The 57671-nt window shown below is 64.2% G+C and carries 52 protein-coding genes and 1 rRNA gene (1 of these 53 running past the window's edge); 10 read left to right on the top strand and 43 right to left on the bottom strand.

Annotated features, from left to right (window positions below; translation table 11 throughout):
* The 4 genes from BN3789_RS05105 to BN3789_RS05090 all read right to left on the bottom strand — a co-directional run.
* Positions 1-777, bottom strand: a 16S ribosomal RNA gene (locus BN3789_RS05105) (it extends 731 nt beyond the left edge of the window).
* Between the two features lie 367 nt (positions 778-1144).
* Positions 1145-2533: a phosphohexomutase domain-containing protein gene (locus tag BN3789_RS05100; protein WP_229254207.1), complete on the bottom strand. Its 1389-nt coding sequence runs from the start codon at positions 2531-2533 to the stop codon at positions 1145-1147.
* A gap of 132 nt (positions 2534-2665) precedes the next feature.
* Entirely contained in the window at positions 2666-3610 is a 945-nt protein-coding gene (locus BN3789_RS05095) for a homocysteine S-methyltransferase family protein (protein ID WP_229254206.1), read from the bottom strand.
* A gap of 2 nt (positions 3611-3612) precedes the next feature.
* Positions 3613-4038 carry a metal-dependent transcriptional regulator gene (locus BN3789_RS05090; protein ID WP_066831252.1) on the bottom strand — a complete coding sequence of 142 codons (426 nt, stop codon included), beginning with the start codon at positions 4036-4038 and terminating at the stop codon, positions 3613-3615.
* Between the two features lie 334 nt (positions 4039-4372).
* Between BN3789_RS05090 and pepT the strand changes: the two genes are divergently transcribed.
* Together pepT and BN3789_RS05080 are read left to right on the top strand one after the other, a co-directional pair.
* Positions 4373-5617, top strand: coding sequence for a peptidase T (gene pepT / locus BN3789_RS05085; protein WP_066831249.1), 1245 nt, complete (start codon positions 4373-4375; stop codon positions 5615-5617).
* A 68-nt stretch (positions 5618-5685) separates the two neighbouring features.
* The gene (locus BN3789_RS05080) at positions 5686-6870 is read left to right on the top strand and encodes an acyltransferase family protein (RefSeq protein ID WP_079989103.1); all 1185 of its coding nucleotides are present in this window, start codon (positions 5686-5688) and stop codon (positions 6868-6870) included.
* A gap of 74 nt (positions 6871-6944) precedes the next feature.
* Here the strand turns inward: BN3789_RS05080 and BN3789_RS05075 are convergent, their stop codons facing one another.
* From BN3789_RS05075 to purF, 19 genes are all read right to left on the bottom strand, one after another.
* On the bottom strand, positions 6945-8135 hold the full coding sequence (locus BN3789_RS05075; protein WP_066831242.1) for an LCP family protein: 1191 nt from the start codon (positions 8133-8135) through the stop codon (positions 6945-6947).
* A 13-nt stretch (positions 8136-8148) separates the two neighbouring features.
* Positions 8149-9432: a UDP-N-acetylglucosamine 1-carboxyvinyltransferase gene (gene murA / locus BN3789_RS05070; RefSeq protein ID WP_066831239.1), complete on the bottom strand. Its 1284-nt coding sequence runs from the start codon at positions 9430-9432 to the stop codon at positions 8149-8151.
* A gap of 99 nt (positions 9433-9531) precedes the next feature.
* Positions 9532-9930, bottom strand: a complete 399-nt coding sequence (gene atpC / locus BN3789_RS05065) for an ATP synthase F1 subunit epsilon (protein WP_324608426.1) — start codon at positions 9928-9930, stop codon at positions 9532-9534.
* Between the two features lie 3 nt (positions 9931-9933).
* On the bottom strand, positions 9934-11367 hold the full coding sequence (gene atpD, locus BN3789_RS05060) for a F0F1 ATP synthase subunit beta (RefSeq protein ID WP_066831222.1): 1434 nt from the start codon (positions 11365-11367) through the stop codon (positions 9934-9936).
* The gene (gene atpG / locus BN3789_RS05055) at positions 11367-12278 is read right to left on the bottom strand and encodes an ATP synthase F1 subunit gamma (protein WP_066831220.1); all 912 of its coding nucleotides are present in this window, start codon (positions 12276-12278) and stop codon (positions 11367-11369) included. The genes atpD and atpG overlap by 1 nt, the downstream gene beginning before the upstream one ends.
* Before the next feature lie 15 nt (positions 12279-12293).
* Entirely contained in the window at positions 12294-13898 is a 1605-nt protein-coding gene (gene atpA / locus BN3789_RS05050; RefSeq protein ID WP_066831212.1) for a F0F1 ATP synthase subunit alpha, read from the bottom strand.
* Positions 13899-13903: 5 nt separating this feature from the next.
* The gene (locus BN3789_RS05045) at positions 13904-14377 is read right to left on the bottom strand and encodes a F0F1 ATP synthase subunit delta (RefSeq protein ID WP_066831206.1); all 474 of its coding nucleotides are present in this window, start codon (positions 14375-14377) and stop codon (positions 13904-13906) included.
* Positions 14370-14903, bottom strand: a complete 534-nt coding sequence (gene atpF / locus BN3789_RS05040) for a F0F1 ATP synthase subunit B (RefSeq protein ID WP_324608425.1) — start codon at positions 14901-14903, stop codon at positions 14370-14372. The genes BN3789_RS05045 and atpF overlap by 8 nt, the downstream gene beginning before the upstream one ends.
* 109 nt (positions 14904-15012) lie before the next feature.
* Positions 15013-15207 (bottom strand): ATP synthase subunit c family protein, encoded by a 195-nt coding sequence (locus BN3789_RS05035; protein ID WP_066831200.1) that lies wholly within the window; start codon positions 15205-15207, stop codon positions 15013-15015.
* Between the two features lie 116 nt (positions 15208-15323).
* A complete protein-coding gene (gene atpB, locus BN3789_RS05030) occupies positions 15324-16118 on the bottom strand; it encodes a F0F1 ATP synthase subunit A (protein WP_066831197.1) in 795 nt (264 codons plus the stop codon).
* A gap of 36 nt (positions 16119-16154) precedes the next feature.
* On the bottom strand, positions 16155-16457 hold the full coding sequence (locus BN3789_RS05025; protein ID WP_147569566.1) for a hypothetical protein: 303 nt from the start codon (positions 16455-16457) through the stop codon (positions 16155-16157).
* A gap of 219 nt (positions 16458-16676) precedes the next feature.
* Positions 16677-17321 carry a uracil phosphoribosyltransferase gene (upp, locus tag BN3789_RS05020; protein ID WP_066831191.1) on the bottom strand — a complete coding sequence of 215 codons (645 nt, stop codon included), beginning with the start codon at positions 17319-17321 and terminating at the stop codon, positions 16677-16679.
* A 454-nt stretch (positions 17322-17775) separates the two neighbouring features.
* Positions 17776-18228: a ribose 5-phosphate isomerase B gene (gene rpiB, locus BN3789_RS05015; RefSeq protein ID WP_066831188.1), complete on the bottom strand. Its 453-nt coding sequence runs from the start codon at positions 18226-18228 to the stop codon at positions 17776-17778.
* A 60-nt stretch (positions 18229-18288) separates the two neighbouring features.
* Positions 18289-19833 (bottom strand): glycerol kinase GlpK, encoded by a 1545-nt coding sequence (glpK, locus tag BN3789_RS05010; RefSeq protein ID WP_079989102.1) that lies wholly within the window; start codon positions 19831-19833, stop codon positions 18289-18291.
* A 2-nt stretch (positions 19834-19835) separates the two neighbouring features.
* Positions 19836-20534 (bottom strand): L-threonylcarbamoyladenylate synthase, encoded by a 699-nt coding sequence (locus BN3789_RS05005; protein WP_066831185.1) that lies wholly within the window; start codon positions 20532-20534, stop codon positions 19836-19838.
* A gap of 208 nt (positions 20535-20742) precedes the next feature.
* Positions 20743-21900, bottom strand: coding sequence for a N5-glutamine methyltransferase family protein (locus tag BN3789_RS05000; protein ID WP_066831182.1), 1158 nt, complete (start codon positions 21898-21900; stop codon positions 20743-20745).
* 347 nt (positions 21901-22247) lie between these two features.
* Positions 22248-22904 carry a phosphoribosylglycinamide formyltransferase gene (purN, locus tag BN3789_RS04995; RefSeq protein ID WP_066831346.1) on the bottom strand — a complete coding sequence of 219 codons (657 nt, stop codon included), beginning with the start codon at positions 22902-22904 and terminating at the stop codon, positions 22248-22250.
* Positions 22905-23073: 169 nt separating this feature from the next.
* Positions 23074-24177, bottom strand: coding sequence for a phosphoribosylformylglycinamidine cyclo-ligase (purM, locus tag BN3789_RS04990; protein ID WP_066831179.1), 1104 nt, complete (start codon positions 24175-24177; stop codon positions 23074-23076).
* A 385-nt stretch (positions 24178-24562) separates the two neighbouring features.
* Entirely contained in the window at positions 24563-26233 is a 1671-nt protein-coding gene (gene purF / locus BN3789_RS04985; protein WP_066831176.1) for an amidophosphoribosyltransferase, read from the bottom strand.
* Positions 26234-26661: 428 nt separating this feature from the next.
* On the opposite strand from purF, the gene BN3789_RS04980 reads away from it, so the two are divergent.
* A complete protein-coding gene (locus BN3789_RS04980) occupies positions 26662-27978 on the top strand; it encodes a putative ABC transporter permease (protein WP_066831173.1) in 1317 nt (438 codons plus the stop codon).
* 65 nt (positions 27979-28043) lie between these two features.
* Here the strand turns inward: BN3789_RS04980 and BN3789_RS04975 are convergent, their stop codons facing one another.
* The gene (locus tag BN3789_RS04975; RefSeq protein WP_066831170.1) at positions 28044-28451 is read right to left on the bottom strand and encodes a molybdenum cofactor biosynthesis protein MoaE; all 408 of its coding nucleotides are present in this window, start codon (positions 28449-28451) and stop codon (positions 28044-28046) included.
* A 277-nt stretch (positions 28452-28728) separates the two neighbouring features.
* Here BN3789_RS04975 and BN3789_RS04970 point away from each other — a divergent pair, with 277 nt between their 5' ends.
* From BN3789_RS04970 to BN3789_RS04950, 5 genes are all read left to right on the top strand, one after another.
* Positions 28729-29571 carry a DUF8171 family membrane protein gene (locus BN3789_RS04970; protein ID WP_066831167.1) on the top strand — a complete coding sequence of 281 codons (843 nt, stop codon included), beginning with the start codon at positions 28729-28731 and terminating at the stop codon, positions 29569-29571.
* Positions 29572-29583: 12 nt separating this feature from the next.
* Positions 29584-31380 carry an ABC transporter ATP-binding protein gene (locus BN3789_RS04965; RefSeq protein ID WP_079989101.1) on the top strand — a complete coding sequence of 599 codons (1797 nt, stop codon included), beginning with the start codon at positions 29584-29586 and terminating at the stop codon, positions 31378-31380.
* Positions 31377-32213, top strand: coding sequence for an energy-coupling factor transporter transmembrane component T family protein (locus BN3789_RS04960; protein WP_066831164.1), 837 nt, complete (start codon positions 31377-31379; stop codon positions 32211-32213). The genes BN3789_RS04965 and BN3789_RS04960 overlap by 4 nt, the downstream gene beginning before the upstream one ends.
* Positions 32214-33011: a PHP domain-containing protein gene (locus BN3789_RS04955; RefSeq protein ID WP_066831160.1), complete on the top strand. Its 798-nt coding sequence runs from the start codon at positions 32214-32216 to the stop codon at positions 33009-33011.
* Between the two features lie 78 nt (positions 33012-33089).
* The gene (locus BN3789_RS04950) at positions 33090-33920 is read left to right on the top strand and encodes a MurR/RpiR family transcriptional regulator (RefSeq protein WP_066831157.1); all 831 of its coding nucleotides are present in this window, start codon (positions 33090-33092) and stop codon (positions 33918-33920) included.
* Positions 33921-33941: 21 nt separating this feature from the next.
* Here BN3789_RS04950 and BN3789_RS04945 read toward each other — a convergent pair whose 3' ends face one another.
* The 5 genes from BN3789_RS04945 to carA form a co-directional block, all read right to left on the bottom strand.
* Complete coding sequence (locus BN3789_RS04945) at positions 33942-34715, bottom strand: class B sortase (protein ID WP_229254205.1); 774 nt, start codon at positions 34713-34715, stop codon at positions 33942-33944.
* A gap of 473 nt (positions 34716-35188) precedes the next feature.
* On the bottom strand, positions 35189-35263 hold the full coding sequence (locus BN3789_RS13465) for a glutamine amidotransferase-related protein (protein ID WP_411431521.1): 75 nt from the start codon (positions 35261-35263) through the stop codon (positions 35189-35191).
* Positions 35264-35612: 349 nt separating this feature from the next.
* On the bottom strand, positions 35613-36086 hold the full coding sequence (gene purE, locus BN3789_RS04935; protein ID WP_066831151.1) for a 5-(carboxyamino)imidazole ribonucleotide mutase: 474 nt from the start codon (positions 36084-36086) through the stop codon (positions 35613-35615).
* Between the two features lie 206 nt (positions 36087-36292).
* Positions 36293-39583: a carbamoyl-phosphate synthase large subunit gene (gene carB / locus BN3789_RS04930; protein ID WP_066831148.1), complete on the bottom strand. Its 3291-nt coding sequence runs from the start codon at positions 39581-39583 to the stop codon at positions 36293-36295.
* Between the two features lie 78 nt (positions 39584-39661).
* Complete coding sequence (gene carA / locus BN3789_RS04925; protein WP_066831145.1) at positions 39662-41080, bottom strand: glutamine-hydrolyzing carbamoyl-phosphate synthase small subunit; 1419 nt, start codon at positions 41078-41080, stop codon at positions 39662-39664.
* A gap of 410 nt (positions 41081-41490) precedes the next feature.
* On the opposite strand from carA, the gene BN3789_RS04920 reads away from it, so the two are divergent.
* Positions 41491-42384: a bifunctional hydroxymethylpyrimidine kinase/phosphomethylpyrimidine kinase gene (locus tag BN3789_RS04920; RefSeq protein ID WP_066831142.1), complete on the top strand. Its 894-nt coding sequence runs from the start codon at positions 41491-41493 to the stop codon at positions 42382-42384.
* Positions 42385-42661: 277 nt separating this feature from the next.
* Here the strand turns inward: BN3789_RS04920 and BN3789_RS04915 are convergent, their stop codons facing one another.
* The 14 genes from BN3789_RS04915 to rpsF form a co-directional block, all read right to left on the bottom strand.
* Complete coding sequence (locus BN3789_RS04915) at positions 42662-43003, bottom strand: Hpt domain-containing protein (protein WP_066831139.1); 342 nt, start codon at positions 43001-43003, stop codon at positions 42662-42664.
* A 20-nt stretch (positions 43004-43023) separates the two neighbouring features.
* Positions 43024-44109 (bottom strand): HD-GYP domain-containing protein, encoded by a 1086-nt coding sequence (locus BN3789_RS04910; RefSeq protein WP_066831137.1) that lies wholly within the window; start codon positions 44107-44109, stop codon positions 43024-43026.
* A 105-nt stretch (positions 44110-44214) separates the two neighbouring features.
* On the bottom strand, positions 44215-45231 hold the full coding sequence (locus BN3789_RS04905; protein ID WP_066831135.1) for a hypothetical protein: 1017 nt from the start codon (positions 45229-45231) through the stop codon (positions 44215-44217).
* An 84-nt stretch (positions 45232-45315) separates the two neighbouring features.
* Positions 45316-47103: an ABC transporter ATP-binding protein gene (locus BN3789_RS04900; RefSeq protein WP_079989100.1), complete on the bottom strand. Its 1788-nt coding sequence runs from the start codon at positions 47101-47103 to the stop codon at positions 45316-45318.
* A 222-nt stretch (positions 47104-47325) separates the two neighbouring features.
* Positions 47326-47964: an NUDIX domain-containing protein gene (locus BN3789_RS04895; protein WP_066831129.1), complete on the bottom strand. Its 639-nt coding sequence runs from the start codon at positions 47962-47964 to the stop codon at positions 47326-47328.
* Positions 47965-48249: 285 nt separating this feature from the next.
* On the bottom strand, positions 48250-49548 hold the full coding sequence (purD, locus tag BN3789_RS04890; protein WP_066831127.1) for a phosphoribosylamine--glycine ligase: 1299 nt from the start codon (positions 49546-49548) through the stop codon (positions 48250-48252).
* Between the two features lie 204 nt (positions 49549-49752).
* On the bottom strand, positions 49753-50667 hold the full coding sequence (locus tag BN3789_RS04885) for a DegV family protein (RefSeq protein ID WP_066831125.1): 915 nt from the start codon (positions 50665-50667) through the stop codon (positions 49753-49755).
* 9 nt (positions 50668-50676) lie between these two features.
* Positions 50677-51963 (bottom strand): adenylosuccinate synthase, encoded by a 1287-nt coding sequence (locus BN3789_RS04880; RefSeq protein WP_066831122.1) that lies wholly within the window; start codon positions 51961-51963, stop codon positions 50677-50679.
* Positions 51964-52225: 262 nt separating this feature from the next.
* Positions 52226-53623, bottom strand: coding sequence for a replicative DNA helicase (gene dnaB / locus BN3789_RS04875; protein ID WP_066831119.1), 1398 nt, complete (start codon positions 53621-53623; stop codon positions 52226-52228).
* Between the two features lie 654 nt (positions 53624-54277).
* Complete coding sequence (gene rplI / locus BN3789_RS04870; protein WP_066831117.1) at positions 54278-54793, bottom strand: 50S ribosomal protein L9; 516 nt, start codon at positions 54791-54793, stop codon at positions 54278-54280.
* Positions 54794-54834: 41 nt separating this feature from the next.
* Positions 54835-55818: a DUF2232 domain-containing protein gene (locus tag BN3789_RS04865; protein WP_066831114.1), complete on the bottom strand. Its 984-nt coding sequence runs from the start codon at positions 55816-55818 to the stop codon at positions 54835-54837.
* 22 nt (positions 55819-55840) lie between these two features.
* Positions 55841-56107, bottom strand: a complete 267-nt coding sequence (gene rpsR / locus BN3789_RS04860) for a 30S ribosomal protein S18 (protein ID WP_066831111.1) — start codon at positions 56105-56107, stop codon at positions 55841-55843.
* Between the two features lie 71 nt (positions 56108-56178).
* Positions 56179-56661: a single-stranded DNA-binding protein gene (locus BN3789_RS04855; RefSeq protein WP_066831109.1), complete on the bottom strand. Its 483-nt coding sequence runs from the start codon at positions 56659-56661 to the stop codon at positions 56179-56181.
* A 59-nt stretch (positions 56662-56720) separates the two neighbouring features.
* Complete coding sequence (rpsF, locus tag BN3789_RS04850; protein ID WP_066831107.1) at positions 56721-57014, bottom strand: 30S ribosomal protein S6; 294 nt, start codon at positions 57012-57014, stop codon at positions 56721-56723.
* Positions 57015-57296: 282 nt separating this feature from the next.
* On the opposite strand from rpsF, the gene BN3789_RS13175 reads away from it, so the two are divergent.
* A partial coding sequence (locus tag BN3789_RS13175) for a hypothetical protein (RefSeq protein ID WP_222704300.1) occupies positions 57297-57671 on the top strand: 375 nt, incomplete at its 3' end.

Genomic DNA, 57671 nt, shown 5'->3' with positions numbered 1-57671 from the left:
TGGGACTACCAGGGTATCTAATCCTGTTCCCTCCCCCAGCTTTCGCGCCTCAGCGTCCGTCTCGCCCCAGAGGGCCGCCTTCGCCACCGGTGTTCCACCCGATATCTGCGCATTCCACCGCTACACCGGGTGTTCCGCCCTCCCCTACCGGACCCAAGCCGCGCGGTTCGGGGGGCGGCCCGGGGTTGAGCCCCGGGATTTGACCCCCCGCCTGCGCGGCCGCCTACGCGCGCTTTACGCCCAATGAATCCGGATAACGCTCGCCCCCTACGTATTACCGCGGCTGCTGGCACGTAGTTAGCCGGGGCTTCTTCTGCAGGTACAGTCTCGTCTCGTCCCTGCTGAAAGCGGTTTACGACCCGAAGGCCTCCGTCCCGCACGCGGCGTCGCTGCGTCAGGGTTGCCCCCATTGCGCAAGATTCCCCACTGCTGCCTCCCGTAGGAGTCTGGGCCGTGTCTCAGTCCCAATCTGGCCGGTCGGTCTCTCAACCCGGCTACCCGTTGTCGGCACGGTGGGCCGTCACCCCGCCGTCTACCTGATGGGCCGCGGAGCCATCCCCCTCCACCGGAGTTTTGCCCGCGCCGGGATGCCCTGGCGCGGGGTCATCGGGTGTTACCCGCCGTTTCCGGCGGCTATCCCCGGGAGGGGGGCGGGTTCTCCACGTGTTACTCAGCCGTTCGCCACTCGCTTCCTTCCGGAGAAGGGTGCCGTTCGACTTGCATGTGTTAGGCGCGCCGCCAGCGTTCATCCTGAGCCAGGATCGAACTCTCCGTCCAATTCAAAGGCCCGCTCGGAGCGGGCCGTGAGGCCGGGGTGCCCGTCCGGCCGGCATGACGCCGATCGGATCCATCTCGTATGCGTTCGCATCTTCTGGAGTTAAAAGGAACTTCGCGGGGCCTGGCGTCAAGCCAGACCTCACTCGTCACTTGGTTCTTCTGGTACACGATCGCACCGGGATCGGTGCTCGTCTTCCCTAAAGTTCCTCGCAGTATCCGGTTCTCAAGGTGCCCGCCTGCGCGGCCCCGCCGCGCGGCAAGGAGTTATATTGCCAGAACCGGGCGGCCCCGGGGGCGGGAATCCGGCGCTCCACAGGGTCTACACATTCTGAAGTTTTCGCCTTCGGGCTGATCGCCCCTATGCCTCCTAATCGAACTTCAAGTGCGCCATATCCGTTCCCGCATCAAGGAGCTCGTCTCTCATCTCCACCGTCTGCGCCTCCGCATACACGCGCACAAGCGTCTCGGTTCCGCTTGGGCGCAGCAGCAGCCATGATTCATCCTCGAATTCAAGGCGAAGGCCGTCCATATGGCTTACGCGCACCGGCTCCCTTCCAGCCACGCTTCGAGGGTTGATTCCCGGCAGCATGGTCCTCAGTGCCTCGATGTCTTCGTACTGGAGACGCAAGTCCCTCCTCGCATAGCTCGTCGAACCCAGCGCATCCTCAAGCTCTTCGACGAGCTCGGCAAGGGTCTTTCCCGACTTCGCCATGAGCTCGCACAGAAGCAAAGCCATGAGCAGGCCGTCGCGCTCGGGGAAGTGGCTCGGTATTCCGAAGCCGCCGGTCTCCTCGCCTCCGATAAGCACGCCGCCCTTGAGCATCTCCATATATATGTATTTGAAACCTACGGGCTTCACCACATAACGGCAACCGAGCGCGCGGGCAACCCGCCTCGTCAGAAGCGAGGACGCAAGCCCGAGAACCACGCGCCCCGACATGCCGCGGTTCCGCACGAGATGACCGAGTATCAAAGAGAACAGCTTGTGCGCGTTAACGAAGCGACCCTTTTCGTCGACCGCTCCCACGCGATCGGCATCGCCGTCGTTGATGAGGCCGCAGCAAGCGCCCGCTTCCACCACCGCCTGCTCGCAATCATCGACCCACGGCTCGATCGGTTCGGGACGCATGTCCTCCATATCCTCATCGGATACACCATGGATCTCGTCAACTTCAACCCCCAGTGCACCGAGCACGGCGGGCAGATAGCCGCGCGCCGCACCGTACATCGGGTCATACACAATACGAAGATGGGCGTTCGCGATCGCGTCGCCGTCAACGAGCGACACCAGGGCATCAAGGTACGGCGTAGTGAAGTCTACGATGTCGATAGGGCCGCGCAGGTCGGTCGGCTCGGGACCCACCGCCCGCTCGACCTCCGAGACGAATTCCGTTGAGCCGGCGCCCCCGTCGGCGACACGAAACTTGACGCCCAGATAGTCCGCAGGATGATGGGAGCCCGTTATCATGAGGCCTCCGCACGAACGGGCGTCATGGGATATCGTCCACGATAGGGCCGGGGTGGGCGTGTAGCGATCGGATAGCTTTACCACGAGACCGTGGCCGGCGATCACGCGAGCCGCGAGACGGGCGAACTCATCGGCGCCGGGGCGCGTATCGTATCCAACGTATACGATGGCGCCTGGGTGGGACTGCGCCCACAGAGAAGCCGCCGCATCCGCGACGCGAACCACGTTTTCCTCGGTGAACTCGCCGTCGCGGCGAGCCCTCCAACCGTCTGTTCCAAATCGAATCATGGCGCCCATGGTCTCATTGCCCCCGTATGGCGTGCATACTACTCAGCATCTTGACTATACCCAGCCCGAACCGATGCAGACAGCGTTCAAAAGGTCAACAAGTCGGATGCGCGCATCCCGCGCGTCGCGCCGCTATATATCCAGCACGCCGGCAAGCGTGCAGGTCGTCAGCACGCCGGCACCGCAGCACGACCCGACGATGCGGGCCCCATCGGCGCGCCACTGCTCGCAGGCGCGGGCAAATGCCTGGGGATCTTCGTGCCACGTCAGCGACCCGTCTTCTCCGCGATGGGGGTGCCCCGCGTTCGGCCGCACAGAAACGGGCAGGTCCGTCGCGCGCGTCATGCGCGGAACCGCCTGGGTCGCGGCCTCGATCGAGCAGCAGTTGATTCCAACCGAATAGGCGCCGAGCTCCTGGGCCCTCATACAGGCCGCTTCGACATTCAGGCCATCACCCAGCAGGTTCCCCTCGTCGCCGATGGCGAAACTCACCAGCACGGGCATGCCGTCGGCCACATCGGATGTGCCCGCAATCGCAGTCTCCAGATCCCGCAGGGCGGTAAACGTTTCGAGCATGATGCCGTGCGCCCCCGATGCGAGCAGGGCATATGCCTGCCTTCGGTAGGCAGCGCGTGCGCGGCGATGCTCCTCGGAATCCTCTTTGAGCCAAAATATACCGTTCGACCCCATCGAGCCCAAGACGCACGGGGCGCCGGCCCGCTTTGCGCAGTTCACGGCGGCGCTGTTCACGCGCTCGACGGTGTCGGCGATCTCATCGCGCGCCAAAGCCGATTCGTTCGCCTGAAAGGTGTTGGTGAGCATAAGGTCGGCGCCCGCGGCGCGATAGAGCCAGTGCAGGCGGGACACTTCTTGGGGATCGCCAAGATTCCAATAGGCGGCCGGCACATCCTGACCGCCCGGCTGGCTCATCAGCGCCGAGCCCATCGGGCCCTGTATCAACAGCGCGCGCTCGGCAAGCGTCTCGTCGAGCCAGTCTGCGCCCGTGCGATCATACGAGCTCGTATCGAATGGCATCTGCCCGTCCTGGGGCATGTCCGCCTGCCCGTGCCCCGACACGGCTACTCCTCACCAACCGAGATGCCCTGGTTCTCAAGATAATTCAGCCAGCGACGCATCGTGTCCTCAGATAGGGCGTGCTCCATCATGCATGCCTCGGCATCTGCGCGCTCGAACTCGACGCCCAGCTCCTGAACCAAAAACGTACGCAGCAGTCGGTGGCGATACCATACCGCCTGGCCCAGTTCGCGACCGGGTTCGGTCAAGACGACCTTGCCGTAATGCGACTGTTCGACCAGCCCCTGCTCTTTGAGCACGGTCACCGCCTTGTTGACCGAAGCTTTTGAGACGTTGAGCTGCTGGGCGATATCGACCGAACGAATCCCCTCGCCCTGCACACCCTCCTGCTCCAGGCGGACCATGCACTCGAGGTAGTCTTCGTTAGCGACGGTGAGATGCAGCTTGCGCGAAACATCGGTGGTATCCATGGGGCCATCCTCTCGTTGTACATTCAAGTTAGTTTAGCGCATTCGATCGGGAAGCACCGATGAATTGCCTGCGCACTGAGCCGCCCCTCAGCGGAAAGAACGCCGGTGAAGACGGTAGCGGCACGGATGCCCGCCGCATGACCGGCGGGCACTGGATGAATTATCGGTGTTTCCCCAGAGTCGCTGGCGCCGTCGCATCGCGCTAGGGAGACACTGATTACTTGCTTTCGCGGCGAACGCGCTCGCACCAGGCGCCTGCCGCGGGGCGCATGAACAGCGGCTTTTTGGAACAGCCCTGACCGTATGGCCCGTCATGAGAAAAGGGGGATCTTACATGGATCAACCGAACCAGTCCGACGTTCTCGAACGCTTCTTGCGATATGTCCGAGTCACGACGCAATCAAGCGAAGAGCACTGTGATGTCGTGCCGTCCACGGCATGCCAGTTTGACCTGGCAAACCTTCTCGCCGACGAGCTGCGCGGACTCGGAGCCCTCGATGTGGAGGTCAGCGAGCACGCCTATGTCACCGCTCATATCCCGGCGAGCCCGGGGGCCGAAAACGCTCCGCGCCTCGGACTGATCGCGCATCTCGACACCACCGAGGCTGCCCCGGGCGACGGCGTGAACCCCCATGTCGTCCATTACGAGGACGGCGATCTCGTATGCGGCGTCGTCGATGGCAAAGAGGTCTCCATCAACCCCTCCAAGATCCCCGCGCTCGACGAGGTCGCGGGCGAAAACCTCGTGTGCTCCGACGGCACCACGCTTCTGGGCGCGGATGACAAGGCGGGCGTCGCGGAGATCATGGCGCTCGTCGCCCGCATCTCTCAAGACCCCCTGCTCCCCCACCCGCCGCTCGGCATCTGCTTTTGCCCCGACGAGGAGATCGGCCATGGCGCGGAGCTGCTCGATATCCCCGCTTTCGGTTGCGCGTTCGCCTATACCGTCGACGGGGGCCCCATCGGCGAGCTCGAGTACGAATGCTTCAACGCAGCCGATGTCACGGTGAGCTTCGAGGGCTTCTCCATCCACCCGGGGGACGCCAAGAACCGCATGGTCAACGCTTCCAACCTGTTCGTCGAATTCCACACCATGCTCCCCGCAGTCGAACGCCCCGAGCACACCGAGGGGTATGAGGGCTTCATCCATCTTTGCGGCATCAGCGGCACGGTCACGCACGCCACCGCACGCTATATCGTCCGCGATCACGATGCCGAGCGTTTCCAGCAGAAGCTCGACATGATGGAACGCGCCGCGGGCTTCGTCAACGACCGCCTGGGAGAAGAACGCGTCTCCGTCGAGATCAAGCCCCAGTACCGCAACATGGCAGAGGTTGTCGCGGGCTACCCGGAGCTGATCGACCGCGCGCGCAACGCGTTCGAGACGACCGGCGTCCCCTGCCGCATCATTCCCATCCGCGGCGGTACGGACGGCGCCCAGCTCTCGTTCAGGGGGCTTCCCTGCCCGAACCTCGCCACCGGCGCTTACTGCTGTCACGGGGTCAACGAGTTCATCCCCGTCTCCTCGTTGGAGAAGATGGTCGACGTCCTGCAGGCCCTCGTCGCCCAGTTCATCTAGATACGGTCGCGCCCGCGACCGAGCCGGCGGATGCGCGCTCGGCCGCGGGCCATGCCCGAGATAGGAGCATGATGGCACACAAGGCCCCGCGCAACGTGCGCATCGAGTCCCTGCGGCTGTTCGCCATCGTCGCCATCGCGGCGTTTCACACCTTTCAGCCGCTCTTTTCGCAAGCCACCGCCTGGGCGCTTGCGGGAGACGAAGGCGCTCGGAGCGCCGCCGCGGCAGCAGGCGACATCGCCGCCATCGTCGCCGCATCTCCCGTCACCGTGGGGGCACTCGGATTCATCAACCTGTTCGGGGCCTTTGGAAACTGCGTCTTCTTTATGATCTCGGGATACTTCCTGATCCCCCGCTGCGCACAGGCGTCACGAGATGAGGGGTACTGGCGCATCCAGGGCGTGAGTACGCTCAGGAGGGCGGGCGTCATTCTCATCTCGGTCGCCCTCTATGCGCTGCTCGCGCTCGCCATCGGACGGTTCATAACCCCCTTGCCCGGCATATCGCTCCACGAGACAGGATGGCTTTTGGGAGGCCTCGAGTTCATCTGGGTGTACCTCGCCGTCATGGTCGTCTCGCCGCTCGTCGGCTGGGCCTGGGAGCGCTGCCGTGCGCGAACTCCGGCGGCGCTCACCCTTGTGGTTCTCATTTACCTGGTCAACGCCTATATCGCCTTCATCTCTCCGGGAGACGCGGAGCGCGGTCTGCTCGAATGGCGCAAGCTCATGAGCGCGGTCACTTATTTCGCCGCGTTCCTGATCGGAGGGCTGATCGCCCGGCGCGCACTGCACCCGGCAACGAGACGACGCGTCCGCGTTGCGGCCCTCGTCGCCTTCGCAGGCGCGCTGTGCGTCGAGACCGCCCTTTCGGTTGCGGGGCATGTCGACATCCTCGTGGCGACCTCGTTCAAATCGACATCGGCGATATCGTGCGCGCTTGCGGCGATCTCATTAGTCGCCTGCGCCCAGCCAGCCCGCAGCGCCGCATCTCGGCGCGACGCCCTCATCCGTTCGGCGGCCTCATCGATTCTTGGATTCTATATCCTGCAATCCATGCTGTATTCGCTCTGGCGAGGCGGCATGGATCTCCTTCTTGCCGACGCGGCGCGATCGATCGGAGCGCAAGACACCGTTCTGTGTATATGCGCCGTCCTCGGAGCGGGACTCATCGGCAGCCTGCTCGTCGTAGCCGGCTTTCTTGCGATCGACCATGTTGTCCGCAAGCCGTTGCTGCGCGCCCTTCGCCTTGAATAGCCAAGCCGGTCGCGCCATCGATCGGAAATGGGGGCGGCGACCTCGTCGGTCGCCGCCCCCATGCTCTGTCAAGGCTATTCAGCCGTCTCGTCAGAGGATGTAGATGAGCCGTCGTCGGATTCGCTGCTACTGGAAGACGAGCTCGTCTCGGCCGTGCCGTACGCCCAGTCGTCGGAGGAGTTGTTCGCCAGATCGCCGATCGTGGCAGACTCACCGCCCGAACCCATGCTCTGGGGGCCCTGCGGGTCTTTGCCCGCATCGACGCGCGCCATCATCTTTTCCAGCTTGTCCTCGTGCACGAACACGTAGCTCTGGCCGTCGATATACGTATCTTCGCCCGCCCACGAGGGAAGGTTCGCCGACCAGATCTCATCGGTGTTCATGCCGCGCATCGCGTTGACCAGCGACAGGATGTCCTGCGGGGAAAGGTCGGTCACGACCATGGAGGACAGCGATTCGATGATTCCGCCGATGTTGGCGATGTTCAGCTCGTTCAGGATCTTGTTCGCGAGCGCCGCGAGCACCTGGCGCTGATGGCGCATGCGCGTGTAGTCGCCGTCGATGTACTGATAGCGAGCGCGCGCGTAGGTGAGCGCCTTGGCGCCGTCCATATGCTGCCATCCGGGCTCAATGGTGATATCGAGATGCTCGGGGTCGTCAACGCCGTCGGTCGCGTTGATATCGATGCCGCCGACCGCATCGATCAGCTGCTGCATGCCCTCGAAATTGATTTCCGCATAATGGGAGATCTCGACGCCGCACAGCTCGTTGACGGCGCGCACCATGCCCTCGGCGCCGTCGTAGGTATGCGCCGCGTTTATCTTCATGGTCTCGCCGTTGTACTCGATCTTGGTGTCACGGGGGATGGAGATGAGGGTCACCTGCTTATCCGGAGCGTCGATACGCGCCAGGATGATCGAGTCGGCTCGATACGATTCCTCACCAGGTCGGCCGTCCGTTCCCAGCAGCAGCATGTAGAACGGCTCCTGGGAGATATTCGTATCGAACAGCAGGTCCGTGAGGCCGGACGTGATGATGCTGCTGTTGTTCAGCCTGCCGGTAATCGTGGAGAACCACATGCCCGCGGCCGTGCCCACGAACGCGAGCAGGGCGACCAGCGTCACCACGACCGCCCGCCGAATCCGCTTGCCCCGACGGCGCTGGCGTGCGCGCTCGGAGTAGCGCCCCACGTTGTCGCGGCTGTAGATTCGGCTCGCCGCCCCCGTGCTGGGGCGCCTCGTTTCCTGTACCGGCTTTTTCTTCATACGGCTACCTGCTTTAGTCGTCGAGAGGATCGGGGACGTTTACGCGCTCCACATGCGCTCCGAAATGCACCAGTTTTTCCACGAAGTGCTCGTAGCCGCGGTCTATGTGGTGGATAGCCGACACCTCGGTTCGGCCGTCGGCGACAAGGCCCGCCACCACCAATGCGGCGCCTCCGCGCAGATCGGGCGAAACCACCTGGGCGCCCGAAAAGCCCGGAACTCCGTGAATCATGGCATGGTGGCTCTCGATGCGGATATCGGCGCCCATGCGGACAAGCTCGGAGGCGAACATGAAGCGGTTCTCGAAGATGTTCTCGGTAATCACCGAGGTCCCCTCGGCAAGGGCGGACAGGACCATGGCCTGCGCCTGCATATCGGTCGGGAATCCCGGGAACGGCAGCGTCTGAATGTCCACGGGCTTGATGCGCTCGGCGCGATGCACGCGCACGCCGCCGCCGAGGCGGTCGATCTGGATGCCCATGAGCTCGAACTTCTTGATGACCATACCGAGATGGTTGGCGTTGAATCCGTTCACCTCGATGCCGTCGTCATCCGCCTGGAGCGCGCCGGCCACGATGAACGTTCCCGCCTCGATTCGGTCGCCGATCACGCGATGGGTGACGGGGTGGAGCTCGTCGACGCCCTCGATCTGGACGACCGGCGAACCGGCTCCCACGATCTTGGCCCCCATCTCGTTCAGCATGTTCGCGAGGTCGACGATCTCGGGCTCGCGGGCGGCGTTGTCGATGACCGTGGTGCCCTTGGCGCGCACCGACGCCATGATGAGGTTCTCGGTCGCGCCGACGCTCGCGAACTCGAGCGTGACCGTCGTGCCGCGCATGCCGCCCGTCGCGTCGGCGTAGATATAGCCGTGATCGGTGTCGAACGTGACGCCGAGCGCCTCCAGGCCCAAGATATGCATGTCGATCTTGCGCGCGCCGAGGTTGCAGCCGCCAGGCATGGCGATCTTGGCACGTCCGCAACGGCCGAGCAGCGGGCCCATGACCGCCGTGGACGCGCGCATCTTGGCCACGAGCTCATAGGGGGCTTCCCATGAGTGAACGTTGGTCGTATCGATAGCCAGGCTGTGCTCGTCGACGACATCGATGGTCGCGCCGAGGCGCTTGAGCACTTTGCCCATCACGTGAACGTCGGAGATGTTCGGCACATTCTCCAAGATGGTCTTACCGGGGGCAAGCAGCGTTGCGGCCATGAGCTTGAGCGCCGAGTTCTTGGCACCCGAGACATGGACGCTCCCGTGGAGCCTATGTCCGCCCTCAACGCGAATGATGTCCAAGCGCGTTCCCTTCAATAGGTATACAAAACATGCCCGGAGGCCAGGCCCCCGGGCATGATGCTTTCCTGACGTATGCTGCAGTATTCCGGCGCGTGAACGCTACGAATCGAGAAGCAGCTTACACCATGCTATTTCATTATAGAGGTAGGCGCGGTGTGCATCGTTCTCCGACAAAACGCTCAACTGGTCTTCAAAACCTTTAATCTTGGCTTGAACCTCATCCGCGTCGACGAGGGCCAGATCTTGAGCGCGATCGGCAAGCACGATGATGACGTCGCCGGCAATCTGAACGTACCCGCCGCTCACGGCGAACGTGCGGTCGACCTGCCCCATCTTCTCGTTGCACACGCGCACGTACCCAGGACCGATGGTGCTGATCTCGCTCGCGTGCAACGGCGCGACGCCCGTCTCGCCATCGGTGGTCGGAAGCGTCACGAACGCCGCCTCCCCATCGTAGGGACATGAATCCGGACACACGATGCGCAGCTCCATAGGCATGGCTTACGCCTCCATCTTCGCGGCGCGCTCGCGCACGTCATCGATGGTGGACGCGTAGCGGAAGGCCTGCTCGGGCAGATCGTCGCACTCGCCGTCGACGATAGCGGCGAACGAGCGGACCGTATCGCCCACGCGCACGTAGACGCCCGGGTTGCCCGTGAACTTCTCCGCCACATGGAAGGACTGGGAGAGGAACTGCTGGATCTTGCGGGCACGGCTGACCGTGAGCTTCTGCTCGTCGGAAAGCTCGTCCATGCCGAGGATCGCGATGATGTCCTGAAGGTCGGAGTACTCCTGCAGGATCTCCTGAACCTTGACGGCAACACGGTAGTGCTCCTCGCCCACAACCGCAGGATCGAGCGCGTCCGACGTGCTCGCCAGCGGGTCGATAGCCGGAAACAGGCCCAAGCTCGAGATGCTACGCGACAGAACGGTCGTGGCGTCGAGGTGCGTGAAGGTGGTCGCCGGCGCGGGGTCGGTCAGGTCGTCTGCGGGGACGTAGACCGCCTGGACGGAGGTGATGGAGCCCGTCTTGGTGGAGGTGATGCGCTCCTGCAGGTCGCCCATCTCGGTGGCGAGTGTCGGCTGGTAGCCCACCGCCGACGGCATGCGGCCGAGCAGGGCCGAGACCTCAGAACCCGCCTGGGAGAAGCGGAAGATGTTGTCGATGAACAGCAGCACGTCCTGGCCGCGATCGCGGAAGTACTCGGCCTCCGTGAGGCCCGCCAGGCCGATGCGCAGACGCGCTCCGGGCGGCTCGTTCATCTGACCGTAGACCAGGCAGGTCTTGTCGATGACGCCCGACTCGTTCATCTCGAGGTACAGGTCGGTGCCCTCGCGGGTGCGCTCACCCACGCCCGTGAAGACGGACGTACCGCCATGCTCCTGGGCCAGATTGTTGATGAGCTCCTGGATGAGCACCGTCTTGCCGACGCCGGCGCCGCCGAACAGGCCGGTCTTGCCGCCGCGGATGTAGGGCTCCAAAAGGTCGACCGCCTTGATGCCGGTCTCGAAGATCTCGGTCTTGGTCGTCAGCTCATCGAAGCTCGGCGCGGGATGGTGGATGGGATAGTAATCCTCCACCTCCGGCATGGGCTTGCCGTCCACGGGCTCACCCATGACGTTCCAGATGCGCCCGAGCGTCTGGTTGCCGACGGGCATCTTCATGGGGGCGCCGGTGTCGACGGCCTCGATGCCGCGCTGCAGGCCGTCCGTGGAGGACATGGCCACGCAGCGGACGACGCCGCCGGGAAGCTGGCTTTCCACCTCGAGGATGGTTTTGATGCGACCGACGGGCGTCTCGGCGTCGACGACCAGGGCGTTGTAGATGCCCGGGACGCCCTGCTTGAACTTGACGTCCACGACCGGGCCGATGATGCGGACGATGCGTCCGACGCCGGCGGTCGTCTCGGTCGGGGCAACGATGGTATCTGCCATTAATATTCCTCCAATGCAGCGGCGCCACCGACGATCTCGTTGATCTCGGTCGTGATGGACGCCTGGCGCACGCGATTGTAGGTGCGCGTGAGCTCGGCGATGATGGCGCTCGCGTTCTCAGTCGCGGAGTGCATGGCCTTGCGGCGCGCACCCTGCTCGGCCGCGGCGGAATCGATCAGCGCCTGGTGGACAACGGTCAGCACGTAGCTCGGTATGAGCCGGGAAAGCACATGGCTAGCACTCGGCGCGTACTCAAACGGCGACGTCAGGCGCTGAGGAGCCTGCGCCTCGTTTGCGCGCGGGCCGCGAGCGGTGTGCAGGACCTCGCTGTCGAGCGGCAGGATGCGCTCTTGGCGAAGAACCTGGTCCACGCGGTTGCGCGCGTGGTAGTAGATGATGTCCACGCGGCCGAACTTGCCGCTCGCAAAGCCGTCGCACACGTAGCTCGCGATTACGCGAGCGCGCTCGAGGGTCGGGTCGTCCGACTCGCCCTCCACCGCCATGACGACATCGTCGTGGTGGCGGAAGTACTCGCATGCCTTGCGCCCGCACGTGATGAGCTCGATGCGCTTGGCGCCGTGGCGGCGGAAGTGGTCCAGGCGCTTTTCGGCCGCGCGCTCGACGGCGACGTTGAAGCCGCCGGCAAGGCCGCGGTCGGAGTTGATGACGATCAGCAAGGCGCAGTCGTAGGTCTTCGGGTTCACCAGCAGAGGCGAGCTCGGGCCGGCGGCGGTGTCGCCGGCCACGGTGAGCATCACGTCGGTGATGGCGGCGCGATAGGCCTCCGACTGCTTCTCGCGATTGAGGGCGCGTCCGATCTTAGCCGTCGAGACCATCTCCATGGTGCGCGTGATCTGCTCGGTGGTGGACACCGAGTTGATGCGCTTCTTTATTTCGCGGAGGTTGGCCATGGGGCTTGAGTCTCCTTACGCATTCCCGTCGCCTGCGCCGGCGCCGTTTTGGGCGCGCGCGGCGATGAACTGGTTCTTGTAATCGGCGATAGCCTGCTCCAGCTTGCCTGCGACCTCGTCAGAGAGCTTGGCGTCGCCGATCTGCGACAGCAGGCCGGAATAGGCGCCGTTCAGATACTTGATGAGCCCGTCGCGGAACGGAAGCACCTCGGTGATGTCCAGGTCGTCCAGGAAGCCCTTGTTGCCGGCGAACAGCGCGCTCACCTGATCGGCCACGGCCATGGGGCGGAAGCGAGGCTGCTTGAGCAGCTCCGTCATGCGCGCGCCGTGCGTGAGCTGATGCTGCGTCGCGGCATCGAGGTCGCTGCCGAACTGGGTGAAGCCCTGAAGCTCCTGGTAGCCGGCCAGATCGAGGCGCAGATTGCCCGCAACCTGCTTCATGGCCTTGGTCTGGGCGTCGCCGCCCACGCGCGACACCGAGATGCCGACGTCGACCGCGGGGCGCTGTCCCTGGAAGAACAGGTCGCTTTGCAGGTAGATCTGGCCGTCGGTGATGGAGATCACGTTGGTGGGGATGTAGGCCGACACGTCGCCGTCCTGCGTCTCGATGAGCGGAAGGGCCGTGAGCGAGCCGCCGCCGTTTTCGTCGGACAGCTTGCAGGCGCGCTCCAGCAGACGGGAGTGCAGGTAGAAGATGTCGCCGGGGTAAGCCTCGCGTCCCGGCGGACGACGAAGCGTCAGAGACATCTGACGGTAGGCGACGGCCTGCTTGGACAGGTCGTCATAGACCACCAGCACGTGGCCGCCCGGATTGGATGCGCTCGCGGGCTCGCCGTTCTCCCCGTTGTACATGAAGAACTCGCCGATGGCGGCACCCGCCATCGGGGCGATGTACTGCATGGGCGCCGAATCGGCGGCGGTTGCCGACACGATGATGGTGTAGTCGAGCGCGCCGTGGTTGGCGAGCGTCTCGCGGATGGTCGCAACCGTGGACGCCTTCTGGCCGATTGCGACGTAGATGCAGACCATGCCCTTGCCGCGCTGGTTGATGATGGCGTCGATGGCGATGGCGGTCTTGCCCGTCTTGCGGTCGCCGATGATCAGCTCGCGCTGACCGCGGCCGACCGGAACCATGGCGTCGATGGCGAGCAGTCCGGTCTGGACGGGCTCGCACACGGGCTTGCGCGCGATGACGCCGGGGGCCTTGAACTCGATGGGACGGCGATGCGTCGCGTTGATGGGGCCGCGGCCGTCGATTGGCTGGCCGAGCGGGTTCACCACGCGGCCGAGCATGCCGCGGCCGACCGGGATGTCCATGACGCGGCCGGTGGTACGGCAGGCGTCGCCCTCCTTGATGAGCTCGACATCGCCGAACAGGACGGCGCCGACCTCGTCGCGGTCGAGGTTCTGGGCCAGGCCGTAGACGGTCTTGCCCGTCGCGCTGCTCGTGAACTCGAGCAGCTCGCCCGCCATGGCGCGCTGAAGACCGGCGACATGCGCGATGCCGTCGCCGACCTCGGCGACCGTGGACACTTCCTGCGTGTCGACAGTGGCGTTGAGATCAAGGAGGCGCTGTTCCAGGACGCGCTCGATGTTCTGGGCGTTAATTGCCTCGGACATGTACGCTAAACCTCCCTCATGTTCGAATTCTGCGTCATGATCTTCCGCGCATTCTCAAGCTGCGTGCGCACAGAGGCGTCGCGGCGCTGGCCGCGCGCGGACAGGATGATGCCGCCGATGATGGTGGGGTCCACATGCTCGATGAGGAACACGCGGGACTCCAGGTCGGATTCGCACTTCTGCGTGATGAGATCACGGAGCTCGTCGTCGAGCGGGATGGCCGTCGTGACGTGAACGCCCACGACATCCTGCTCTTCGTTGACCATCGAGCGGTACAGGTCGAGAACCTCGGGCAGGCGGTCGAGATCGCCTTGCTCCGACATCTTGGCGAGCACCGCCAACACCTCGGGCGAGGCCTCCGACTGCGCGATAAGCGGCGCCAGGTTCTCGTAGACGTGATCTTCTGCCTTGGAGGCCTCCAGCAGCGTGCGCGCATAGGTCTCGAGCCGACGGCTCTCGATGCGGTCGCTACTAGGCATGGAGGCTACCCACTTCCGCTAGGTACTTCTTGATGAGCTCGCGCTGCTTCTCGGGGTCGTCGGCGAGCGCGTCGCCCACGATCTTGCCCGCGACGGCGACGGACACCTTGGCGATGGAGTCCGTGGCGCCCGCGTAGGCGCGCTTCAGCTCGTCGTCAGCACGGTCGTGCGCCTTGGTGATGATGTCCTCGGCCTCGGTATGGGCCTCGGCGACGATGCGGGCGCGCTCCTTCTCGGCGTCACCGCGGGCGGCGAGCACGATATCGGAAGCCTGGCGACGCGCGTCGGCGATGACCTCGTCGGCCTGCTTGCGGACCTCGACGGCATGGGCGCGAGCCTGGTTGGCCTCGTCCATGCTGTCCTCGATGGTCTTCTCGCGCTGCTCGAACATGGCCATAACGCTCGGCCAGGCGAACTTGCACAGAAGCAGCAGGATGATCAGGAAGATCACGAGTGCCGGCACGAACTCCGCAGCCTTGGGGATCAAGATCTCCGCGCCGTTGGACGTCTCCTCGGCGAATGCCATAGAAGGCGCCATGCATGCCGCTGCAGCAAGAATCGCAGACACACGGATGCGATCGAGTTTCATGGCTTCTACTCCCTTAACGACTGGTTGCATTCCCCGACGGGGCGGCTTACTGAACAACCAGCGCAACGACGAAGCCGATGAGCGCCAGCGCCTCAGCGAAGGCGGCGCCCATGATGAAGACGGTGAACGCGCGACCCTGGATCTCGGGCTGACGCGCCATTGCGTTCGCGCAGCCATATGCCGCAAGGCCGATTGCGAGGCCAGCGCCGATAACACCGAGGCCGTAACCGATAACTCCCACAATTCCTCCTTTAGTTGCATGCACTCTTCCGTGCATTCAGGAACTACCTGCTTATATCAAGCGCTTGCGCGCTCGGTACCGAACCTATGGGCCCGACGGGCCCGAAAGACGAAGCGCTACTCCGTCTCCTCCGCCTCCTGGATGTAGACGGCGGTCAGAATGGTGAAGACGTACGCCTGGACAAAGGCGACGAAGATCTCGATGGCGTAGATCACCAGCAAGATGAAGGCGAACAGCACGCCCGGAAGCGCCGCGAGCACGTTGGACGCGGTGACCTCCTGGAGCAGCGGCTGGGCGAACAGCGTGACCATGAGCGCGAAGGAGCCCATGACGATGTGGCCGGCGAACATGTTGCAGAACAGACGGATGGCCAGCGTGATGGGGCGCAGGATGGTCGAGATGACCTCGATGAGCCACACGAGCACGTTGAGCGGGAACATGACGCCCTCGGGAGCCAAGCTCTTGAGGTAGCCGATGGGCCCGTGCGTGCGCACGCCGCAGGCGACGAAGTAGATGAAGACCACCACGGCGAGCGCCGCGGTCGTGGAGATCGTGCCGCTGCCCGGCTTCATGCCCGGGATGACGCCCACGACGTTGTTCGCAAGGATGAAGAAGAACAGCGTGGCCAGAAACGGGAAATGCTTCTTCCAGTTCTTGCCGATGATCTGCTGGCACACGTCGTCTTTGACAAACGAGATGCCCCACTCCATGAGGTTCATGAACACGCCGTGCGGAACGAGCGTGAGCTTCTTCACGAACACGAACATGAGAACAAGCAGCAAAACGGCGGAAACGCACAGCCAAAACGTGTACTGCGTCATGCCCATCATGAGGTCGCCCACGACGGGAATGGAATGGAACTCAGAGACGAGATGGTTGATCTCGCCAGGCAGCTGAGCAAACGCGTCCAAAACTAAACCCTCCTTGAGTACCGCTGCAGCGCGGTCTTATGACCGTCTGAGCGCAAGCGCGCACAACAGCGCAAGCATAGCAAAGTATCCTACTACCATCCCGACCGTAAAGGTCAAGAAACATTTCGGAATCACCATCCATGCAATCCCGCCCGCGACCATGAGGAACCCGAACGAGATGACGATGGACGCCATTCCGCGGCCGATACCGGCGCGCTTCGTTCCATGAAGCACGGGCATGACCGCGCAGAACATGGGCACGACGCCGATAGCGCCCACAAAAGCTCCACCGAAGCCGAATGCGATGTCGCAGCCTGCTGCGAGCGGCATGGCAGCCACGTCCCTTCCGTCTATGATACTGTGCGACAGCATAGCCGACCTACGATGCCGATGACGCAGGGGGCTCAACCAATGGATGGAGCCCGCTTGTCGACGAGCGGCCTTGTTGCATGCGAATCGGGAAGGCCGCACCCTCGCACTTGCCGTCACCGCGCCTATCCATGGCGTCAGGCACGACGGCCCGATGCAAGGGCCGCGTGGCCGGCACCTCCCCTACGGCTACAGGGTCCCGAAGATGCGGTCTCCCGCATCGCCCAGGCCGGGCACGATGTACGCGGCCTCGTTCAGGCCCTCATCGATCGAGCAGGTGTACACCCGCACCTCGTCATCCGCTTCGAGCACGCGCGCCAGCCCCTCGGGCGCCGCGACGATGCACAGGAAGCGGATATCGGTTGCGCCGTGTGCGCGCAGGTACTGCAGCGCGGCCTCGGCAGAACCGCCCGTCGCGAGCATGGGGTCCACGACCAGGCAGGTGCGCTCGGCGGTATCTCGGGGAAGCTTGGCATAGTACTCATGGGGCTCATGCGTCACCTCGTCGCGGTACATCCCCAGATGCCCCACGCGCGCCGCCGGCACCAGATCGAGCACCCCGTCAACCATGCCGAGCCCGGCGCGCAGGATCGGCACGACGGCGAGCTTTCGACCGGCGATGCGCTTCGCGGTCGTCGCGCTAATCGGCGTCTCGATCTCAACATCCTCGAGCGGCAGATCGCGCGTCGCCTCGTAGCACTCAAAATGCGCAAGCTCGCGAACGAGATCCCTGAATTGCTTGGTCCCCGTCCGCTTGTCGCGCAGGATTCCAAGCTTGTGCTGTACCAGCGGGTGGTCGACCACCGCGACACGAGACCGATCAAACTCCACCATCAAACAACCCTCCAGCCGCATTCCGACTCTTTCGTATAGATATATATGTAGGTGCAGGCGATCCGCCGACAAGCGCGCCCCCATGGGACGACGCCCGGTTTGCAAAAAGAGCGCCCCTTGACAGGGCGCTCGGTCGGCGGGGAAACTGGCACCATATGCCCTATACCCGATCTGCCGACGCATAGCCACCGCACCGAAGACGAGAGGGCGCGGCCGGCCCGCATCTCCCCCGCCGTCATGCGCAGGCGCCCGCAACAGGGTGCGCGCCGCGGGGCCGACCGCCGCGGAATGAATTGGTCAGTGTTTCCCAGGGAAACACCGATTGATTGCTTTCGCGGCGGGCGTCTCCGTGGCGAGGCGGATGCAGGCGAAGGCGAGGAAGGCGCAGTGGGGCTGCGCCGACGCAGCCTGAGCCCGCAGGCGCCCGGCACGGGGGCGCCAGGCGCGGAATGAATTAATCGGTGTTTCCCTGATCCAGATCCATGACCTTCGCCACGCGCTGCGCGTGCCGCCCGCCCTCAAAATCAGTGGAGAGGAACACGCGGAGGATCTCCTTGTTGACCTCAGGGTCGGTAAAGCGTCCGGACAGGCAGATGACGTTGCCGTCGTTGTGACGACGGAACAGATCGGCGAAATCGGACGTGACGATCGAGGCGGCGCGGATGCCGGCCACCTTGTCGGCGGCAAGCGCCATGCCGATACCGGTTCCGCACACGAGCACGCCGCGGTCGGCATCGCCGGAGGCCACCGCATGCGCCACCTTCTCCGCATAATCGGGGTAGTCGACCCGGTCGTCTGTGGCGGGGCCCAGGTCCTGGACATCGACGTCGAGCTCTTGGGCCAAAAAGTCGGCGAGCATCTGCTTTTGCTCGAATCCGGCATGGTCGGAAGCGATGGCAACGCGCATGGCTTGTTCCTTTCCAGTCGTCAGGCCTCCTGATATATCAGCATGCGATGGAGGCCGGTATCACTGTATCACGGTTCGCGATCTCGCCACGGCATCGTGCCAGCCCGAAAGGCAATGTGCGATCTCTTCGTCGCTGCCCTGCGGCTCGAAGCGGCGCCCGAGCGCATGGTCGGCGACCAGCTCCTCGCGGTCCTCCCAGTATCCGACAGCCAGACCGGCGAGATACGCCGCCCCGAGCGCCGTCGTCTCCACCGCCTCCGTCTGCACGACCGGAATACCCAGAAGGTCCGCCTGGAACTGCATGATGAACTCGTTGCGCGACGCCGCCCCGTCGACCGAAAGCTCGGAAAGCTTCATGTCCGCGTCGGCCTGCATGGCGCGCAAGACGTCATAGCTCTGGTACGCCATGGACTCGCATGCGGCGCGCACGAGCGTGGAGCGATCGGATGCCGCCGTCAGGCCCGTAATCAGACCGCGCGCCATGGGATCCCACCAAGGGGCGCCCAGGCCGCTGAACGCCGGAACAAGGTAGCAGCCGTCGTTGCTCGACACCGACCGCGCGATATCGGCCGTCTCGCGTGCGCTGGAGATGATCCCGAGCTTGTCGCGAAGCCACTGGATGATGGATCCGGCATGGAAGATCGAGCCCTCGAGCGCGTAGGAGACCGTCCCGCCCTCTGCGATGCCGATGGTCGAGATGAGACCGTTGCTCGAATGCACGACCTCGTTCCCGGTGTTCATGAGCATGAAGCAGCCGGTGCCGTACGTGTTCTTGGTGTCGCCGCGATCGAAGCAGCAATGGCCGAAGAAGGACGCCTGCTGGTCCCCGGCAACGCCGGCGATGGGAGGCATGTGCGTCATGACCTCGCTCGACACATGGCCGAAATCACCCGAGCTCCACCGGACCTCGGGCAGCATCGAGCGCGGCACGCCCATGATCTTCAGCAGCTCGTCGTCCCACTCAAGCGTATGGATGTTGTAGAGCATCGTGCGGCTCGCGTTGGTCATGTCCGTGGCATAGACCAAGCCGTTCGTCAGGTTGTAGATGAGCCAGGTGTCGATCGTACCGAACATGAGCTCGCCGGCCTCGGCGGCCTCGCGCGCACCGCTCACGTTGTCCAGAATCCACTTGATCTTCGTGCCCGAGAAGTACGGGTCGAGCTTGAGGCCGGTCTTCTCGCGCACGACGTCCTCGTACCCCGCGGCGATGAGCTCGTCTACGATGGGGGCCGTGCGGCGGCACTGCCAACCGATCGCGTTGTAGATGGGCTGACCGCTGTCTCGATCCCACACCACGCACGTCTCGCGCTGGTTGGAGATGCCGATCGCCGCGATGCGGTCGGAATGGATGCCGCTTTTGAACTGGACTTCGGCCATCACGGCGATCTGCGAGGCGAGGATCTCCGTGGGATCCTGCTCGACCCATCCGGGATGCGGATACGTCGTCTTGATGGGCTTCGACGCCTGCGCGACGATGCAGTCGTACTCGTCGACGATGATGGCGCGCACCGATGTGGTGCCCGAGTCGAGCGCCATGATATAGCTGGCGCCGGGCAGGGTCCCGACGCGATCGACCAGACCGAGATCGTTAAAAAGGAAAGCCATGGCTAATGCACCTTACGATAGGAAACGGAACAGGAAGCGAGGGCGGACTCGATGTCTGCGGCGGACAAGGCCCCCTGCCGGATGATGTCCAGCTCGCCATCGAGCAGCGACACGATGGTCGACGCATCGTGGCAAACGGTCTCGCCTGCATCGATGGCGGCGTCAACCCCTGCAAGAATGCGAGCCTCCACCTGCGCAAACGATGCCGGCGCGGGAGCTCCGTGCGTATTGGCGCTCGTTACGGCCAGCGGCGAGCCGCATGCGCGGACAAGCGCCTGGACGACAGGAGACGCCGACGCGCGCAGTGCAACCGTGCCGTCCGCAGCCCGCATGAACCGCGGAACGCGATCGGAGGCCTTGACGATCAGGGTCAGGGCGCCGGGCCAAAACGCACGGGCCAGCACGTGGACGCCCTCGGGAACATCTACGCCGAACGCATCGAGATCGCGCTCGCTGGCAACGAGCCAGGGAACGGTCTGGCGGACGTCACGCCGCTTGAGTGTGAAGATGCGGCCGTACCCGGTCGCGGGCGCGGGCGCCTCGTCCCCCGACGACGCATATGCGCCGATCGCCACGCCGATGCCGTAGACGGTCTCCGTAGGCGTCAGGATGAGGCCGCCCGCGGTCAGAACCTGCGCCGCATCGCGGATAGCCAGAGGATGCGGGCCGGAGCCTCCGCCCACCCGATAGATCCGCTGCATGCGACGACCACTCCCTTTGCCTTCGTCCGTTTTGCGTAAACGATTTATCAGCGCGCGGTAAACGCGCCCCGCTGCATTGTCTCACGCCGCGGCCGCAGGGAGCCGGAATCGACTCAACCCAGCAGACAAGCGGGTAATATTCTCGGCAAAGGGCCGAAAGTATGTACGTGATATGTGATTCGGGCCAAGCGATTTTTGCGGCGCGCCCCTACGCGCGGCGGGCGAAGCGCTCGCGAGCCGCAAGCACCGCCGCTTCGGGCACGGCAGCGAGAATGATGCGCGGGCGCCCGGCAAGGTCGCTCACGATCCGCACGTTTTCGAATCCCGCCTGACGGCAGATGTCGGCAGCGGCATCGAGCGCCGTCTCGTGAAGCTCGCATGCGAGCAGGCCGCCCGGACGCACCATGCTCGGCGCGGCATTGACCAGTCGACGGAAGATATCCAAGCCGTCCTCCCCGCCCTCGAGGGCGAGCTCCGGCTCGTATGCGGCCACCTCCTGCGGCAGCTGCTTCATCACCGACGTCGGGATATAGGGCGGATTGGAGACTAAAACATCGAAGGTCCCCCACTCCGTTTGACGGTCGAGCGGAGAGACGAGGTTACCCTCTCGGAAATCAACGACCTCGGCGCCTATGCCGAGCGCATCGCGGTTGCGGCACGCCAGCGCGACGGCGCGAGGCTCTATGTCGGTCGCGATGCAGCGAACGCGCCCGGGACGCTCGGCGGCAAACGACAGCGAGATGCAGCCCGTCCCGCACCCGACCTCGAGAATACGGGCGCAGCGGGGCTCGCTCCCTTTCGCATCGGACTCCCCTTCGGACCCGTCCACGTCATCGTCGGGTCGGTCCTCAGGCAGACCGTCCCCATCCGGTTTTGGGCCGTCATCTTCGGACTCGGCAGCATCCTGACGCGCCTTCTCGGCGGCAGCAGCCTCCTCCGCGCGACGGGCCGCCTCGACCTCAGCGTTCCAAGGCAGCGCGGCCCGCTCTCGGCGCGATGCCCCGTCCGCCTCGCCGAACACATCGCGGTCGATGAACGCGAGGACCTCTTCGACGAGCATCTCGGTCTCGGGACGCGGGATCAAAACGCCCGGCTCGCAGGCGACGTCGATGATCCGGAACTGCGTATCTCCCGTGATGTACTGCAGCGGCTCGCCCTTTGCGCGGCGAACGACCGACCGGTGCATGCGATCGAGTTCTTCGGGCAGCAAAGGTCTATCAAAGCTCATGTAGAGCTGGGTGCGCGACAGCCCGAGAATTGACGAAAGCATCCACTCAGCCGAAACCCGCGGCTTCTCGATACCCTTGCCGCCCAGATATTCGTTCGTCCAGTCGAGGCAACGCTTTACTGTCCAGGTCTCGCTCATGGTTCGCTCCGTCCGTCGGGCCTTCGTTCTCCAGCGATTCTATAGCACGTTCACCCGAGGCGACCGGCAAAACGCCCGATTGCAGCCTTCTGGGCCTTATGGCACACCCAACCTGCACCGCCTTGCATACAACCCGGCTTTTCCTTATCGCCGTCCAACATCGAAGGCCCTCGCGGAACCGGGCCGACTGCCCGTCCAGCCACCTCCACGAACGTGCAAATCGGGGACGTACCTGTTGCGTGCATGCATGCACGCAACAGGTACGTCCCCGATTTGCACGGTGGCCGAAAAAAGGGCCCGGCATCGATGCCGGGCCCGAGGGAAACGCTGGTCTTTTCGCCGCGGCGCTATTCCTGAACGGCGACGGTGAGGTTCTCGCGCACATGGATGCGGCCGTCTGCAAGCAGCTGGACCACATGCGGGTACAGCTCGTGCTCGATCTCGTGGATATGGGCCTCAAGCGTATCGATGTCCCACCCCTCTTCGACCGCAAGCGGTCGCTGGGCGATGATCGGGCCCGCATCGTAGGCGGCGTTCGCAAAGTGAACCGTCACGCCCGTCACCTTGACGCCGCGCTCGTAGGCGTCAGCGATAGCGTGCGCGCCCGTGAAGCTCGGAAGCAGCGCTGGATGCAGGTTCACGACGCGGTTGGGGAACGTCACGAGCAGAGGCGCGTGCACCATGCGCATGTAACCCGCCATGACCACATATTCCACGCCATGCTCCAGCAGCTCATGGGCGATGACCTCGTCGGCGGCAATGGGATCGGCGTAGATCTCCTTGGAGAGCGTGAGCGTCTGGATGCCCGCAGCCTCGGCGCGCTGGAGACCCTTGGCCGAGGGCCGGCTTGCCACGACAAGCTCGATCTTGGCGTTGAGCGACCCGTCGGCGATGCGGTCGATGAGCGCCTGGAGGTTCGTTCCCGAACCGGAGATGAGCACGCCGATCTTCAACGGCTCGAGCGGCTCGCCCGCCGCGCGCGCAGCGGCACGATGAGCCTGGATCTCGTTGCAGTCGGGGAAGTGCGGCGCCTCGTCGGCCGGCTCCAGCTCCTCGATGGCCTTCTTGAGGGCGCGCTTGAGCTCCCCGTCCACGTTGGCGTTGAAGAAGGCGTCGCTCGGAAGCGCCTCGGGCGGCAGGCCGGCCTCCTCGACCAGCCTGCGGTACTCGTCGCTACTGCTCATCCGAATACACCACCTTGCCGGAGCCCGCAACGCACGTGCCGACGCGGAAGGGGTGCTCGCCCATCGCCTCGAGCTTCTCAGCGATGGCGGCCTCGTCCTCAGGGGCGCAGATGATGCACAGGCCCACGCCCATATTGAACGTCTTGCAGGCCTCGTTGGGGGCGAGCTCGGCATGCTCGGAAACGTAAGTGATCACCGGCGGGACGTCCCAGCCCATCGCGGCGCCATCGCGCGTCACCACGGCATCGACGTCGTCGGCGAGCGCGCGGTTGAGGTTCTCGGTGATGCCGCCGCCGGTGATATGGGCGATCGCATGAACCGGGGCACCGGAGCGCAGCAGCTCGAGGATGGGCTTCACGTAGATGCGGGTGGGCGCCAGCAGGGCGTCGGCGAGACTCAGACCGGGTGCGACCTCGATACCCTCAAGCTCGGCCTTCTTGGCCGCGGCCTCGGGCGTGCCCGGCACGATGCCGTCGACACCGATGACCTTGCGCACAAGCGAGTACCCGTTGGAGTGGACACCGGTGGAAGGCAGGCCGAGGATGACGTCGCCGGGACGAACGTTCGCCGGATCGAGCATCTTGGGGCGGTCGACGACGCCCACGGCAAAACCCGCCAGGTCGTAGTCATCCGGGCGCATGACGCCGGGGTGCTCGGCCATCTCGCCGCCCACCAGCGCACAGCCCGCGAGCTTGCAGCCGTCCGCCACGCCGCGCACGATCTTTGCCATGTGCTCGGCCTCGATATGGCCGATGGCGATGTAGTCGAGGAAGAACAGCGGCTCGGCGCCCGAGGCGAGAATGTCGTTCACGCACATGGCGACCAGGTCCTGGCCCACGGTCTCGTGACGATCGAGAATCTGGGCGAGCACGAGCTTGGTGCCCACGCCGTCCGTACCGGAAATGAGGATGGGGTCCTCCATGTCCTTTAGCGCGGACGCGGAGAACAGGCCGCCGAACCCGCCGATGCCGCCGACGACCTCGGGACGGTTGGTCTCGGCCACCATCTGCTTGATCGCATCGACCGCACGACCGCCCTCGGCGGTATCGACGCCCGCATCCTCATACGTCACGTGCTTGGTGTTCTCGCTCATCGGCGATCCTTTCCGGAGAAATCTTCAGATAGCCAAATCATAGCAGGTGCGCCGGGGCAGCACACGCCCGGCGAGCAAGCACCTTGCAGCGCGCATCTCTCAGATTAGCTCTATCTCTCAGGCTATCTCTCAGTTATCTCTCAGATCTGAGAGATAACTGAGAGATAGCCTGAGAGATAGAGCGGGACATGGACCAAAGGTCCCTGAATTCGGCATCACCTCGAGAGCTGCTTTGAAGTGCAAATCGGGGACGTACCTGTTGCGTGCATTTTTGCACGCAACAGGTACGTCCCCGATTTGCACGATATGAGAGATGTGCCCGATCTGAGAGATGGAACGGCACGCAAACCGGGGCTTCGGAATTTGGTATCAACTCACGGGCTTCTTACCGCTCGTGGTGCTCCTCCCAGCTGTGGTCGTGGTCCTTGACGCGCACGACATCGCGCGGGAGCACAGGGTTCTCGCTCAGGTTGCAGGGGTTGTAGCCGGGCATGAACTTGTCGCGCCCGAAACTGTCGGGGATGGCCACGGGGTAGACGCCCGTGAAGCAGGCGGTGCAGTACCCGTGCACCGGGCAGCCCGCGCCGGCTGAGACGCCGGTTTCCGGCAGGCAGGCAAGCAGGCCCTCGACCGACAGGAAGCCGAGCGAGTCGGCGCCGATGAACGCGCAGATCCCCTCAACCGACTTGTTTGCGCTGATGAGCTGCGCCTGGACATCGGTGTCGATGCCGTAGAAGCACGGCCAGACGACCTCGGGAGAGTTGATGCGCACGTGCACCTCGGCCGCGCCGGCCTGGCGCAGCATCTTCACGAGCTGCACCATGGTCGTGCCGCGCACGATGGAGTCGTCGATGACCACGAGGCGCTTGCCGGCGATGTTGTCGCGCAGCGGATTCAGCTTCATGCGCACGCCCATGGCGCGAAGCTCCTGCGTGGGCGCGATGAACGTGCGCGCGACGTAGCGGTTTTTGATGAGGCCCTCGCCGAAGGGTATCCCGCTCTCACGGGCAAAGCCCTCCGCCGGCGGAAGGCCCGAGTCGGGCACGCCGATGACCATGTCGGCATCGACCGGGTTCTCCTGCGCCAGGCGCCGGCCCATGTCGTAGCGGCACGCGTAGACCGACTTGCCGCCCATGATGGAGTCGGGACGGGCGAAATACACCTGCTCGAAGATGCACTCGGCGCTCTCGGCGGCCGCGGGAACGCCCTGTTCGGACACCAAGCCCGCAGCCGAGATGCGCAGGATCTCGCCGGGGCGGATATCGCGCACGTAGCGTGCGCCCACGATATCGAGCGCGCAGGTCTCAGAGGCGACGACCCAGCCGGACGCGGACGCGAGCGCGCCCTCGTCGCCGCTCGCATCGTCTGTCTGGGACGGCAGCGCCGAGACGGCGGAGGGGTCCACCTCGTCCAGGCCCTCGTCGACCAGCTTGCCCAGCACAAGCGGGCGGATGCCGTAGGGGTCGCGGAAGGCGTAGAGCGCCTGCTCGTTGATGAGCGTCATGGCGTACCCGCCGCGCACGAGCTCCATGGTCTTGCGGATGCCTTCGCGCAGATGGTGCGTCCGCTGGGTGAAGTAGCCGATGAGCTTGGCGGCCACCTCGGAATCGGAGTTGGAGAGGAACGGCACACCCAGCTCGATCAGCTGGCGACGCAGCTCGTCGGTGTTGACGAGCGTGCCGTTGTGGGCGAGCGCGATGATCACGTCGTTGATGGTGGACAGATGGGGCTGCGCCGCCTCCCAGCTCTTGGCGCCCGCCGTGCCGTAGCGCACGTGGCCGATGGCGAGCTGGCCGGTCAGCGTCGAGAGGTCCGCATCGGTGAACACCTGGTCGATAAGGCCAAGGTCCTTGCGCACCATCACCGTGCCGCCGTCGCCCACCGCGATGCCTGCGGACTCCTGGCCGCGATGCTGCAGCGCCTTGAGGCCGAAATAGGTGAGGCGCGCCACGTCGCGTTCGGGCGCCCACACGCCAAAGACGCCGCACTCCTCGTGCAGCGCGTCTTCGCGGGCGGATTCGCAAGTTGCCGGGGTATTCGTGATCTGTTGAGCCATGATCGTCCTTTGCGCACACGCGTTCTTGCGTAAAAATACCTGCACATTATGGCACGAACGAACCTGCTCGCAGGCGTATGGAATATGTTGTCGATTGAAATTTACGCATGCGTCCCCGCGTAATGTGCGAAGGGGCGCGAAACCGGTTGCAGAGGCCTCGCACCCCAGCCATGCACATGCGCGAAGCGTATGTTTGTTTTCATCATACCCGACGCCGTCGAAGTTTTTTCGCAGCATGTTCGTACATGATGAAACCCCACAGTTTTTGCATGTCACACGCGGCACGGAGGCGCACAGCGCGAGATGAATTGATCAGTGTTTCCCGAGACAACCGGTTCGGAGCACCCGTTCAGCCATAATTAAGAGGCTCGTGCGAAAGGCCGCCGCTCCGCGGGGTATCATCTCGCGCAACTACGTAAGGAGCCCCTGTGAACGCAAACGCATCCGCCGCATCCGGCCTACCCGACTACGACCTGCCGGGCAACGACCTCGATCCCAAGACCCCTACGCCCGAGGAACGCAAGCGCATCCCACGCATCTACAAGGTATACGGCGCACTGTGCCTCATCGACGGCATCGTCGCCCTGCCGCTCATCGTGCTGCTCATCGCAGTCGTGGGCATCGTGCTGGCGACCTCGCCCGAAAAGCTCAGCATCGCCGCGGACCCGACCCTCACCGTCGTCGTCACGGCCATCAACGTCATCCTCACGCTGGTGGCATCGGTCCTGCTCATCCGGTTCGGCCTCTCGCTCATCAAGAACCAGCGTCGCAACGCGGCGCTGTGGTCCGAGGCGCTCATCGCCATCACGCTTGCGCAGATCCTCGCCAACATCATGCTCAACGGCATCGGCGCCCACCTGATCCAGCCTGCCGTCCAGCTCGTCATCCTGCTGGCCATCTCCGTCACCATCGACCCGTCTTTGCGCGAGGAGCGCGATCTGCAGGCACGCCTGCGGAACATGCAGGAACGCGAGGCGGCGGAAGAGGGCATGCTCGGCCGCGACGAGACCGGCGAGGGCTATATCAAGCTCAACTTCTTCAACCTGTTCTGGGTATTCATGGTCTGCAGCGTCATCGGTCTCGTGCTCGAGATCATCTGGCACATGACCGTGGTCGACCCGGGCGTCTACCAGGACCGCGCGGGGCTGCTCTTCGGCCCGTTCTCACCAATCTACGGCGTGGGTGCGGTGCTTATGACCGTCGCGCTCAACCGCTTCTACCGCAAGAGCTTCGTCATCATCTTCTTGGTGAGCGCCGTGATCGGCGGCGTGTTCGAGTTTGCCGTGAGCTGGTTCATGCAGACCGCATTCGGCGCCGTCGCCTGGGACTACACGGGCCAGATGATCTTCGGCATCATCCCCGACCCTATCGCCATGATCGCGCAAGGGCGCACGAGCACCATGTTCGCCGGCATCTGGGGCTTTCTGGGCCTCGTGTGGATCAAGCTGCTCCTGCCGCGCCTGCTCCAGGTCATCAACCTCATCCCGTGGAAGGCGCGCTACTCCCTCACCTCGCTGTGCGCGGTGCTCATGCTCGTGAACGCCGTCATGACGCTGCAGGCGCTTGACTGCTGGTTCGAGCGCGTGAGCGACATCCAGCCGTCATCGCCGGTCGAGGAGTTCTACGCGAAGCATTTCGATAACAGCTACATGGAGCACCGGTTCCAGAGCATGACCATCCATCCCGACGACTCGAGCCGTATTGACACGTCGACGCCGGGCGAGGTCATGCAGCCGAGCGCATAAGGGCGTGCCCGCCCGCCTCTCCGAAGGAGGGCGAAGGGACCGAAGGCAGCTTGGCCGACGGTCCCTTAAGCGGGTCGCTCGATCTCCGTGACGCACTCGTTTTTGAGGGTTCCCACGAGCGCCTGCAGCGCGTCGATGACGCGGGGGCGGATATCGCCTCCGATGAGCACGAGCATGATGTCGTCGCCAACGGAAAGCTCGCCCTCGTTCAGCCAGGCGCGCACATAGCCGATACCCGGCATCTCGCGCGCCGCGGCAAGCGCCGCCTCGACCTTGTCGCGATCGTAGGAAAACGTCATGCCGCCGACCTTGCGCCCGACCTCGACGCCGTCCGTCTCGCACGCGCGCACCTGCGCCTTGGGCGTTTCGCGAACCGTGCCGTTATGGATGAGGTACATGCCGCAGGAGCGGAAGCTCGGGTCGTTTTTCGCCTCGGCAAGCCATGTATCGATCGAAGGCATCTGGTGCGCCATGGGAGCTCTCCTCACATCGTCGCGGAAAACGTTTCTGCCCTCCTTTGTTCCCACGGGAGCCCGTGTGTAAACGATTCGTAAGGAGCGCAAACGGGCGATTTGCACGAAAGCGTCCACGAACCGCCGTGCGCACATCGGCCGCGCCGTAATAATTTTCATAGGAGAGGCCCGCGAAAGCTTATTTTCATTTTACGGACCGCTTAACGATATAAGCAGGTAGAACCCCTATCTTTGACAGTGCCGGCACCATTGCCACCACGAAAGAGGGGAATCGATCATGTCTACCTATGCAGAGCGCGGCGCCACGGGGTCGCAAAAGCTCATGGTCTTCGTCCTATCCATGTCGCTGTACGGCCTGGCGACGCTCATCTCCGAGCTGATTCCGTCGGTCCAGATCGGCATCGTCGAGCTGTCGGTCGAGTTCTTCCTGTTCATCCCGCTGACGCTCGCCATGCTCTTCGACCCGCTGTCGGCCGCGCTTGGCGCCGCGACGGGCGAGCTGGTGTTCTCCGAGATCATGCTCGGCCAGTTCGGCGGACTCGGAGAGCTCGAGAAGTTCCTGACCGTCACCATCGCCGTCTACCTCGCGGGCCTTATGGTGCGCGACCCCAAAAACATCAAGCAGGTCGCCCTTGCCGCCATCAGCGGACCGGCCATCCAGCTCGCCATGAGCGCAGTGGTCGACATCGTCAAGGTCCAGGTCGCCGTCGACGACTTCGAGGCGATCCCGGGCCTTCCGGAGTCCGTCTTTGCCACCGAGGGCTTCTCGTTTCTGAACGACCTGTGCTTCTCGGGCATCCTGTTCTGCCTGCTGCCCACCATCTTTTTGGTCCCGCGCCTGTACGGCAAGATCGAGCCGCTGCTGGGCTGCAAGCCCCGCACGGCGACCGATGATGCCGCGCCTGCCCTGAGCGGACGCGTTGTCGCCTGGTCGGTCGTCGGCTTCGCCGTCGCCATCGCAGCCGCCTGCATCTCCAAGGCCGGCATGTCGATCATCGAGTGGGAGGCGGATTGGGCGGAAAGCCAGACCGCTGTCCTGGCCGGCATCGCCGTCGCCGCCGTCGCAGCCCTTATCATCGGCTTCTGGGCACGTCGCAGCGCCCAGCTCAAAAACGCGTAAGGCGGGCGCCCCGTGTCTGCTGTAGCCCTGCACGACGTCAGCTTTACGTATCCCGGAGCAGCAGCCCCGACCCTCCGGCACGTCGACCTGGACGTGCCGGAGGGCGACTTTCTCGCCATCATGGGCGCGAACGGCTGCGGAAAGTCCACGTTGTGCAAAACCATGAACGGGCTGATCCCGCAATTCATCGTCGGCGACCTCAGCGGCTCTATCACCGTGTGCGGCGTCGATGCGGCCCGATCTCACATCGGGGATCTGGCGCAGCGCATCGGATACGTCTATCAGGATTTCGAGAACCAGCTTGTCCGCCCCACCGTCATCGATGAGGCGTCGTTCGCATGCCTGAACTATGCGTTCGACGATTACCTGGAGCGCGGCATGAGGGCGCTCGAGCTCTGCGGCCTCGCCGACCGCGCCGACTCCTATATCTGGCAGCTCTCCGGCGGCCAGAAGCATCTGCTCGCCCTTGCCGGAGCCATCGCGCTCGAGCCCGACGTCATCGTCCTCGATGAGCCGGTGGCGCAGCTCGACCCCTATCACGCCCGCCAGACCTATGAGGTTCTGCGCGACCTCAACGAGCATCATGGCAAGACGATCATCGTCATCGAGCACCACACCGACTTCATCGCCGACTACTGCACGTCGGCGGCGCTCATGCATGACGGCGCCATCTCATGGAACCTGCCCGCCCATGAGGCCCTGCAGCGCATCGAGGACCTCGAAGCGAGCGACGTGCACCCTCCGCAGATCGCTCTCGCCGGACGCGCGCTCAAGGAGGCGGGCGCCCTGCACGCCGCCGCGCCGCTGCCGACTACGGTCGAGGAGGGTTTCGCCGCCTTCTCCACCATCCCCTTCATGCCCTCTCCCCGCTCAAAGCGCAAGGCGGACGAGCCCTCGCGGCCGATGCGAGACCGTCCGATAGTCGAGTTCAGGAACGTATCGGTGAGCTACCGCAGCGTGAAAGGAGAGCCGCACCGCGTCTTCGACGGCCTGGACCTCACCATCCGCCGTGGGGAAAAGGTGGCGCTCGTGGGTTCGAACGGCGCAGGCAAGTCCACGCTCATGAAGCTCATGTGCGGCCTCATCAAACCGCAATCCGGAGAGATCCTCCTGGACGGCACGCCCACGCGCGGCATGGGGCCCGACGAGCTCTCCGAGCAGCTCTCGCTTGTCTACCAGAATCCCGAGCAGATGTTCATCAAGGACTCCATTCGCGCCGATATCGAGTTCGCCATGCGCGCCCGCGGCGTCAAGGATGCCGCCGAGCGCACCGACGAGCTCCTGGAGCGCTTCCGCCTCAGCGATCTGGCCGACCGCGACGGGCGACTCATGTCCGGCGGCCAGATGCGTCGCGCCTCGCTCGCCATCGGCATCGCGCTCGATCCGCCCGTGCTGCTGCTCGACGAGCCGACCGCGAATCTGGATATCGGCACGCGGCAGGAGATCATCAGGCTCGTCGCCGACCTGCGCGGCGTGACCGACACCGTGGTGATCGCGACGCACGACATGCAGCTCGTCTGCCAGTTTGCCGACCGCATCATCGTGCTGTGCCAAGGAGAGATCATCGGCGACGGCACCCCGGACGAGATCTTCATGGACGCAGGCATCGTGGAGCGATCGGGCATCAGGCCTCCGGAGATCTTTACCATGGGACAGGCGCTCGACAGCACCGCCGCCTGCTACACGCTCGATGACTTCTTGAGCGGCTTTCCCGCATGGCGCGCGCGCAACGGATCGAGCGCATCCGACGGCGCGGCGCCCGGAGCACCGGGTGCCGCAGGTACAGACGATGGGAAGGGTTCAGCATGATCGAGAAGATATCCGAAAACGTCATGGACAAGGTGTCGATTGATTTTTTGCGCGACCAGGTGCTCAAGAATGCCTACGGCAACGACGACACGCCCATCGCCGCGCTCGATCCACGCGTCCTGTTGCTGTGGTACCTGTTCTTTGGCCTCGTGCCATGGTTCTTGAACGACGTCGCCGTCCTTTTGGGCATGTTTGCGTTCACCGCGATCACCACGCGCATGGCCCGCGTGGCGCCGCTCGTGCTGTTCGTGTTCGCCCTCGGCGTCTTCTCCCAAACCGGCTACATGTTCGTCGCCTCGCTGCTGTTCGGAGGCGACCTCTCCACGCTCGCCCCGCTGCTGGTGCTGACCCTCAAAGTCGCCACGGTCTCGCTCGCGAGCATCACGGTGTTCTCGGGGCTCGACCCCGATAGGCTCTCATGCGGCCTGCTGTGGTTCGGCTGCCCGGAACGCCTGTCGTTTTCCATCAGCTTCGCCTACCGCATCCTGCCCATCCTCATGGAAGAGCTGCAGAACATCCTGCTTTCCTACCGCATGCGCGGACGCGCGCCGGAGCATGATACCGTCATGGGCAAGATCCGCTGGATCGTCTACCAGGTGAAGACCATCGTGCAGTCATTCTATCCGCTCATGCTCAACACCGCGAAACGCTCGCGCACCACCGTCGAGGCGCTCGAGCTTAAAGGATACCGGTACGCCTCGACCAACATGAAGGTGCTCAAGATCAAGCTCTCGACGCTGCACGCCGGTCCTCGCGAAGCGCTCTTCGCGGCCGTCAGCGTCGCATGGGCGGCCCTGTGCTTCGCCGCCCCGCATATCCTGGAGGTCCTCTAAGTGATCATCGATTTTCACACGCATGGGAAACTTGCAAAATACCTCGAGTTTTCCCCCGCCTACACAGACTGGCTGTTCGGGGCCGCGCGACGCGCCGGCCTTGATGCGCTCTGTCTGACCGAGCACTTCAACACCCAGGGCTTTCGCCAGGTTTACGCCGACATCTCGTCGCGCTACCCGCGCGAGGGCGACGCGTTCGATGTCAACGGCCTGCTCGTGTTCCCGGGCATGGAGGTCGATATCGCAGAGGGCGGGCACACGCTGGTGCTCGGGCCGATGGAGGATATCCTGAGCTTCAACCTCGCGCTCGAGCCGCACAAGGCGAAGGGTTCCTTCCTTCCGTTTGACGAGCTCGCTGCCGAGGTGAAGCGACGCGACCTGCACTTTGGAGCAGGCCATCCGTTTCGCACGCCCGGGCACATCCCCGAGCTTTCCGACGAGCAGCTGCATGCGTTCGAGTTCGTGGACCTCAACGGCAAGGATCTCAGCCACGACCGCACGCGCACCGTCGAGAAGACCTACGCGTTTGCCCAGAGAATCGGCGATGTCCCGGTCGTGTCGGGCAGCGATACGCACCAGGCGTTCCAATACGGATGCGTCACCACGCGCATGGACAGCTGCTGCACGACGTACGACGAGCTGTTCGAGATGGTCAATGCGCGCGCATACCAGATCGAGCTTGCCGACGACCTGGAATTCCGCGTGCTCACCGCGGCCACGCTCAAACGCGCGCTCAAGGAGATCGATCGGCTGGGCGGCAGCTATGTCGACACCATCCTGGCAGGGCCTGCCGCCTGAGAACTGTGCCTTTCGGCGCCCGCCGGGCACGACCGCATGTGGTAGATATTCGCGCACGACCCCGAGGAGGGTGCCCGCATGATGCCGATTTCGCTGTTCAAACAGGGCGTGGCCTACACGCAGGCGGAGCACACCATCATCGACTTCATCACGTCCAACCCGACCGAGTTTTTGGTCATGCCGATCCAGCAGCTCGCAGCGCGCCTTGGCGTATCGGACGCCACCGTCTCGCGCTTCGCCCGCCATGCGGGGTTTCGCGATTTCAAGGAGCTCAAGGCGACCGTTGCGGCAAGCACCCTCGGCCCGGCGGAGAAGATCGCCGCGAGCATCGAGGACGGCCCGACGTCGCCTCGGGCCTTTTTGGAGCGCCAGCAGTCCTACCTGGGCATCACGGCCGAGCGCATCGACGAGGAGGCGTTCACGCAAGCGGCACGCACGCTCGCCGGCGCCTCGCTCGTCCTGATTCACGGCAAGGGCGCCGCGTCCTGCTGCGCCGAGCTTCTCCGTTTTCGCCTGTCGCGTTTCTCCAAGCGCGTGGTCGTCGTGCCGCCCGCCGGCTCTGAGCTCTTCGAGGGATTGGTGCATATGGACAAAGACAGCGTCCTCGTGACGTTCGGCTTTCAGCGCCTGCCCGAGGAGAGCAGGATCGCCATCGAGCAGGCGCGCTCCGTCGGGGCCACGTCCATCCTGTTTACGAGCCGCGCGCTGCACGGAGCCGGGGCGGAGCCCGACATCGAGCTTGTCGCATATCGCGGGGAGCCGCTTGAGTACCATTCGATGGCGGGCGCCGTCGCGCTGGTGGACGCCCTCGTCGTGGCGGTTGCCGCGCAGCTGGACGGCAGCGCGACCGACGAGCTCGAACGCCTCCGTGCGCTCAAGCGGGCCTATGAGAGCACGCTGCCGCGATAACGGCCACCGCGCGCCGCGGCGCTATACGCCGTGGGCGACGATCTGGTCAACCGAAAGCACCATCACGGCGCGCGTGGTGCGCGGGATGATCTCGCCGGCGCAGGTGACGAGGCTCATGACCTGCTCGGCGTCCTCGATTCGCTCGGCGGCATCGGGAGCCTGCGCCTTTGCCTGCGCGAGCATGTCCTCGAGATACGCGGTGAGCGACTCGCCCTCGCCCAGGAAGTTCGGCTGGCGCGCCTGGATATAGGTGTCCTCGACCTGCGCGGTGAGCAGCGGCGTCATGACGAACGTGGCGCTCCGGGTGATGTAGTAGGCGGTTTGGATCTTGTCGAACTCCGCCTGGTCAGTCGAGTTGTCGACGACCTGGAACATCGTGCCGTCGTAGGTATGGTGGCCGTACAGCGTGGTCTGCTGATCGTACATCCCCGGAGGGGTGTTGGCCATGTCCATGAAAATCGCGCCCGAGTCGTTCGGGGTGCCGTCGAACAGCTGCTTGAGGTACGTGGTGTTGTCGTCGGTCTGAACGACCGGATAGTTGACCGGAGTGCCCGGGATGTAGATCCATCCCACGATGTCGGAGTTGATGGCCGACAGCGCATCGAAATCGACGCTCGGGACGCCGTCGCCCATGTCGGACTCGACGGTATAGCTCTCCAGCTCCTCGTAGGATTCCTGTGCCTGATGGTAACGCATCTGGGTCGCAAGGAACAGGCCGCCCGCAACGAACAGGAGCACGACGCCGATCGCGATCAAGATGATCGCCAGCACGGGAACCCTGCGCTTGCGGCGCACGGTCGCTCCTGCATGCTGGGACGGCTCATCTTTTGCGGAAGCGGCTTGGCGTGCGGAAGAGGGCGCCGGGCGCGCGGCGGGCCTTGACGCTCGAGGCGTCGCCGGGCGCGAAGCGGGCCTCGGGGCCTCAGGGGCGGGCCGAGGGCCAGAAGCGGCCGCGTTTTGCGAAGGGGCGACCGGGGCGCCGAGGCTTTCAAGGGCGGCAGCGCGCGCCGACTCCTCGGACAGCCCGGCGAACGCCTCACCGGGAAGCGACGCGGTCTGCTGCGCGGCGATCGCAGTGTGCACATGGGTCTTCTCCCCACCTCTTCTCCACATCCAGATGTGTATAACAGACATCCGCACGATCTACTACACGGTGAACACCATCGTGCAGTCAGTCCATTCGACCATGCCCACCACCCGCACCACCCCGCGCACCCCCCAGCCACCGCCCGACCTCAACAGCTGTGGCGGTGGTCGTACTTGGAGGGCTACAGCGCGGGGCGGCGATAGGGGCTGATCATCTGATGGCCGAGGCAGATACCGAACAGCGGAACCTTGCCGATCAGCTAGGGGTGTATAAGGGAATGGGGGCGTCGCCAGCGGGCCTTGCGGGAGCGAAACGCTTGCCAGCGGGGCGCTCGACATGCTCCTCGAGCGCAGATTCACGCGCGGGCGCCGCAAACCGCTTGCCCGCGGGGCGCCCGGCGCCATGCGGGGCCTCCTTTTGGGGAGCATGCGGGGAGGCCGGCGCGAAGTGCGTGCCGGCGGGAACCATCCGCGTGCGCAGCCCGGAAGCGGCGGCAGGGTTGTCCCCCGCTCCGTGTGCCGGCGATGTCGCATGGTTGTTCCGGGTCTCGTCCGCAGCCATCTGTCCCGCCTCCTCGCTTCGCATCCGCGCTCTACGCGCGCTTGCTACGCCTCCGCCATCTCGCGCTTAAGGTTCTCCACGACTGCGCGGTACTCGGGCATCGTCGCGCCGAGAATCTGCGTGGCGTAAATCGCTGCGTTCTTGGCGCCGTTGATAGCCACGCAGGCCACCGGCACGCCCGAGGGCATCTGGACCATCGACAGCAGCGAGTCGAGGCCGCCCAGGTCGCTCGTCTTCATGGGAACGCCGATGACCGGCAGCGGCGTGAAGGCCGCCACGACGCCGCCGAGGTGCGCGGCCTTGCCGGCGGCGGCGACGATGACCTTGATGCCGCGGTCGGCCGCGGTCTCGGCCCACTCGTGCACCTTGTCGGGCGTGCGGTGCGCGCTCGCGATCACGAGCTCGTACGGAACGCCCAGGCGCTCAAGCTCGGCGGTGCATCCCTCCATGGTGGGAAGGTCGGACTTAGAGCCCATGATGATGCCGACGAGCGGGGTCTTTTCGGTGGAATCTGCCATGTTGCGGCCTCCAATGCGAGAGCGGCGGCGGGCACGAAGCGCCCGTCCCTTGACTACAAACGCCTTCAGTATACCCGCCCGCGCCGTCGTAGGAACCACCCGTCCCCACTGCGCGCCCATGCATGAAGGGGACGCACCTTCTTCATGCAAACGTGCACGAAGAAGGTGCGTCCCCAATTTGCATGGATGGGCTGATCGGCGGTTCCCTACACCTCGTACTGCGGTAGGTCCTGCAGGGCGATGACCTCCATGCCGGAACCCTCGCCGCCTTGACGTGCCTGCTGCACCGCCTCGATGGCGGCCACGAACGCGTTCGCACCGGAAAGCGCCGTCACGCAGGTCACGCCGCGGCGCACGGCCTCGGTGCGGACCCGGTATCCGTCGCCGCGCGCGCCCTGGCCGTACGGCGTGTTGACGATCAGCGCAATCTCACCGTTGGCGATCATGTCGCCGATGTTGGGATGAGGCCCGCTGATCTTCTCCACGACCTCGCACTTGACGTTGCCGCCGGCAAGCACGCGCGCCGTGCCCTCCGTGGAGCAGATCTCGAAGCCCAGATAGTGGAAGATGCGCGCGACGGCCAGGATGTGGCGCTTGTCGCGGTCGTTGACGGAGATGAACACCTTGCCCTTATCCGGCGTGGGCAGCTCGTAGCTGATCGCCAGCTGGGACTTGGCGTAGGCCTCCGGATAGCTCTTGGCGATGCCCATGACCTCGCCGGTGGACTTCATCTCCGGCCCCAAGATCACGTCGGCGCCCGGGAAGCGGCCCCAGGGCATGACGGCCTCCTTCATGCAGAACCAGTCGAGTCGACGATCATCGGCGGGAAGGCGCAGGTCGGCGATCTTCTCGCCCGACATGATGCACGCCGCGGCCTTCGCAAGCGGCACGCCGGTGGCTTTGGAGATGAACGGGACCGTGCGGCTCGCGCGGGGATTCGCCTCGATAACGTAGACGGTTTCGCCGCGGATGGCGTACTGCACATTCACGAGACCGCGCACGCCGAGCGCCAGCGCGATGCGGCGCGTCGTGTCGCGCAGCTTCTCGACCAGGCTTTCGGAGAACGAGAACGGAGGGATGCACGTCGCCGAGTCGCCGGAATGGATACCGGCCTCCTCGATGTGCTCCAGGATGCCCCCGATGTAGACCTCCTCGCCATCGCACAGCGCGTCGACATCGGACTCGATCGCACCCTCGAGGAAGCGGTCGAGATACACCGGGTAATCGGGGCTCACGCGCGCGGCCTCGGCCATGTAGTCGCGCAGATGATCCGCATCGTAGGCGATCATCATGCCGCGGCCGCCAAGCACGTACGAGGGGCGCACGAGCAGCGGATAGCCGATGCGCGCAGCGACCGCCTCGGCCTCCTCGAACGAGGTCGCCATGCCGGCCGGCGGGTACATGATGCCCAGGTTATCGAGCAGGGCGCTGAAGCGCTCGCGGTCCTCGGCCAGGTCGATGGCCTCGGGCTGGGTGCCCATCACGTGGACGCCCGACTCGGTCAACATGCGCGCAAGCTTCAGAGGGGTCTGGCCGCCGAGCGTCACCACGACGCCGTCGGGACGCTCGACGTCGACGATGTCCATCACGTCTTCGTACGTCAGGGGCTCGAAATACAGGCGGTCGGACGTATCGTAGTCGGTCGACACGGTCTCCGGATTGCAGTTGACCATGATGGTCTCGTAGCCGCGGCTCGCCAGCGCGTAGCTCGCGTGCACGCAGCAGTAGTCGAACTCGATACCCTGGCCGATACGGTTGGGACCGGCTCCCAGGATCATCGCCTTGGGCTTGGCGCACGGCGTGACCTCGTCGGGGGCGACGCGACGGCGCTCGTCGAGGCCGGCGCGCATGGGTGCCTCATAGGTCTTGTAGTGATACTCCGTGGCGCTCTGGAACTCGGCGGCGCACGTGTCGACCGTCTTCATGGACGGCGTCACGCCCAGGCCCTTGCGGTAGGCGCGCACGAAGCGCTCGTCGCTCCCGGTGAGCAGGGCGATCTCGGCGTCGCTCGCGCCGTACTGCTTGAGCAGGCGCATGGTGTCGGCGTCGATATCCTCCACGCGCATGCCGCGGACCGCCTCGCGGACGCAGACCATGTCCTTCAGACGACCGAGGAACCACGGGTCGATGCCGCACACCTCGTGCACGCGCTCGACTGACCAGCCGCGGCGCAGGGCCTCGACCACGTAATGGATGCGGCTCTCGGTCGGGGTGCGCACGCCCTCGAGCAGGTCGTCCTCAGGCAGGCGATCAAGATCGTCCTTGGCCGAGAACAGGCCCACGCGGCCGTCTTCGAGCGAGCGCATGGCCTTGCCGAAGCTCTCCTCGAACGTGCGGCCGATCGCCATGATCTCGCCCACGGCCTTCATGCGGGTGGAGAGCGTCGTGTCGGTGCCCTTGAACTTCTCGAAGGCGAAGCGGGGTACCTTGACCACGCAGTAGTCGATCGACGGCTCGAAGCATGCCGGCGTGGCGCGCGTAATGTCGTTCACGATCTCGTCGAGCGTGTAGCCGACGGCCAGGCGCGCGGCGGCCTTGGCGATGGGGAAGCCGGTCGCCTTGGAGGCGAGCGCCGAGGAGCGGGACACGCGCGGGTTCATCTCGATGACGATGAGGCGGCCGTTGCTGGGGTTGACGGCGAACTGGACGTTCGATCCGCCGGTCTCCACGCCGACCTTCTCCAGGATGGCGAGCGAGGCGGTACGCATGCGCTGGTACTCGAGATCGGACAGCGTCTGGGCCGGGGCGACCGTGATGGAGTCGCCGGTATGCACACCCATGGGGTCGAAGTTCTCGATGGAGCACACGATGATGCCGTTGCCGGCGCGGTCGCGCATGACCTCCATCTCGTATTCCTTCCAGCCCTCGATCGATTCCTCGACGAGGACCTCGTGGGCGGGGCTGAGCTCCAGGCCCTGGGAGACGATCTCGATGAGCTCGGCCTCGGTGTGAGCGATGCCGCCGCCGGCTCCGCCCAGGGTGTAGCTCGGACGCAGCACGCAGGGGTAGCCCACGCGCGCCACGATGTCGAGGGCATCCTCGACCGAATACGCGTAGCCGGAGCGCGCGACCTCGAGCCCGATCTCGGCCATGGCCTCGTTGAACAGCTTGCGGTCCTCGCCGCGCTCGATGGCGTCCAGATCGCAGCCGATCATCTCGACGCCGTACTTGTCGAGGGTGCCGTTCTTGGCGAGCTCGACCGCGGCGTTAAGGCCGGTCTGGCCGCCGAGGGTGGGCAGCAGCGCGTCGGGGTGCTCGCGGGCGATGACCTTCTCGACGAACTCGGCGGTGATCGGCTCCACGTAGGTGCGGTCCGCCAGTCCCGGATCGGTCATGATCGTCGCGGGGTTCGAATTGACCAGCACGACCTCGTAGCCCTCTTCTTTGAGGACTTTGCAGGCCTGGGCACCCGAATAATCGAACTCGCATGCCTGGCCGATCACGATCGGGCCGGACCCGATTACCAGGATGCGCTTGATATCAGTACGTTTGGGCATCTTTATCTCTTCTCTATCCCGTTTTGCATCAACATTCGGCGAGGGGCCGACGCTGCACGTCGGCCCCCGATCGACCGGCTACTCGGTCGCGAAGACCCAGCCGGCAAGGCGGTCTTTTGCGATATCGATGTTCAGGTAGTCGGCATCACCGTCCATGAGGCGCGTGAACGCCGTGAACAGGTAATGCGCATCGGTGGGGCCGGGGGCCGCCTCGGGATGGTACTGGACCGAGAAGGCGGGCTGGTCGAGCAGCTGGATGCCCTCCGCGGTGCCGTCGTTGAGATTCACGTGGGTGAGCCGGATGCGGCCGAAGCGCTCGTTCTCCACGACCGGCGCGACGCCGCGCTCGACCCAGAAGCGCAGGTCGCCATCGGCGGGATGCTCGGATACGCCGCCGGAGAGCTCGGGCACGAGCGCGCCGAGGCTGGGGAACACCAGGCCGAAACCATGGTTCTGCGCCGTGATCTCGACGCGATGCGAGATGAGGTTCATCACCGGCTGGTTGCCGCCGCGGTGGCCGAACTTGAGCTTCTCCATCTCGGCGCCGCACGCGAGGCTGATCATCTGATGGCCGAGGCAGATACCGAACAGCGGAACCTTGCCGATCAGCTTCTCGACCTGGGAGTAGGTCTCCTCCACGGCATCCGGGTCTCCGGGCCCGTTAGACAAAAACACGCCATCGGGATGCTTGGCCAGCACGTCCTCGGCAGGCGTGTCCCACGGCACCACGGTCAGCTCGCAGCCGACGCGCACGAGCCCCTCGAGGATGCCGCGCTTGATGCCGCAATCGTAGGCGACAACGCGGTAGTGCGCCTGCTCGGGTGCGGGCGCGGATGCGAAGGCGTGATTGGCCGGCAGGTCAGCGGCGGTATAGGGATGCGGCTCGTCGCAGCTCACGGTGCGCACGAGGTTCTCCCCCACAAGCGACGGGGCCTGCTCGAGCAGCTGGGCAAGTTCGGCCAGCGCAAAGACCTCCGTGGAGATGATGCCCTTCTGGGCGCCGTTGTCGCGCAGATGGCGCACGAGCGCGCGGGTGTCCACGCCCTCGATCGCCACGATGCCCGTGCGCTTGAGGTACTCCGGCAGGCTGATGGCGCTGCGCCAATTCGACGGCGTCGGGCACATATCGTGCACGACCATGCCTCGCAGCGCGGGCGTCGACGCGCCCCGCTCGGGCGAACCCGGGTATGCGCTCTGGACGTCTGCCGGGTCGATGCCGTAGTTACCGATCTGGGGATAGGTCATGGTCACGATCTGACCGGCATACGAGGGATCGGTCAGGACCTCGAAATACCCCTCGAGCGACGTGTTGAAGCACACCTCCCCCGTTGCCGTACCGGATGCGCCGCACGCACGGCCATAAAAAACGGTCCCATCCTCCAGCATGAGGATTGCGGGACCGTGATAGCCTTTGCTTGTTTGCGCGATGATGCGTTGTGCCAGATTGCTGGGCGCGGCCTTGCGGGTCTCGATGCCCGCGGCGATGTTGCACTCCATCTGCTCTCCTTCTCGGTCTCTCCGTACCGCTTTAAAGGTTGAATGCCTGCGCGTATTGTAGGCTCTTTTTATCAGATGTAGGTTGACGGTGATTTTTTATTCATCGATACGAGCATTTTTGGCAATAATATGCAGAAATTTCGTTTCATGCGTGAAGGTTCCGCGATGAAATAGGGGTCTTTTATTACCCTTCTCCGGATAATCCATGCCCTTCGAGCTGCCCATTTTGGATAATTATTTCTTATTGATTACCTGATGCATGGAAGTTTTTATCACCCCCGACCGGAGCACGTCTCCTTTCGCACCGATATGTGAACTTTGCCGAACGACATGACCGCCACCGCGCAAGAGCGCTATGGTGGTCTCACGTACGCTGGTCCATAAGTCCGCGGAAGAAAGAAGGAATATCCATGTCCAACGAAATCACCAGCCCAGATCAGCCCCTTTACCAGCGCGAAGGGGCCTACATCCCGCGCGTCGCCGCCGTGCACGACATGTGCGGCTACGGAAAGTGCTCGCTCGGGGTCGCCATCCCCGTGCTCTCCGCAGCAGGCTGCGACGTGTGCCCCGTTCCGACATCGCTGTTCTCGTCGCACACGGCTTTTCCCGGCTGGTACATGCATGACACCACCGAGATGCTGAGCGACTACCTGCAGGCTTGGAAGAACATCGGGGTCGACATCGACGCCGTATACTCTGGCTTCCTCGGCGCGCCCGAGCAGGTCGACCGCATTCGCGACCTGTATGCCATGTATCCGAACGCGCTGCGCGTGGTCGACCCCGTCATGGCGGACCACGGCAAGGTCTACCCCACCTATACGCCCGAGCTGTGCGCGGCGATGGCAGACCTCGCCGATGGCGCCGACATCCTGACGCCCAACCTGACCGAGGCCGCCATCATCCTGGGCGAGCCCATCGGCGATGATTGGGCCGGTGAGAACATCTCCGACGAGCAGGCGCATCGCCTGGTCGACGGGCTGCTCGCCAAGGGAACCCGCACCGTGGTGCTCAAGGGTATCCAGCGCGAGGACGGTAAGATCCGCAATTTCGTCGGAACCGAGGGCGGCGCATTTTTCGAAGTCGGCAACGAGCTGCTTCCCTACATGCTGCACGGGACGGGCGACCTGTACTGCTCGTGCCTGCTCGCCGCCGTCATGGCGGGCCGCACGCTCAAGGAATCCGTCGTCTTTGCCGGCGACTTCGTCCACGACGCCATGCTCGTGTCTTCGCAGCAGCCGCAGTTCCGCGACCGCGGCGTCTCGTTCGAGACCATGCTCGGACGCGTCAGCGACCTGCTGAAATAGCGCATCCTGCACTCAGATAGGGGTGTAATGCCGGATTTCCCGGCATTACACCCCTATCTTTATGTCTATAGAAAAATCGGGCGCGTCCTGTATGTGTGGCCTCAGGACGGGAGGGATTCGGTGGTAGCGAAAGGCAGATCTTCCGCACAGGTCAACGGTATCCATAGGCTCAACGTACCAGCCGAGCCGCGGACGCACGCAATCGAATTGAGAAAATCCCTCGCGACCTTACCAGATACCTTCCTGAACCTTACAGGCAGGCCGCGTCAGCAGGGCATCACGCCTTGATGGCGTTCATCATGGCCGCGTAGGCATCGCGCATCTGGGGCACAAGGGCAAACGCGCCGGCGGTGTCCCCCGATCGGAACAGGTCGCACGCACGCGACGACAAATCGAACAGGGTCGTCATGGAAAGATTGCCGCACACCCCCTTGAGCGCGTGGGCTGCCTCGAGCGCAGCGTCGGCATCCCCATCGGCCTGGGCAGCCTCGAGCTTTGCCATGTTACCGTCCGCCGCAAACGTGCCGAGCAACCGCTCGAGCAGGGCCTCGCTGCCCATCAGGCGAGCGAGCGCACCGTCGACATCCATGCCGGCAGCCACCAGGGCATCCTTGTTCATCGTATATCCCCTCCCCGCGCTCAGCGCGTCGCCACCGAGCGGTCGTGCAGCTCGTTGATGCGCGGCTCGACCGCAAAGAAACAGTCCAGAAGCTCCGGGTTGAACACGCCGCACGCCCCGTCGCGAATCATGGCGAGCGCCTCCTCGCGCGGGAACGCGTCCTTGTAGACGCGCTTGCTCATCAGCGCGTCGTACACGTCGGCCAGGCTCACGACCTGCGCCCAGATGCTGATCTGGTCGCCGACCAGGCCGTCGGGGTACCCGCGCCCGTCCCAGCGCTCGTGATGATGGCGCGCGATGTCGATGGCATACCGGTACGCGCCCATGCTGCGCATCTGGGGGATGCGCTCCAGCAGCTCGGCACCGCGAACCGTATGCGACTTCATGACCTCGAACTCCTCTGCCGTCAGCCTGCCGGGCTTGCAGAGGATGGCGTCGGGGATGGCGATCTTGCCGACATCGTGCATGATCGAGGCGAGCGCGATGTCGTCGATGTCCTCAGCGGTGAGGCCGTCGCCCAATCGGGTGCATTCAAGCACCATCTTGGTGATGTCGTGGATGCGGCGCACGTGGTCGCCGCTCTCGCCATCGCGAAACTCGATGGCCGCCGACAGGGACTCGATCATGCCGCGGTTGAGCTCGATGATACGCGCCGCACGCTCAAGCAGCTGCAAGCGCTGGTCCTCGACGGTCATCGACAGACGCTTGCGCGCCTCGAACAACTCGACCACCGACTGCACGCGTCGGATCACCGCATAGGGCACGATGGGCTTGCCGATGAAGTCCATGACTCCCAGGCGGTACGCCTCCTCCATGACCGCGTCGCCGCGCTCGGCAGTGATGAGAAACACAGGGACGCGCTGCAGGTAGCCCGTTGGAGCCAGGCGGCGCAGCACCTCGATGCCGTCAAGCCGCGGCATGACGACGTCAAGCAGCACGGCCACGTAGCCCTCGGGCTCCGCGGTGATCTTGTCGAGCGCCTCCTGACCATCCACCGCCTCATCGACGTCGTATATGCCGACGAACAGGTTTTCCAAGATCAAGCGGTTGATCTGCTCGTCGTCGACGATCAGCACGCGACCCTGGCTGTGCGCCCCAGCGTCCATGTCCCACCTCGCACTTCCCGTACAGCGGACGGCGCCCGGCGGCAGGCAAGCAGAGCCAGGCGCATGCGTTCGTACACTCTATTCTAGCTGTTCGTTCGCGCGTCCCTACGCGGCATCCTCAGCCGAGGCGTCCGCCGCCCCGTCTGTCGCGGCATCGGGCGCCGGCAAGACGTCGGAGGGGCTCTTCTCGGGAGAGCCGCCGGAGAAGACCTCGGAGCCGTGCAGGTTCTGCTCCATGTTCTGCTCGCGCTGCTCTTCGTCGATATCGTCCTGCGTGACCTCGGTGCTTTCGGCAAGCGATGACACGGAGTTGACCTGTTCCTGGATCTTGCCGGCCGTCTCCTCGTCCATACCGACGATGCGCAGCTGCCAGTCGATGTTGCTGGTGCCGGCGGTGACCTCCTTGGTCCAGATGAACGTCAGCATGGCGCGACGCGTGCCGTCGCTCTTCAAGAACCCGAAGAAGCTGTCGTGCACGAAGTTGCCGCTCTCGTCCACGCGCACGTACACGTTGTAGACCACGCGGTTGATCTTGTTGTTCAAAAGGGCGTTCGTGGCCAATGCCGCGGCTTGGATCTGCGAGTTGGACAGAAGCTCGAGCTCGTTTTTGGACGTCGTGTCGACGACCGACACCTCGACTATGCCGGACTGCTCGCTGGCCTCGTCGACCGTGAACTCCTCGGGGAACTGCGTGAAGCCGTTACCCCATTCCACACCGCTCTCCATAGCGTGCTCGACCGTCTCCACGTTGGCGCGATCGGACAGGTTCGCGGTGTTGAGGCGGCGGTTCACGCCGTAGACGACCTGCATGCCCACGACGAACACGAGCACGCCGATGATGCAGATGAGCGCAGTGCGCGTGATGGTCTGCCCGACCTTGGAGCCCGAGGGGTCGTCGGCAGAGAGCGGGTCCACCTGAGCCTGACGCGCTCGGCGGCTGCGCCGATGGTCGGACTCGAGCTTGTTGACCGCCTCGGCCCCGCCCTCCTCGCGCGCCTTGTCGCGCACGGCACGGCGGCGGGACGCGTCGCGGGCGCGCATGGGGTCGACAACGCCGGAATCATCAAGCTCTGAGAAGAGCTCGGTCGCTTCGTCCGCGGTCAGAGGTGGTCTTTTTGCCATAGCGCACCCTCAAACGTAGCGCGGGGGCCATAAACCCCCGCAGTCTCTCTCCATATCAATGCGACGCACGCGGCGGCGCTTTCCTTACAACGCGGGATCCGCAGACGGCACGTCTTTGGCGCGCACGCCCTCGAACTGCATCCGATAGTAACGGGCATACGTGCCCCCGCGCGCGAGAAGCTCCTCATGTGTGCCGCGCTCCACGACCCGACCACGTTCCACCGTGGCGATCTCGTCGGCGTTTTTGATGGTCGACAGGCGGTGGGCGATGATGATCGTCGTACGATCCTGCGCCAGCCGCTCAAGCGACTCCTGCACGGCCTCCTCGCTCTCGTTGTCGAGCGCGCTCGTGGCCTCGTCCAGAATGAGGATCGCAGGATCCTTGAGGAACACGCGGGCGATGGCAACGCGCTGCTTCTGGCCGCCGGACAGACGGCTGCCGCGCTCGCCGACCACCGTGTCGTAGCCGTCGGGCAGCGAGCAGATGAAGTCGTGGATGTTCGCGCGGCGCGCCGCCTCCTCGATTTCCTCGTCGGTCGCATCCGGTCGACCATAGGCGATGTTCTCGCGGATGGAGCCGTCGAACAGGTATACATCCTGCTGCACGAGGCCGATGGCGCGACGCAGGCTCTCCTGCGTGACGTCGCGAACGTCCTGTCCATCGATGGTGATGGAGCCGGCATCGATATCGTAGAAGCGCGGCAGCAGCGAGCAGGTGGTGGACTTGCCGCCACCCGACGGCCCCACCAGCGCGATCGTCTCGCCCGGACGGATGGAGAGCGTGAGGTGGTCGATGACGGGACGCTGCGGGTCGCGGTCGCCCAGCTCGACGTCTTTGTACGAGAAGCAGACGTCGCGGTACTCGATGGCGCCGTCGCGCACCTCAAGCGGACGGGCATCCGGCGCGTCAACGATGTCGGGCATGGTTGCGAGCACCTCGTCCATACGCTTGAAACCGGCGATGGCCTTCTGGAACGTCTCGGTGGAGTTGACAAGCGTCTCGATGGGCGTGGCGAACAGGCTGATGTACAGCGCGAACGTCGCCAGATCGACCGCGGACATATTGCCCGTGGCAATGAGGTAGCCGCCGAGCACCACGATAGTGGTGTACAGCGCGCCGGTCATGAGGGCGCTCGTGGCCTGGTAGTTGCCCATCACGTGGTACTGGGCCACCTTGGAGCCCAGATACGCCTCGTTGGAGCGGCGGAACTTGGCGCGCTCGGTGCCCTCGTTCGCGAACGACTTGACGACACGGATGCCGGACAGCGAGTCCTGCAGCTGCGAGTTGACATCGGAGATCTTGCGGCGGTTGTCGGCGAACACGGCGCGCATATGCAGGTTCTGGCGGACCATGATGGCCACGAACACCGCCGTGATGAGCGCCATGACGCCGGCGAGCACGGGTGCGATGGTGAACAGGATCACGAACGCGCCGATGATCTCGATGCCGCAGATGATGATCCATTCGGGCAGATGATGGGCGCCTTCGCAGATATCGAACAGGTCGTTGACCACGCGGCTCATCATGTCGCCGGAGTTCACGCGGTCAAAGTAGGAGAAGCAGAAGCGCTCATACTGGTCGAACAGGTCCTCGCGCATCTTGGACTCCATGCGCGCGCCCATGATGTGGCCCTGGGCGGACACGAAGTACTTGCATGCGGTGCGCACGAGATACATGGCGATCAGGCCGGTGGCCACAAACGCAAGGGAGCCCATAATGGCCTCCGGACCCTCCGTGAACAGGCCGCCGGTGAGACCGCGCAAGATGACGGGGAACGCCAGATCGATCCCTGCGAGCACGAGCGCGCAGACCGTATCGGCGATGAACAGGTGCTTTTGCGGCCCGTAATAGGCGACGAACCGGCGGAACATGCTCGGTTGCTTGCTAGACAACTCTTCTCCTCACATGATGCGTTTTGGTACTTTTGGGACGGGGTCGCTTTCCCGTCGGTCGAACCGTCGCAGCGCGGCACCGATCATCGGGGGCGGATGCAGATGGCAGGTGTTGCGATGCCGCCTCCGATTGCGACGACATGGCGAATCTGCCATCTGCATCCGCCCCACGGCGAAGCGACGGGACGGTCGCTTGAAATGCTACAGACGATGGGCGATGGCGTCGCAGGCGAGCGCACCGACGATGGTCTTGGAATCCTGGATCTTGCCGTCGAGCACGGCATCGATCAGCTCGTTGAGCGGCACCAGGTCGACGTTCAGGAACTCGTCCTCATCAGGGCACGCCTGGTCGAACTCGAGCTGGGTCGCCATGAAGATGTGGACAAGCTCGTCGGAAAAACCGCAGGAAGAGGCCATGGTGGTCAGATAGCGCATGTTGTGGGCGATAAACCCGGTCTCCTCGTGCAGCTCGCGCTTGGCGCACTCGAGCGGATCCTCGCCCGGATCGAGCTTGCCGGCAGGCAGCTCGACCGTCACGCGATCGAGCGCGGTGCGGTACTGGCGCACGAGCGCGATCTTGCCCGACTCGGTAAGCGCCACGATGGCGGCCGCCCCATGATGGCGCACGATGTCGCGACGGGACGTATGGCCGTTCGGCAGCTGCACCTGCAGCGTGTTGACATCGAAGATCTTGCCGGACCACGCAAGCTCCTCGGACAGGATCTTCTCGTGCAGACCGGGATCACGCTCATCGTCGTCGCCGAGCACGAGCGCAGGGACGTATTCCTCTTCGGCAGCGTCGTCGGCAGTCTCTTGGGTATTCAAATCCTGCTCTTCCATAGTTGCTCCCTTACGTGTGGTCATGTGCGATGCTTATTGTAGCGACCATCAGGCCATTATGAGTCCTGGACAAAAGGAGCACGAGATATCTCGAGCTTGACCCCCAGATGCGGGGCAGCCTCGCCTTCACCTCACTTCAACCTCACTTGAGGTAAAAGTGAGGTTGAAGTGGGGTGAAGCAAACAGTGTGATGGGCTCGATAGGAGTCCGGCACAAAATAACCGGCCGGCCGGGAATCATCCCGACCGGCCGGCATCAGCCGTTTGTATTCGTCCCTAGCGACTGTTATGCCCAGGCGTCACGACCGCGCAGGGCGCGCAGGCCGATATCGTGGCGAAGCGTCTTGCCCTCGAAGTCGATCTTCTCGCAGGCCTCGTAGGCGAGATCGCGCGCGGCCTCGAACGTGGGCGCGAGCGCCGTCACGTTGAGCACGCGACCACCGTTGGTGAGCACCTGTCCATCCTCGTCCACGCGCGTGCCGGCGTGATACACCGTCACGTTCTCCATGGCCTCGGCATCCTCGATGCCCGTGATGACTTTGCCCTTCTCATACGAGCCGGGGTAGCCCGCGCTCGTGAGGACCACGGACACGGCGTATTCGTCTCGCCAATCGAGCTCGACGGCGTCCAGCGTCTGGTTGGCGCAGGCCAGCATCACGTCGACCAGATCGTTCTTCAGGCGGGGCAGGATGACCTGCGTCTCGGGATCACCGAAGCGCGCGTTGAACTCGAGCACCTTGGGGCCCGTAGGCGTCAGCATGAAGCCGCCGTACAGGCATCCACGGTAATCGATACCCTCGTCGGCAAGCTCCGCCACGACAGCATCCATGATGCGCTCCATCTCGGCGTGCTCCTCGGGAGTCACGATGGGCACGGGGCTGTAAACGCCCATGCCGCCGGTGTTGGGGCCCAGATCGCCCTCGAGGGCGCGCTTGTGATCCTGAGACGTCGCCATGGGACGCACGGTCTTGCCGTCCGTGAACGCCAGAAGCGAGCACTCGGGACCCGTGAGCATCTCCTCGATGACCACCGTCGAACCGGCCTCGCCGAACACGCCGGCGAAGCACTCGTGCACGGCCTCTTCGGCCTGCTCGAGCTCGGTAGCCACTACAACACCCTTTCCAGCCGCCAGGCCGTCAGCCTTCACGACGAGCGGAGCGCCCTGCTCGCGCACGTACGCAAGCGCGCTCTCCTCATCGGTGAAGGAGCCGTAGGCCGCCGTGGGCACGCCGGCACGACCCATGACCTGCTTGGAGAACAGCTTGGAGCCCTCCATCTGGGCGCCCGCCGCACCGGGGCCAAAACACGGGATGCCCGCCGCGCGCACCGCGTCGGCGACGCCCGCCACGAGCGGGGCCTCGGGGCCGATCACCACAAGGCCGCAGCCCGTCTCGCGGGCAAAGTCGGCGACGGCGTCCGGATCATTCTCATCAAGCGAGACGTTCTCGCCGACCGCGACCGTGCCGCCGTTACCCGGCGCGATGTACAGCTTGCCGCACCGGGCGGACTCGGACAGCTTCTTGGCAAGCGCGTGCTCGCGGCCGCCGCTGCCCAAAAGCAGGATGTCGATGGTGTTGGTCGTCATGATGTATCCTCCCAATCCGGCCCCAAGGCCATCATCCGCAGCGATCGTCGGGCGGAGCTGGCGGCTTGCCCCTTGCACCCGACGTCTTCAGCGCAATCAAATCGATATCGGCGGTGTGCCCGCGCCCGCGCGCACCCGCCGAGATTCCGCCACATGCGGCTTGCGGCCCCACCCGTGGATCGCAAACCCCGCTCATCGCCTCAGCTAGCAGGCGACGTTGTAGAACATATCGACCTCATCCAGCAGCGGGCTGTGCAACTCGGCGGGATAGCTCAGAAGCCCCACCGCGTGCTCGCCCACATGCGTGGCGATGCACGGGCCGATCGTCGCGATGCCCGCGCATGAGGCGTTCAGCTCAAGCTCGCCCGAAACCGCCTTGTCGATCAGCTCGAGCCCACGCTCCGAACGCGTATGCAGCTTGTAGTACGTGAGCTTTCCGAGATTCTTGGAACGCTCGACGAGCTGGCGCACCATGTACACCACGGCGTTGCGCATGCCCTTCGCCTTGTGCGCGACGTCGATGCAGCCCTTCTCTCCCAGCGCGATGACGACCTTCACGTTCAGAATCGAGGTCGCCAGGTGCTGAGCGCGCGTGGCGCGGCCGCCTTTGACCAGATTGGCCAGCGTGTCGGGCACGAAGTGGATCTTGAAGGTGTCCCGGATGGCGAGCACGCGCTCGATGGCCTCGTCCATGGTGCCGCCGGCCTCGGCAATCGCCGCCGCCTCGAGCACCATGGCGCCCTCGCCCACCGTGGCAGCGTAGCTGTCGATGACCTCGATGCGCACATCCTTGAACACTTCCCGCGCCAGATAGCGCGGGGTCTCGATGGTCGAGGACAGCTCGCGCGCGATATGGATCGACAGGATCTCGGTATAACCCTCTTCGATCAGTGCGCGGTAGATCTCGACGAAATCGGCGGGCGCAGGCTGGGACGTCTGCGGCAGCTCCTGCTGCTGCTCCAGCAGATCGAGGTACTCATCGATCTGGATATCCATACCATCGCGGTAATCGCGCCCGCCCGCAACGATGTGCAGGGGCACGATCCGGATGCCGAGGCGGCGCGCCGCCTCCTGGTTGATGTCCGACGCGCTGTCCGTAACGACGGCGAACTTCCGCATGGCCGACTCCTAATTCCAGAAGCGGTTGATGGTCTGCTCGCGATCCGGGCCGACGGACACGAAGGTCACGCGGGTGTGCGCGAGCTTCTCGATATAGGCGACGTAATCCTGGGCGGCCTGGGGTAGCTCGTCGAAGCTGCGGCACGCAGAGATGTCGCAGTTCCAACCGGGCAGCTCCTCGTAGACCGGCACCGCGCGGGCGAAGACGCTCTCGTGCTCGGGCACGGTCGTGTAGCGCACGCCATCGCACTCGTAGGCAACGCAGACCTTGATGGTCTCGAAGGCGGAAAGCACGTCGAGCTTGGTGAGCGCGATGTCGGTCAGGCCGTTGACGCGCGCGGCGTAGTTGGCGATCACGCCGTCGAACCAGCCGCAGCGACGACGGCGGCCGGTCGTGACGCCGTACTCGTAGCCATCCTCCGTCAGGGTGTGGCCGGCCTCGCTCTCATAGGAAAGCTCGGTGGGCATGGGGCCGGAACCGACGCGCGTGATATACGCCTTCATGATGCCGAGCACGCGGTCGATGTTCTTCATTCCCACGCCCGAACCGGTGACGGCGCCGCCGGCGGTGCAGTTGGAGGAGGTGACATACGGATAGGTACCGTGGTCGATATCGAGCAGCGTCGCCTGGGCGCCCTCGAACAGGATGGACTTGCCCTCCTCGACCATGCCGTTGAGCAGAAGGCCGCTCTCGCAGATATAGGGACGCAGGCGCTCGGCATAGCCCAGATACTCGTCGCAGATCTGGTCGACCGTGTAGGTCGGCATGCCGAAGATCTTCTCCAGCTGCGGGTTCACGCGGTCGAGCGCACGGCCGACCTTCTCGCGGAAGACCGCCTCGTCAAGCATGTCCTGCATACGCAGGCCGATGCGCGCCATCTTATCCTGATAGCACGGGCCGATGCCGCGCTTGGTGGTACCGATGTTGTGGTCGCCCAGCAGCTGCTCGTAGGCGCCGTCCAGGTCCATGTGGTACGGCATGATGATGTGCGCGTTGCCCGACACCTTGAGGTTGGCGGTGGAGATGCCGTCGTTCTCGAACATGTCGATCTCTTCCAACAGCACCTTGGGATTCACCACGCACCCGTTGCCGATCACCGAGACGCACTCTGGATACATGATTCCCGACGGAACCTGGTGCAGGCCATATTTACGGTCGCCCACCACGATCGTGTGGCCGGCGTTGTTACCGCCCTGATAGCGAACGACGCAGTCGAAATCCCCGGCGATCAGGTCGCAGATCTTGCCCTTGCCCTCATCGCCCCACTGGGTTCCGACCAACACTGTCGACGGCATGTTGTCTCCTTACGTAAAGCTTGTGCTTCTCCATATAAGCACTCAAACATCAATATTATAGGTCCTTACCCGGACCGGCACGCTCTTGTCGAGGTATTTCCGGCAACCATCATGGTTTGGGCCGCCGAAGGTGCACCGCGGCGCCCCGATCGCACATGCGACCGCCTTGCCGGCAATCATGCCGTGTCCTTCGTCCCGCGCGCCCGTACAAGCGCTGAAAACGCAGGTTGCCCGCGCCTTATCGCGGCGCGAGCAACCTGCGTTACTCCTCTGCGTGCTCGTTGAGCTCGTAGAACTTCGTAGATGCGGGAAGGAAGACCAGGTCCACGTCTCCAATCGGACCCGAGCGGTTCTTCGCCACGATGATGCGCGTGATGCCCTCGGGCGGGCGGTCGTCACGGCCCGCCTCCTGCTCGGAGCTCGAGCGGTCCAAGAACATGACGATGTCGGCGTCCTGCTCGATGGAGCCCGATTCACGAAGGTCGGACAGCTGCGGGCGCTTGCCCGTGCGCGACTCGACCGCACGGGAGAGCTGCGAGAGCGCGATCAGCGGCACGCCCAGCTCTTTGGCCATGATCTTGAGTCCACGGCTCATCTCGGAAACCTCGACGGCGCGGTTCTCGGCGCGGCGTCCCGCCGGCGGGTTCACGAGCTGCAGGTAGTCGAGGATGATGACGCACTTCTCCTTGTTGTGCAGCATACGGCGCGCCTTCGCGCGGATCTCGGTGACCGTGGTGCCCGGCGTGTCGTCGATCAGGATATCGAGGCGCGACAGGTCCTGCGTCGCCTCGTTGATGTTTGCCCACTCCTGCGGCGAGATGCGGCCGGTACGGAAGTTCGACATGTTAATCTGGGCGTGAGCGCAGATGAAGCGCTGCGCGATTTCCTTGCCGGACATCTCGAGCGAGAAGAACGCCACGGTATAGCCTTCGGACGCAGCGTTCAACGCCAGGTTCAACGCGAACGACGTCTTGCCCACTGCAGGACGCGCGCCGATGATGATGAGCTGGCCCTCGCGCAGGCCCATAAGCATGCGATCGAGGCTCGGGTAGCCTGTGGGCGCACCGTGCACGTCGCCGCCCGCCGCGCAGACCTCCTCGGCCTCGTTGTAGGCCTCGATCATGAACTCGGTCAGTGACTTATATGAGCTGCGGACCTCACGGGAGGTAACCGACAGCAGCATGGACTCGGCGCGCTCGATGACCTCCTTGGTATCGGAGGGCGCATCGTAGGCGAGCGCGTTGATCTGGTTGGTAGCTCCGATGATCTCGCGCAGCATGGAATCACGGCGCACGATGCCGGCGTGATGTTGCCAGTTGACCAGCGAAAGCGTCTGGCCCATCAGCTCGAGGATGTACGCCTCGCCGCCCACCGCCTCAAGCTTGTCAATGGACTTGAGATAATCGACCAGCGAGATGGCGTCGATCGGGAGGTTGCGGTCATACATCTCGTGCATGGCCTGAAACAGCGTCTTGTGCGCAGGACGGTAGAAGTCGTCCGGCAGCAGCTCGACGAGCGCCTCTTCGACGACTTCGCCCGACAGCAGCATGGCGGCCAAGACGTTGGCCTCAGCCTCCACGTTATTGGGCAGACCCTTGTGAGCGCCGCGATCGGTCACGCCCGACGGCGACCACGAGTAATCCGAGGAAGACGGTGCCATGCACGCTCCTTTCCAACCTCATCGATGCAGCGCCCATCCGGCGCCCGCTCGGACCTCAATGGTAAAGCATCGCGCGTATGCGCACGGGGCTCAGCGCGCGCGGTAAATCGGCCAAACCTGACCTCAACATGCCCTGTTGAAATCTCCGTGCTCGTTACGGTGCAAAACGACGGCTTTCAACGTTTTCAACAGTTTTGCACTCTATCTGACGAGAGTTTTCAACAGCACAGCGTTTACCAGCGAATATACGCAAACCACGGGCGCGATGCCGCGTTTTGATCGAGACTTTACTTGAAGATTTATTGAATCCGCAGGTAGTTGAGGTGTGAATATACAAAGCCCTGATAATCGGCCCATGCGCGTATGCATGCGAACACATGAACGTATCCACTTTTGTCTTCAGCTCCAGCGTTTTCAACAGGCTTATGACGTATGACCTGTGGATTTCTTCATTCGTTTTCTTGTCAAGCCTCATCGCGATTTTTTCTAGGGAAACGCTGATCAATTGCTTTCGTGCCGGGCGGCGCCGTGGCGGGGCACCCGGCGCGGAATGAATTGATCAGCGTTTCCCTGGAATTCCCTCGCGATCGACCCAGCAAAAAGGGGCCCGGACACAGGTCCGAGCCCCTACCGAAGACTTCGGGTGCCAGATGCCTACTCGGCAGCGGCCTCGGTCTCGACGGTCTCCTCGGCAGCAGCCTCGGTCTGCTCGACCTCGGCCTCCGCCTCGACACCCACGAGCACGTTCACGGTAGCGCGGATCTCGCGATACAGAGAAACGACGACGGGGTGAGTGCCGGCGACCTTGATGGGCTTACCGAGCTCGACGCGCTTGCGGTCGATCTCGACGCCCAGCTGGGCGTTGATGGCGTCAGCGACCATGGTGCTGGTCACGGAGCCGAACAGGATGCCCTCGTCGCCGACCTTGGCGTCGACGGTGACGGACTTGCCGTCGATGGCGTCCTTGAGCGCGTTGGCGTCGGCCAGACGGACGGCCTCGCGCTTAGCGATGTTGTTGCGGCGCTCATCGAGCTGCTTCAGGTTGCCCTTGGTAGCCGCAATGGCGAGCTTCTTCGGGAAGAGGTAGTTCTCGGCGTAGCCCTGCGCGACGTCGACGACGTCGCCCTCGCCACCCTTGCCCTTGATCTCACCCAAGAGAATGACTTTCATGAGATCTCCTTGCGTTCGCACCGCTCATGACGGCGCAGAAATTACTGTTGCTCCTGGATGTACGAGCCGTCCCGCGGAAGTTTGCGGAAGTTCGCCCATACATCGATCAGGCCGACGATGCTCATGATAAAGAACATCATCTCGGACCAGAAGATAAAGAAGATGCTGAGGGTCCTCGTCGCGCATCCTATCCGCTTGCGAGACATCCAGGCGTTCACCACGCCGAATCCCTGGCACGCGAAGATGATGCGTATGCTCATCAGTGCCGTGGCGCTGATCGTGCGCAAAATCCCCGCCTCGGCAAAGCCGGTAAACGAGGCTCCCAGGCACACGATCGCAATCGAAAGCACCCCGACGCTCCACATGGGGGCATCGAAGTTCGACAGCGACGGCCGCTTGGGACGCCCGGTGCTGCGCGTGTGCATCAGGTAGGACCCGATGCCCGCAACCAGCGCATCGAGCGAAGCGCTGCTCACATACATGAACGGCCACATCGCTTCGATCAGGTAACCGATCTGCTGGAACAGAAGGTCACCCTCGATGTCCGACCCTGCCGACACCCGAAGGCTGTCGACAAAGTAGGACGTAGCGATATCGTGGATCGAATCGCCGCTTGACGCGGCGATCGCCGCATCAATGCCAAAGCTCGCAAGCGCCGCGATCGCGATCGCCACCGATATGTTGGTGACCGTCGCGCCGCGCCACATGCAAAACACGACACCCAAGCAGCTCACCATCATGGGAGCCAGAAGTATCGAGGCATTGACGTCGGAGAACAAGGAGATGAGGACGAGCCCGGCGCACAGTGCAAGTGCGAGGGCAAGTCCACGCAACCCCTTAGCCTCCGCCAGCTCACGCATGCCGTATGCGATGAGCAGGACCCCAACGAACGGAAGGAACATCGCGGCGATGCATCCGAGCACCAACATGAGCGTGCCGTGCAAAATCGACGGCGCGACTGCATGCGAGGCCGGATCCGTGGGCACCATGGCGCCCCGCTGCGGATCTTGGCTTCCGTCCTGCATCAGCTAGATCCTCGTCCCTCGCCTAGCCGCGGTTGCGCTCGCCGCGGGAAGAAACCACGGGAACGGTGTAGGGCAGGAGAGCCATCACACGAGCGCGCTTGATGGCGTTCGCGATGTCATGCTGGTGCTGCGTGCAAGCGCCAGTGACACGACGGGGCTTGATCTTGCCGCGGTCGGTCATGTACTTACGGAGAAGCTGAGTATCCTTGTAATCGATGTACTCGGTGTTCTCCTTGCAGAACTGGCAGTACTTACGACGCGGCTGACGTGCTGAATAATCATTAGCCATGTCAAAATACCTTTCATTTGGCGCCGCCGGCACATGCCGCAGCGCCGCTCACTTACAACGTGTATCCCGTCCTAGAACGGAATGTCCTCATCGTAGACGTCGACCGCCGGGGGAGCCTGCACCGGTGCGGGTGCGGGCGCCGGCTGGGCCGCGGGAGCGGCATAGCCGCCCGAGTAGCCGCCACCATAGGAGCTGCCGCCGTCCTGGCTGTAGCCACCCTGGTTCTGACCACGGCTCATGAACTCGATTTCATCGACGATGACCTCGAGCTTGCTACGACGCTGACCGTCGCGCTCCCACGAGCTGTAGCGCAGCTTTCCCTCGATCGCGACCTTCGACCCCTTCTGGAGGTAGCGACTCACGGCCTCGGCACGCGTTCCGAACATCGTGCAGTCGACGAAATTGGGGTAGTCCTCCCAATCGCCGGTCTGCGGATTGCGGCGACGGTCGTTGACCGCCACGCCAAACGAGAGCACCTGGGTGCCACTCGCCGTGGCACGCAGCTCGGGATCGCGGGTGAGGTTACCGGAGATGTTGACTCGATTGATACTCATCAGGCTCACTACCTCTCTTGTTCGGCACGCCTCGCGGCGCGCCGGCTTCCAGACGATTCTTACTCCATGTCGTCACGACGAACGATCATGTGACGAACCACGGCATCGGTGATGCGCAGCACGCGGTCGAGCTCGGCGATCTGGGTGGGATCTGCGTGGAAGTTGATGAGGGTGTAATCACCTTCGGTGAGCTTGTTGATCTCGTAGGCGAGCTTGCGCTTGCCCCACTCGTCAACGTTGTCGACCTTACCGTTACCCTCGGCAATCGTGGTATCGATACGCTTCATCACGGCGAGACGGGTCTCGGGATCGAGCGCGGGGTCGACGAAGAACAGCAGTTCATAAGCCTTCATTTTGTCACCTCCTCTGGACATAAGGCTCCGGGTCGTGAAGGTGCGCCCAGAGCAGGAAAAGACCGGATTACTTTAGAACAACCCGGCAGCTTCCTCAAGTGTCCGTGCGTTCCCGCAGGTACAACCTCATGACCTCCACACATATCGCTGCGTGTGACATGCGGCGGACCGGGCGCGCTGCGCTCCACCAGCATGCCATGGCACCCGGACAGAAATCCTGTGCCTCCATGACGGCGTCAAACAGGACGCCGAACGCATCCATGACATATCCGATGCGCCCGCATGATGCCCGCACGCGCCGCGCGCGGGCACGGGTTGCCCTGCCGCTCCGAGCACCTCTTCATCATGAAAAAAGGCGCCGCGGCAAGGCGGCGCCTGAGAAGAAGCTATCGGTCGTCATCCCCATCGTCGGTGCTGATGGGGCCGAGCAGGATCGGCCCGCGCTCGGATGCGGGCTCGACATCGGGGGCGCTATCGGCCTGCGATGCCGGCACGACCGGCGTCGGCTCGTCGGGAACCTGCTGCACCGCGGCGGAAACCGGCGATGACCAATTGCTGAAGCTCCTCAAAGAGCATGGAATGGGCGAGCTACAGGCGCTTGTCATACTCGATTGCATCAACGGCGCAAGCATCAAAGAGACTTGCGCCCGCCGTAGC

It is taken from the genome of Collinsella ihumii (genome assembly GCF_900046475.1).
GTDB classification, from domain to species: Bacteria; Actinomycetota; Coriobacteriia; order Coriobacteriales; family Coriobacteriaceae; genus Collinsella; species Collinsella ihumii.
Note: the sequence above shows the minus strand (reverse complement) of the source record. Positions and strands in the feature narration are given on the sequence as shown.

What these genes read in the sequence shown, in the direction of transcription:
- BN3789_RS05005 (WP_066831185.1), bottom strand. Translation starts at nt 20,534, where the DNA reads ATGCAGCGGATCTATCGGGTGGGCGGAGGCTCCGGCCCGCATCCTCTG.
- dnaB (WP_066831119.1), bottom strand. Translation starts at nt 53,623, where the DNA reads ATGGCACCGTCTTCCTCGGATTACTCGTGGTCGCCGTCGGGCGTGACC.
- carA (WP_066831145.1), bottom strand. Translation starts at nt 41,080, where the DNA reads ATGGAGTGCAACATCGCCGCGGGCATCGAGACCCGCAAGGCCGCGCCC.
- purF (WP_066831176.1), bottom strand. Translation starts at nt 26,233, where the DNA reads ATGGCTCAACAGATCACGAATACCCCGGCAACTTGCGAATCCGCCCGC.
- pepT (WP_066831249.1), top strand. Translation starts at nt 4,373, where the DNA reads ATGGATCAACCGAACCAGTCCGACGTTCTCGAACGCTTCTTGCGATAT.
- BN3789_RS05075 (WP_066831242.1), bottom strand. Translation starts at nt 8,135, where the DNA reads ATGAAGAAAAAGCCGGTACAGGAAACGAGGCGCCCCAGCACGGGGGCG.
- BN3789_RS05090 (WP_066831252.1), bottom strand. Translation starts at nt 4,038, where the DNA reads ATGGATACCACCGATGTTTCGCGCAAGCTGCATCTCACCGTCGCTAAC.
- BN3789_RS05100 (WP_229254207.1), bottom strand. Translation starts at nt 2,533, where the DNA reads ATGATTCGATTTGGAACAGACGGTTGGAGGGCTCGCCGCGACGGCGAG.
- atpG (WP_066831220.1), bottom strand. Translation starts at nt 12,278, where the DNA reads ATGGCCAACCTCCGCGAAATAAAGAAGCGCATCAACTCGGTGTCCACC.
- BN3789_RS04920 (WP_066831142.1), top strand. Translation starts at nt 41,491, where the DNA reads ATGTCCAACGAAATCACCAGCCCAGATCAGCCCCTTTACCAGCGCGAA.
- BN3789_RS04905 (WP_066831135.1), bottom strand. Translation starts at nt 45,231, where the DNA reads ATGGCAAAAAGACCACCTCTGACCGCGGACGAAGCGACCGAGCTCTTC.
- upp (WP_066831191.1), bottom strand. Translation starts at nt 17,321, where the DNA reads ATGGTGGAGTTTGATCGGTCTCGTGTCGCGGTGGTCGACCACCCGCTG.
- BN3789_RS04900 (WP_079989100.1), bottom strand. Translation starts at nt 47,103, where the DNA reads ATGTTCCGCCGGTTCGTCGCCTATTACGGGCCGCAAAAGCACCTGTTC.
- rplI (WP_066831117.1), bottom strand. Translation starts at nt 54,793, where the DNA reads ATGAAAGTCATTCTCTTGGGTGAGATCAAGGGCAAGGGTGGCGAGGGC.
- rpsR (WP_066831111.1), bottom strand. Translation starts at nt 56,107, where the DNA reads ATGGCTAATGATTATTCAGCACGTCAGCCGCGTCGTAAGTACTGCCAG.
- BN3789_RS04855 (WP_066831109.1), bottom strand. Translation starts at nt 56,661, where the DNA reads ATGAGTATCAATCGAGTCAACATCTCCGGTAACCTCACCCGCGATCCC.
- BN3789_RS04885 (WP_066831125.1), bottom strand. Translation starts at nt 50,667, where the DNA reads ATGCGGAAGTTCGCCGTCGTTACGGACAGCGCGTCGGACATCAACCAG.
- BN3789_RS05080 (WP_079989103.1), top strand. Translation starts at nt 5,686, where the DNA reads ATGATGGCACACAAGGCCCCGCGCAACGTGCGCATCGAGTCCCTGCGG.
- BN3789_RS05045 (WP_066831206.1), bottom strand. Translation starts at nt 14,377, where the DNA reads ATGCCTAGTAGCGACCGCATCGAGAGCCGTCGGCTCGAGACCTATGCG.
- atpA (WP_066831212.1), bottom strand. Translation starts at nt 13,898, where the DNA reads ATGTCCGAGGCAATTAACGCCCAGAACATCGAGCGCGTCCTGGAACAG.
- BN3789_RS04880 (WP_066831122.1), bottom strand. Translation starts at nt 51,963, where the DNA reads ATGCCGTCGACAGTGTTGGTCGGAACCCAGTGGGGCGATGAGGGCAAG.
- BN3789_RS04910 (WP_066831137.1), bottom strand. Translation starts at nt 44,109, where the DNA reads ATGGACGCTGGGGCGCACAGCCAGGGTCGCGTGCTGATCGTCGACGAC.
- rpiB (WP_066831188.1), bottom strand. Translation starts at nt 18,228, where the DNA reads ATGCGCGTTGCCATCGCTTCCGACCATGCCGGATTCGAGCAAAAGCAG.
- BN3789_RS05000 (WP_066831182.1), bottom strand. Translation starts at nt 21,900, where the DNA reads ATGAGCGAGACCTGGACAGTAAAGCGTTGCCTCGACTGGACGAACGAA.
- BN3789_RS04950 (WP_066831157.1), top strand. Translation starts at nt 33,090, where the DNA reads ATGATGCCGATTTCGCTGTTCAAACAGGGCGTGGCCTACACGCAGGCG.
- purE (WP_066831151.1), bottom strand. Translation starts at nt 36,086, where the DNA reads ATGGCAGATTCCACCGAAAAGACCCCGCTCGTCGGCATCATCATGGGC.
- BN3789_RS04865 (WP_066831114.1), bottom strand. Translation starts at nt 55,818, where the DNA reads ATGCAGGACGGAAGCCAAGATCCGCAGCGGGGCGCCATGGTGCCCACG.
- atpF (WP_324608425.1), bottom strand. Translation starts at nt 14,903, where the DNA reads ATGGCATTCGCCGAGGAGACGTCCAACGGCGCGGAGATCTTGATCCCC.
- BN3789_RS04960 (WP_066831164.1), top strand. Translation starts at nt 31,377, where the DNA reads ATGATCGAGAAGATATCCGAAAACGTCATGGACAAGGTGTCGATTGAT.
- atpD (WP_066831222.1), bottom strand. Translation starts at nt 11,367, where the DNA reads ATGGCAGATACCATCGTTGCCCCGACCGAGACGACCGCCGGCGTCGGA.
- atpC (WP_324608426.1), bottom strand. Translation starts at nt 9,930, where the DNA reads ATGCCTATGGAGCTGCGCATCGTGTGTCCGGATTCATGTCCCTACGAT.
- BN3789_RS04895 (WP_066831129.1), bottom strand. Translation starts at nt 47,964, where the DNA reads ATGGAAGAGCAGGATTTGAATACCCAAGAGACTGCCGACGACGCTGCC.
- purM (WP_066831179.1), bottom strand. Translation starts at nt 24,177, where the DNA reads ATGAGCGAGAACACCAAGCACGTGACGTATGAGGATGCGGGCGTCGAT.
- BN3789_RS04915 (WP_066831139.1), bottom strand. Translation starts at nt 43,003, where the DNA reads ATGAACAAGGATGCCCTGGTGGCTGCCGGCATGGATGTCGACGGTGCG.
- rpsF (WP_066831107.1), bottom strand. Translation starts at nt 57,014, where the DNA reads ATGAAGGCTTATGAACTGCTGTTCTTCGTCGACCCCGCGCTCGATCCC.
- BN3789_RS04975 (WP_066831170.1), bottom strand. Translation starts at nt 28,451, where the DNA reads ATGGCGCACCAGATGCCTTCGATCGATACATGGCTTGCCGAGGCGAAA.
- glpK (WP_079989102.1), bottom strand. Translation starts at nt 19,833, where the DNA reads ATGGCTTTCCTTTTTAACGATCTCGGTCTGGTCGATCGCGTCGGGACC.
- purD (WP_066831127.1), bottom strand. Translation starts at nt 49,548, where the DNA reads ATGACGACCAACACCATCGACATCCTGCTTTTGGGCAGCGGCGGCCGC.
- BN3789_RS04970 (WP_066831167.1), top strand. Translation starts at nt 28,729, where the DNA reads ATGTCTACCTATGCAGAGCGCGGCGCCACGGGGTCGCAAAAGCTCATG.
- carB (WP_066831148.1), bottom strand. Translation starts at nt 39,583, where the DNA reads ATGCCCAAACGTACTGATATCAAGCGCATCCTGGTAATCGGGTCCGGC.